This window comes from Bradyrhizobium sp. NBAIM14 (assembly GCF_020193895.1).
In the GTDB taxonomy this organism is placed as follows: domain Bacteria; phylum Pseudomonadota; class Alphaproteobacteria; order Rhizobiales; family Xanthobacteraceae; genus Bradyrhizobium; species Bradyrhizobium yuanmingense.
On the sequence record NZ_JADYVQ010000008.1, the window covers coordinates 225175 to 267422 of the forward strand.

General features: G+C 64.8%; 36 protein-coding genes, 1 tRNA gene and 1 pseudogene (1 of these 38 running past the window's edge). 6 read left to right on the forward strand and 32 right to left on the reverse strand.

Annotation, left to right across the window (positions count from 1 at the left end; genetic code table 11):
• The 5 genes in view from I6F28_RS21175 to I6F28_RS21195 are tightly spaced (at most 22 nt apart) and all read right to left on the reverse strand, a layout consistent with a single transcriptional unit that may run on beyond the window.
• On the reverse strand, nt 1-763 hold the 5' portion of the coding sequence (locus I6F28_RS21175; protein WP_225140876.1) for an ABC transporter permease subunit. 65 nt of this gene lie to the left of the window's left edge; the window shows 763 of its 828 coding nt (coding positions 1-763); its start codon is at nt 761-763; its stop codon lies beyond the left edge, outside the window.
• Entirely contained in the window at nt 760-1677 is a 918-nt protein-coding gene (locus I6F28_RS21180) for an ABC transporter ATP-binding protein (protein ID WP_225140878.1), read from the reverse strand. The genes I6F28_RS21175 and I6F28_RS21180 overlap by 4 nt, the downstream gene beginning before the upstream one ends.
• Entirely contained in the window at nt 1674-3035 is a 1362-nt protein-coding gene (locus I6F28_RS21185; RefSeq protein ID WP_225140880.1) for a nitrous oxide reductase family maturation protein NosD, read from the reverse strand. The genes I6F28_RS21180 and I6F28_RS21185 overlap by 4 nt, the downstream gene beginning before the upstream one ends.
• Nucleotides 3036-3048: 13 nt before the next feature.
• The gene (gene nosZ, locus I6F28_RS21190) at nt 3049-4995 is read right to left on the reverse strand and encodes a TAT-dependent nitrous-oxide reductase (RefSeq protein ID WP_128261662.1); all 1947 of its coding nucleotides are present in this window, start codon (nt 4993-4995) and stop codon (nt 3049-3051) included.
• A 22-nt stretch (nt 4996-5017) separates the two neighbouring features.
• Nucleotides 5018-7312, reverse strand: coding sequence for a NosR/NirI family protein (locus I6F28_RS21195; protein ID WP_225140882.1), 2295 nt, complete (start codon nt 7310-7312; stop codon nt 5018-5020).
• Between the two features lie 199 nt (nt 7313-7511).
• Between I6F28_RS21195 and I6F28_RS21200 the strand changes: the two genes are divergently transcribed.
• From I6F28_RS21200 to I6F28_RS21215, 4 genes are all read left to right on the forward strand, one after another.
• Nucleotides 7512-8390 carry a ferritin family protein gene (locus tag I6F28_RS21200; protein ID WP_225140884.1) on the forward strand — a complete coding sequence of 293 codons (879 nt, stop codon included), beginning with the start codon at nt 7512-7514 and terminating at the stop codon, nt 8388-8390.
• A gap of 479 nt (nt 8391-8869) precedes the next feature.
• Nucleotides 8870-9901, forward strand: coding sequence for a TRAP transporter substrate-binding protein (locus I6F28_RS21205; protein ID WP_109143763.1), 1032 nt, complete (start codon nt 8870-8872; stop codon nt 9899-9901).
• Between the two features lie 29 nt (nt 9902-9930).
• Nucleotides 9931-11820, forward strand: coding sequence for a TRAP transporter large permease (locus I6F28_RS21210; RefSeq protein WP_225140886.1), 1890 nt, complete (start codon nt 9931-9933; stop codon nt 11818-11820).
• Between the two features lie 21 nt (nt 11821-11841).
• Nucleotides 11842-13491: an acyl-CoA synthetase gene (locus I6F28_RS21215; RefSeq protein WP_225140887.1), complete on the forward strand. Its 1650-nt coding sequence runs from the start codon at nt 11842-11844 to the stop codon at nt 13489-13491.
• Between the two features lie 54 nt (nt 13492-13545).
• Here the strand turns inward: I6F28_RS21215 and I6F28_RS21220 are convergent, their stop codons facing one another.
• From I6F28_RS21220 to I6F28_RS21260, 9 genes and pseudogenes are all read right to left on the reverse strand, one after another.
• Nucleotides 13546-14523, reverse strand: a complete 978-nt coding sequence (locus I6F28_RS21220; protein ID WP_035999237.1) for a TRAP transporter substrate-binding protein — start codon at nt 14521-14523, stop codon at nt 13546-13548.
• A gap of 39 nt (nt 14524-14562) precedes the next feature.
• On the reverse strand, nt 14563-15876 hold the full coding sequence (locus tag I6F28_RS21225; RefSeq protein WP_035999234.1) for a TRAP transporter large permease: 1314 nt from the start codon (nt 15874-15876) through the stop codon (nt 14563-14565).
• Between the two features lie 2 nt (nt 15877-15878).
• Nucleotides 15879-16472, reverse strand: a complete 594-nt coding sequence (locus I6F28_RS21230) for a TRAP transporter small permease (RefSeq protein ID WP_035999231.1) — start codon at nt 16470-16472, stop codon at nt 15879-15881.
• A 158-nt stretch (nt 16473-16630) separates the two neighbouring features.
• Nucleotides 16631-17429 (reverse strand): annotated as a pseudogene (locus tag I6F28_RS21235) (MBL fold metallo-hydrolase).
• A gap of 13 nt (nt 17430-17442) precedes the next feature.
• Entirely contained in the window at nt 17443-18219 is a 777-nt protein-coding gene (locus I6F28_RS21240) for a TatD family hydrolase (RefSeq protein ID WP_225140889.1), read from the reverse strand.
• Nucleotides 18220-18232: 13 nt separating this feature from the next.
• On the reverse strand, nt 18233-20179 hold the full coding sequence (gene metG, locus I6F28_RS21245; RefSeq protein ID WP_225140891.1) for a methionine--tRNA ligase: 1947 nt from the start codon (nt 20177-20179) through the stop codon (nt 18233-18235).
• 108 nt (nt 20180-20287) lie between these two features.
• Nucleotides 20288-21334, reverse strand: a complete 1047-nt coding sequence (locus tag I6F28_RS21250; RefSeq protein ID WP_225140893.1) for a DNA polymerase III subunit delta' — start codon at nt 21332-21334, stop codon at nt 20288-20290.
• A complete protein-coding gene (tmk, locus tag I6F28_RS21255; protein WP_036031435.1) occupies nt 21331-22017 on the reverse strand; it encodes a dTMP kinase in 687 nt (228 codons plus the stop codon). Before tmk ends, I6F28_RS21250 begins: the two co-directional genes overlap by 4 nt.
• Before the next feature lie 2 nt (nt 22018-22019).
• Nucleotides 22020-23282, reverse strand: a complete 1263-nt coding sequence (locus I6F28_RS21260; protein WP_035999217.1) for a D-alanyl-D-alanine carboxypeptidase family protein — start codon at nt 23280-23282, stop codon at nt 22020-22022.
• Nucleotides 23283-23436: 154 nt separating this feature from the next.
• Here I6F28_RS21260 and I6F28_RS21265 point away from each other — a divergent pair, with 154 nt between their 5' ends.
• Complete coding sequence (locus tag I6F28_RS21265) at nt 23437-24393, forward strand: alpha/beta fold hydrolase (RefSeq protein ID WP_035999214.1); 957 nt, start codon at nt 23437-23439, stop codon at nt 24391-24393.
• On the opposite strand, the gene I6F28_RS21270 is transcribed toward I6F28_RS21265, so the two are convergent.
• Entirely contained in the window at nt 24387-25313 is a 927-nt protein-coding gene (locus tag I6F28_RS21270) for a septal ring lytic transglycosylase RlpA family protein (RefSeq protein WP_051056822.1), read from the reverse strand. The two genes, I6F28_RS21265 and I6F28_RS21270, sit on opposite strands and share 7 nt — an antisense overlap.
• A gap of 791 nt (nt 25314-26104) precedes the next feature.
• On the opposite strand from I6F28_RS21270, the gene I6F28_RS37525 reads away from it, so the two are divergent.
• A complete protein-coding gene (locus I6F28_RS37525) occupies nt 26105-26233 on the forward strand; it encodes a hypothetical protein (RefSeq protein ID WP_260347296.1) in 129 nt (42 codons plus the stop codon).
• A 33-nt stretch (nt 26234-26266) separates the two neighbouring features.
• On the opposite strand, the gene I6F28_RS21275 is transcribed toward I6F28_RS37525, so the two are convergent.
• From I6F28_RS21275 to I6F28_RS21355, 17 genes are all read right to left on the reverse strand, one after another.
• Nucleotides 26267-26557: a hypothetical protein gene (locus I6F28_RS21275; protein ID WP_035999207.1), complete on the reverse strand. Its 291-nt coding sequence runs from the start codon at nt 26555-26557 to the stop codon at nt 26267-26269.
• A gap of 106 nt (nt 26558-26663) precedes the next feature.
• Nucleotides 26664-26984, reverse strand: coding sequence for a DUF1476 domain-containing protein (locus I6F28_RS21280; protein ID WP_035999245.1), 321 nt, complete (start codon nt 26982-26984; stop codon nt 26664-26666).
• Between the two features lie 214 nt (nt 26985-27198).
• The gene (locus I6F28_RS21285) at nt 27199-27390 is read right to left on the reverse strand and encodes a hypothetical protein (protein ID WP_035999201.1); all 192 of its coding nucleotides are present in this window, start codon (nt 27388-27390) and stop codon (nt 27199-27201) included.
• 167 nt (nt 27391-27557) lie between these two features.
• Nucleotides 27558-28232, reverse strand: coding sequence for an endonuclease/exonuclease/phosphatase family protein (locus I6F28_RS21290; RefSeq protein WP_035999197.1), 675 nt, complete (start codon nt 28230-28232; stop codon nt 27558-27560).
• A complete protein-coding gene (locus tag I6F28_RS21295) occupies nt 28232-30388 on the reverse strand; it encodes a VTT domain-containing protein (RefSeq protein WP_225140895.1) in 2157 nt (718 codons plus the stop codon). The genes I6F28_RS21290 and I6F28_RS21295 overlap by 1 nt, the downstream gene beginning before the upstream one ends.
• Nucleotides 30389-30455: 67 nt before the next feature.
• A complete protein-coding gene (locus I6F28_RS21300; protein ID WP_035999192.1) occupies nt 30456-30752 on the reverse strand; it encodes a hypothetical protein in 297 nt (98 codons plus the stop codon).
• Nucleotides 30753-31541: 789 nt separating this feature from the next.
• Nucleotides 31542-31631: transfer RNA gene (locus tag I6F28_RS21305), tRNA-Ser, on the reverse strand.
• 119 nt (nt 31632-31750) lie between these two features.
• Nucleotides 31751-32095 (reverse strand): hypothetical protein, encoded by a 345-nt coding sequence (locus I6F28_RS21310; protein ID WP_036012306.1) that lies wholly within the window; start codon nt 32093-32095, stop codon nt 31751-31753.
• A gap of 122 nt (nt 32096-32217) precedes the next feature.
• The gene (locus I6F28_RS21315; RefSeq protein ID WP_036028057.1) at nt 32218-32541 is read right to left on the reverse strand and encodes a hypothetical protein; all 324 of its coding nucleotides are present in this window, start codon (nt 32539-32541) and stop codon (nt 32218-32220) included.
• 316 nt (nt 32542-32857) lie between these two features.
• Nucleotides 32858-33307 (reverse strand): hypothetical protein, encoded by a 450-nt coding sequence (locus I6F28_RS21320; RefSeq protein ID WP_225140897.1) that lies wholly within the window; start codon nt 33305-33307, stop codon nt 32858-32860.
• 255 nt (nt 33308-33562) lie between these two features.
• On the reverse strand, nt 33563-35413 hold the full coding sequence (gene ilvD / locus I6F28_RS21325; RefSeq protein ID WP_109143722.1) for a dihydroxy-acid dehydratase: 1851 nt from the start codon (nt 35411-35413) through the stop codon (nt 33563-33565).
• Nucleotides 35414-35704: 291 nt separating this feature from the next.
• Nucleotides 35705-36565, reverse strand: a complete 861-nt coding sequence (locus I6F28_RS21330; RefSeq protein WP_225137325.1) for an ABC transporter permease — start codon at nt 36563-36565, stop codon at nt 35705-35707.
• Nucleotides 36562-37491, reverse strand: a complete 930-nt coding sequence (locus I6F28_RS21335) for an ABC transporter permease (RefSeq protein WP_225140899.1) — start codon at nt 37489-37491, stop codon at nt 36562-36564. The genes I6F28_RS21330 and I6F28_RS21335 overlap by 4 nt, the downstream gene beginning before the upstream one ends.
• Nucleotides 37491-38477 carry an ABC transporter ATP-binding protein gene (locus I6F28_RS21340; RefSeq protein WP_225140901.1) on the reverse strand — a complete coding sequence of 329 codons (987 nt, stop codon included), beginning with the start codon at nt 38475-38477 and terminating at the stop codon, nt 37491-37493. The genes I6F28_RS21335 and I6F28_RS21340 overlap by 1 nt, the downstream gene beginning before the upstream one ends.
• Complete coding sequence (locus I6F28_RS21345; RefSeq protein ID WP_225140903.1) at nt 38474-39457, reverse strand: ABC transporter ATP-binding protein; 984 nt, start codon at nt 39455-39457, stop codon at nt 38474-38476. The genes I6F28_RS21340 and I6F28_RS21345 overlap by 4 nt, the downstream gene beginning before the upstream one ends.
• 2 nt (nt 39458-39459) lie before the next feature.
• The gene (locus tag I6F28_RS21350) at nt 39460-41097 is read right to left on the reverse strand and encodes an ABC transporter substrate-binding protein (protein ID WP_225125360.1); all 1638 of its coding nucleotides are present in this window, start codon (nt 41095-41097) and stop codon (nt 39460-39462) included.
• A gap of 28 nt (nt 41098-41125) precedes the next feature.
• Nucleotides 41126-41941 (reverse strand): sugar phosphate isomerase/epimerase family protein, encoded by an 816-nt coding sequence (locus I6F28_RS21355; protein WP_225140905.1) that lies wholly within the window; start codon nt 41939-41941, stop codon nt 41126-41128.
• Nucleotides 41942-42248 lie beyond the last annotated feature (307 nt).

Sequence of the window (42248 nt, forward strand, 5' to 3'; positions counted from 1 at the left end):
GGGAGGTCAGCAGGACCGGCACCGTCAGCGACGTGGTTTGGGCGAGGCCGGCCATGCCGGCGAACGTGCTGACATTGGCGAAGCCGGTCAGATTGATCAGCCGGTAGGCGTCGGTCGGGTTCGCCAGCAACATGACGTTGAGCGCGGCCGCAGAGATGCTGCGACCCTGGTCGAGCGCAAGTACGCCCAGCAGCGCCATGTCGTAGATGAGCACCAGCAGCAGCCACAATCCGATGCAAATGCCGGCAGCCGTTCCGCGATCACGCACGAGCGCGCTGACCAGATAGCCGATCGCCACAAACGCAGCTCCGAGCAGCACCGAGGAGCCGATCATGGCCACGAAGGCCACGAGACTGTCGCCATCGATACGGCCGCCCGTCGCCGCCAGCGCCGCCACGGCAAGTCCGTAGCCAAGGCAGGTCGCGAAGGCGAGAACGGCGAGATGGCCCAGGAACTTGCCGAACAGCACCTGCGACCTCGCCACCGGGTAGCTGAGCAACAACAGCATCGTCCCCCGCTCCATCTCGCCGACGATGGCGTCGTGGGACATCAGCAGCGCGATCAGCGGAACGAGAAAGATGGTCAGGCTCGACAGGCTAACGATGACAACGTCGAGCGTGCGCACGCCGACATTGCCGGTCGGCGCGCTGCCGAGAAACGTCAGCGACAGGGCAAGCCCGGCCAGCAGCAGCGTTGCCGCAAGCACCCAGCGATTGCGGATCGCCTGATGGATCTCCTTGGCTGCGATGATCAGGATATTCATGAGGCCTGCTCCGATCGTCGGAGAAAGTGAGCATAGAGCTCGTCGAGGCTCGGCGGGACCACGTCGACGTCCTCGACCGAATTGCCGGAGGCGGTGGCGCGATGCAGCAGCTCGATCTTCCGCTCCGGTGCGGCGTCGATCTCGACGAGGTGGCCGTTCAAGCGGCGGCAGGTCGTGTCGGTCGGCGCCCAGGCCGGCATCTCGTGCGGGGCCAGCCCGGAAACCTTGAGACGGATCCGGGTCGGCAGCCGGGCGAGGCGGCGCAGCTCGTCGATGGTGCCGTCCGCGACCTTGAGACCGCGGTTCATGATGATGACCCGCCCGGCGCGCTCCTCGAGCTCGGTGAGCGCGTGTGACGACAGCAGCACGGTCGCGCCCTCGGCTGCGAGCCGCGCGATGACATCGTAGAAGGTCTGGCGCAGTTCCGGATCAAGGCCGGTGGTCGGCTCGTCCAGCAGCAGCACGCGCGGTCGACCCAGCAGCGCCTGCGCGAGCCCGAGCCGCTGGCGCATGCCCTTCGAATAGGTGCCGACCCGCCGGCAGCTGGCGGCGCCCAGGCCGACGACATCGAGCAGCTCCATAGCCCTTGCGACCGGCGCCCGCTTCAGCCGTGCGTAGAAAGCCTGCATCTCGCGGCCGGTGAGGGCGGCGTCGAAGGAGACATTTTCAGGCAGATAGCCGAGCTGCTGACGTCCGGCGAACTCGCCAGCCGCGGGATTGTCCCCGAGAACCTCGATGGAGCCGCTGGTCGGCCGGATCAGCCCGAGCATGAGCTTCATGAGCGTGGTCTTGCCGGCGCCGTTGTGGCCGATCAGCGCCACGAGCTCGCCGTCGCCGAGCTCGAATGAGGCGCCGCGGACGGCTTTGACGCTGCCGTAGTCTTTGGTGACGTCGCAGAGCCGCACCGTCTTCATCGTCGCGCCTCCTCGGCGACGCGACGCCCGGGCGGAGATATCAGGGGATGACTGTCGACGACGCCGCCAGGCAGCAGCGCGGGAAATTGCGCCTGCGCCCAGCGGATCACCTGCACTGCGGGGCTGTTGATCAGGACCTTCGCGGCCGGCGCGGTCCACAGCACGCGATCGACGAGGTCGTTCGGCCGATACGCCGTATCGGCGATACCATCTCCATTCAGGTCGAAAGCCGGATTGTCGCTCCAGTAATTGCCGCGCCCGCCGATCGACCAGTCGAGATGCCGGGTGCCGACATATTTCACCTGGTTGGCGTTGCTGACGAAGGAGTTGCCCGTGATCTCGTTGCCTTCGGAGCCGGCCGTGAAGTGCACGCCGATCGCGCAGCGCTCGAACCAGTTGTTGCGGAACTTGTTGTGGTTGGTGTTGTAGATGAACACGCACTTTTCCGGGCCGGTCTTGAGAGAGCTCTCCCGCTTCTGCTGCGGGAGCATGCCTCGCTCCTCGGCCGGCCCGTCCTCCGGCTTCTGCATCGTCGGGTTCAGCTGGCCGCCGGTGACCCGGTTGCCTTCGATCACGGCGTAGTTTGCGTAGTTGAAGAGAAGTCCATAGTCGCGATCGCGATCGGAGCTGTTGCCGCGGATCACCAGACGGTTCGAGTACATGATGGCGTAACCGACGTGGTTGCCGATCGACACGTTGCCGCTGACTTCGCTGTCGTTGGTGTACATGTAGTGGACCGCGAAGCGAACCTGCTCGAAGCGGTTGTCGATGAAGCGGTCCTTGCTGCTGGAGATCGAGAAGATGCCGTCGCGGCCATAGCGGAACGTATTGTTGGCGATGGTGACATCGGGCGCGTTCCACAGCGAGACTCCATTGCCGGCCTCGCTGAGACGCCCGCCGCGCAGTCCCTCGATCTCGTTGCGCGCCACCCGCGAGCCCCTGGCGCCATGCACATAGACACCGAACAGGTTTTCCACCAGCCGGTTGTCCTCGATCCTCGCGCGCTCGGCCGTCTTCTGCAGGAAGATCCCGGAATTCATCGCCTGCAAGTCGCGGCCGGACCCGCGAATGGTCAAGCCGCGAATGGTCACATCGGCCGCGCTGACGGTAATGACGTTGCCGGAACCATCGCCATCGAGCACAGCGTCCCGACTCCCGACCAGCTGCAAGGGGCGGTCGATCCGGATCGGACCATGATATTCGCCCGGCGCAAGCTCGACGACGTCGCCGGCGCGCGCATGATCCAGCACGGCTTGCAGCGGCTGGCCGGGTGCAGCCGTCAAGGTCTCCGCTTCGGCGAAGCCGGATAATCCGGCGGCGGCCAGCGCCGCCGGAAACATGCGTAACAGAAGTCGCACGAAGTCACTCCGATCAGACCGATTTCGGTTCGACGAACATCCTGCCCTTCATCTCCATATGCATGGCGTGGCAGAACCAGGAGCAATAATACCAGTAGACGCCTGGCTTGTCGGCCGTGAAGGTCACCGACGCGGTGGCCATCGGCCCGATCTCCATGTTGATGCCGTAGTTGACGATGCAGAACCCGTGCGTCAGGTCTTCGACCGCGTCGATGTTGGTGACGAAGACGGTCACTTCGTCACCTTGCTTGACCTGGAACTGATCGAGTCCGTAGGCCGGCGCGGTCGAAGTCATATAGACCCGCACCTTGTTGCCGTCGCGGATCACCTTGGAATCCGCCTCGAGGTTGATGCCGTCGGCCTTGGCCTGCTTGACCGCATCCGCAAAGATCGGATCCGCGCGGTCATAGATCGAGACGGGGTTGATCTTGGAGCGGTGGACGATGGTCGCGTCATGCGGCTCGGCGAAGCTCGGGCCGTCATGCACGAGCTTCATCTGATCGCCCGAGATGTCGATCAGCTGATCGTTCTCCGGCTTGAGCGGGCCGACGTTCAGGAAGCGGTCCTTCGAGAACTTGTTCAGCGAGATGAGCCATTTTCCATCCGCCTCCTTGGTCTGGCCCATCGAGGTGTGGTTGTGGCCCGGCTGATAGTGCACGTCGAGCTTCTGGAGGATGGGATTGACCTTCTCGCCCTTGAAGGCGCGCTTGGCGAGGTCGATGTTCCACTTGCAGACCTGGCTGTCGAGGAAAAGGGTGGTGTAGGCGTTGCCCTTGCCGTCATAGGCCGTGTGCAGCGGGCCGAGGCCAAGCTCCGGTTCTGCAACGACAACGTCGCGCGGCTTGATCTTGTCATCGAACAGGTCGTCGAATTTGCGGACGTCCATCACAGTCACGGTGGGCGAGAGCTTTCCGGCCGCCACGATGTGGATGCCGTCCGGAGCGGTGTTCATGCCATGCGGATTGTTCGAGACCGGAACGTAGCGGGTGTAGGCCGAACCCTTGCGGCCGTCGATCACGGGCACGCCGTTCATCTCCTTGAAGTCGCCCTTCTTCACGGCCTCTTCGATCCGCTTGATGTTGAAGATGACGACCCAGTCCTGTTCGCTGGCGGTCATTTCCGCGAGAGTGACGCCTTCCTCACCGTTGTAGCAGGTCGCAAAGCAGTACTTGCCCTGGTAATCGGCATCGACATTGTCGAGGTTGCCGCTGACGATCACCTGCCAGGCTACCTTCATCGTGTCGCCGTCGATCGCACTGAAGATCGAGCGATACTGCTTGGGATCGTCCAGGATCTTGCCGTCATTGGGCAGCGGCACGCCATCCTCGCCGTTGGCGAAGACATAGCCCGTGCGCGGATATTTCTGCAGGCGGAGGCCGTGAACGGTGTGCTGGTTCGGCAGTTCGATGATCTTGTCGCACTTCATGATGTCGAGCCGCACCCGCGCGACGCGGCTATTGGCCTTGTCGTTCATGAAGGCATAGCGACCGTCATAGGTGCCGTCCGTGAACGAAATGTGCGGGTGGTGGAGGTCGCCGTTCAGGTAGGTGCCGCCGCGGTTCTTCAGGAACTCGCGGGTCGCAGGTTGCATCCCCTCGGTCAGAACCTTGATGCTTTCGTTGGTCTGCCCCCAGCCGGTCGCGCTGCAGCGATTGAAAACCGGAACGCGCATCAATTCGCGCATCGAGGGAAGGCCGACGACCCGCATCTCTCCGGACTGGCCGCTGGAGAAGAACACGTAATATTCGTCGAGCTCGCCGGGCGCGACCTCGGTCTTGTGAACGGCCGGCCGGGCTGCCGGTGCTTTCGGCGCGGCATTCTTGGTCTGCGCGTCCGCAGGCGCGACGAATCCGCCGTCCTTCAGCATCACTCCGCCGGCAAGGCCCACGCCCGCTGCGGCCGCCGTCGTTCCGAGCACGGTTCGTCGGCTGACGCCCTTGGTTTTTTCGTTTTCACTCATGATTGCCTCCTCGGCTTCGGGTTCAGTTTGGGGGTGGAGAGAGGACTGCCGATGCGGCAACGGGCTTGCCACCGGCGGTAATGACGGTCGCGGGACCCTTGCCGCCGGAGCGCATCGAGGGCGACGACATCGCCGCGAACTTCTCGCGCTTGAGCCGCACCTGGATCATGTGCGGGCAGCGGTGGTCGTCGTAATAGAGTTCCTGACAATGCATGCAGTAGATGCATTCGTTGACGTTGATGTGCCCCTCGGGATGGATCGACTGCACCGGGCATTCCTTGGCGCAGCGCTGACACGGCGAGCCGCATTCTTCCCAGCGGCGCAGCCATTCGAACGTCCGCATGCGCCCGGGAATCGCGAGCGCCGCGCCGAGCGGACAGAGGTAGCGACAGAAGAAGCGCTCGATGAAGAGGCCGATGACGAGCAGGGCGACTGCATAGGCCACGAACGGCCAGCTTCGTGAGAATTTCAGGATGATCGCGGTCTTGAACGGCTCGACCTCGGCAAATCGCTCGGCCATCTCGACGGAGTAGAGCGACAGCCCGAACAGTCCGAGAAAGATGATGTACTTGATCGGCCATAGCCGTTCATGCAGTCCCCACGGCACCGTTATTTGCGGCACCTTCAGCCATTTCGCAGCCGTGTTGGTGAGCTCCTGCAGTGCGCCAAAGGGACACAGCCAACCGCAGAACGGTCCGCGCCCCCAGAACAGGAGCCCGCCGGCCGTCGCCGCCCATAGAATGAAGATCAGCGGCGCGGCGAGGAAGAATTCCCAGTGGAAGCCGGTCACCAGCGCGTTGGTGAAGGTGACGACGTTGACGACGGAGAGCTGCGCGTTGGCGTACCAGCCGAGCCAGACCAGAACGAAGGCGAGATAGCCCCGCCGCACCCAGGTGTAGAGCACCGGGCGGCGCACCAAGAGGTTTTGGAAGAAGAAGACGCCGGTGAGGGCGGCCAGCATGAAGGCGGTGATGGCGATCGAGACCGTGCTCGATCGCCAGATCCGCATCCAGAGTGGCTCGTCCGCCTCCGCCGGCGGGGCGGCCGCGACGGCTGCCTGCGAGGGCGGAGGCGCTGCGCTCTCTGGCACGGTCACGGCCCGCTGCTCGCGGCGTATGTAGCTATCGGGCAGGATGTAGTTGACGTCGAAGGTCAGGAACGCCTTGTCGCGGCCGCCGAGGCTGCGCTGCACCAGGAGCTGAAGCTGCCACGGCTGCGTTGGATCCAGCGTGAACTCGGGAGGCGTGACGAACAGCGCGACTTCCCTGAACTCCGGCGCGCCGACCGCGTCCAGCGCACCAAGGCGGGTATGGTTCCGGTCGCGGAAGCGGGTGCTGTTGCCTTCCTGCAGGATTTCGATCCGATCGAAGATACCACCGCGCACATAGGCCGAGCCCTTGAAGGAGTAGGGGCCGTTGCCGGCGACGATGATCGCCTGCTGTCCGGGCTTAAGGCCCTCCTTCAAGCGTCGATAGCCATCCTCGCCAAGGAGGCTGCGGCCGATCGTGGGCGCACTCGCGAGGGCGACGTAAAGATCGATGAAGGTGTCGTTCGCGTCACCCGGTTCGGGATATTGAGTCGCCGCCGCGCTGCCGGATTTTGCAAAGGCGTCGTTGATGTCGCCGATCCCGAGATGAAGCCGGCGGATCGAACCGTCGCCGACGAGGCTCTCCCAGTCGCGGACTTCGCTGTGTTCGAGATCCAGCGTCTTGATGGCGGGGGGCAGGGCAGCTGAAACCGCCGCGCCGTTGCCGCCGCCAACACGGCCGCTTCGGATCAGCTTGGACGCCGCACGAACGATGCTGTCGCCCATCACCAGCACGGTGACGGTTGCGCCGCTGACGATGTCGACCTGCGGTGGCCTCTCGGCACCACTTGCGACCGGCTTCATGTCCTTGCCGATCAGCGCGTTCACGGCAGCGATGATGCGCGCCTCGGGAATGCCGACCAGCACGATCGGCTCCTTGTGATCGAGGAGCTTGATGCCGGTGATGACGCCGTTGGGGTCGATTCCAGCCAGCAAGTGAATCGGTTTGCCGGAGTAGCCGACGGTGTTGGCGAAGTCGGAGTTCAGGAACACGAAACCTTGGAGCTGGTCACCACGATAGACGGGCACGATGGGCGGATCGCCCTGCGGAGGTCCGAAGCGCTCGGCGCTTGGGAAGAAGTCAGCAGGCGATGTTTTGGAAAGATAACCCGCAAGATTTCCTGCGGCGCATGCGGGTTCGAGCCACAGCGTTGCACAGATCGCAAAGAGGACGGCGAGCAACGGGCCGCCGAGCCAATCGTTTGCGGTTGCGGAACAACTCCGGGCCATGAGCACCACAGGTGGAACAGCCGCCCCAAACGAGGACAGCTTTTCATTCGATTTCGAAAGTTTGATGTCCCGGGATCGCCGCTGACGCCGGGTTGGCAGGCTCATTGCCTGAGCCGAATTGACTCGCGTCAATACAGCCTTGTTAGTATCCGGACACGATGCCTCATTGCGCTGGATCAAACAGCGAAGGAATTCGGCAATGCCTCTGCTTCGAAAGGCTCTCCTGGGAGCCGAGCCGACCGGTACCTTGCAGTCGCTTGATGAGCTGTTCGCGCTCGCGCATGCCATGGAACAGGAGGCCGCGAACAGGTACAGCGGATTTGCCGATGAGATGCGTCGGCAGACCAAGAACGACTTGGCGGCGGTATTCACCCAACTCGCAGCCGCGGAACGCGAGCACGTCGACAGCGTCGCACGATGGTCGCAATCGCGCTGCGGCAAGGATCCGGATCCTGCGCTGGTGCGCTGGGAAGCGCCCGAGACCTTCGATGCAGAGACCGCCGCTGAGGTGAACACCTCCCGGCTTTTGACGCCGTACCGCGCGTTAGCGATGGCAGTGCGCAATGAGGAACGGGCCTTCGCATTCTGGTCCTACCTGGCGGCCTATTCCCGGGATCCTGAAGTCAAGAAGGCGTCCGAGGCCATGGCAAGGGAGGAACTCGGCCATGTCGCCGCGCTGCGGAAGGAGAGGCGGCGCGCATATCGCCACGAACACGAACGGAGCCGTGCCGAGACGTCGGCGGAGCCTCGACCGCCGCATATCGACGCGCAGCGGCTCGAGCTCCGCCTGGCCGCGCAACTTGCCGAGATGGAACCACGCCTGGGCGGGCCAGCGGCGGTCCGGATAAGGGGCATTCGCCAACAGGCAATCGAGATGGCCGACGCCGCCGTGGGTGCGGGAAGCTTTCCGGCGCCCTTGGAGCGCAAAGGCCCATTGGAGGTCGCCGAAGCGCTCGTCGACGGCTACCTCGAAGGCGCCGAACGGGCGACCGATGCGGCCCACCTCGAACGCCTGCAGCGACTGGCAGAGCAAGCGATCTCGAGATTGGCTTGGCTCCGATCGCTGTCGGCGGCGTAACGCGCTTGCGGCAATCGTGGCTATGGGTGCCCTCGATCGCATGGCGGCTTGTCCGAAGGACAGTGGCCGGCAGGCCGTCGAAAGCGTCCCAGACGGAATCTCAGGGTGGGCCTCGATGCGATGCGAGCGGTCGGATGCCGTCGCCAGAGCAAAATCCACAATTCGCATAAGGTATATTATGGAATATATTTATGTACAATGAAATCAATCATTTGGGCGGAATTGCTGACATCCGACCTTCGCCAAAGCCCGTATCTCCGTCTGCGCGTCGGCCGTCGTCTTAGCTCTTGACGTCTACTGTGCATGGGGTTGTTTTTCAGATTTTGAAACGGGTCGAGGTCTGCGAAAGCCGATATTGCCGTGACCTTGTCCGGCTGCAATAAGCGAGGCATCCGCGAGATCGCAGATGACCCTAAGGCGGACCGCCCGTATAGGTTTGCATCTCAGAACAACAACAAACCTTCCGAGGAAGCAGACCCATGGTCCTTTCCACGCGCTATTCCCGACGCACGCTTCTCAAGGCTTCCGCCGCGACCGCGGTCCTGGGCGGCCTCGGTGCGCCCCATGTGGCCCGCGCCCAGAGCGCCGAGTTCACCTACAAGTACGCCAATAACCTGCCCGACACCCATCCGCTCAACGTCCGTGCCAAGGAGATGGCGGCGGCGATCAAGACCGAGACAGGCGGCAAGTTCGACCTGCAAATCTTCCCGAACAATCAGCTCGGCTCCGACACCGACATGCTGAGCCAGATCCGCTCCGGCGGCGTCGAGTTCTTCACGCTGTCCGGCCTGATCCTGTCGACCCTGGTGCCGGCGGCGTCCATCAACGGCATCGGCTTCGCGTTCCCGGACTACGACACGGTCTGGAAGGCCATGGACGGCGATCTCGGCGCCCATGTCCGCGGCGAGATCAAGAAGGCCGGCCTCGAGGTCATGGACAAGATCTGGGACAACGGCTTCCGCCAGACCACGTCGTCGACCAGGCCGATCGCCGGGCCTGACGATCTCAAGGGCTTCAAGATCCGCGTGCCGGTGTCGCCGCTGTGGACCTCGATGTTCAAGGCGTTCGATGCCGCGCCCGCCTCGATCAATTTCAGCGAGGTTTATTCCGCACTCCAGACCAAGATCGTCGAGGGCCAGGAGAACCCGCTGGCCATCATCTCGACCGGCAAGCTCTACGAGGTGCAGAAGTACTGCTCGCTGACCAACCACATGTGGGACGGATTCTGGTTCCTGGCCAACCGCAGAGCCTGGGAAAAGCTGCCGCAGGACGTGCGCACCGTCGTCGCCAGGAACATCAATGCCGCCGCCGTTAGGGAGCGTGAAGATACCGCCAAGCTGAACGCCAACCTGCAGCAGGAGCTCGCGGGCAAGGGCCTGGCCTTCAACCAGCCGGCCATCGCGCCGTTCCGCGACAAGCTGCGCTCCGCCGGCTTCTATGCCGAATGGAAGGGCAAATATGGCGATCAGGCTTGGGAGCTTCTGGAGAAAGCCGTCGGCAAGCTGTCGTAGCGCATTGGGGCCGTCGAGGTCGGTATCAGATGGCTCACGTCGAGATCGAGGTGACCGAAGCGGTGGGCGAGGTGACGTTGCAGTCCCCTCGCCGACCTTCGCTGCTGGCCTCAGTTGAGCGCGTGCTTGGCCTCGTCGTCGAAATCCCGACGGCGATCCTGGTGGTCGCCGAGATCGTGATCCTGTTTGCCGGGGTGGTCGCACGCTATGGCCTGCACCGGCCGCTGATCTGGTCGGACGAGCTCGCCTCGATCCTGTTCCTGTGGCTCGCCATGCTGGGCGCGGCGGTTGCGTTCCGCCGCTCCGAGCACATGCGCATGACGGCGGTCGTCGCCAACGCCAGGCCGGCGATGCGGGCCTATCTCGATCTGGTCGCGACCTCCGCGGCCCTGGCGTTCCTGATCCTGATTGTGTGGCCGGCCTGCGACTACGCCTATGAAGAAAGCTACATCACGACGCCGGCGCTGCAGATCTCCAATATGTGGCGCGCCGCCGCGCTGCCGGCCGGCATCGGCCTGATGGCGGCCTTTGCCCTGCTGCGGCTCGCGCGCGCCGCCGACCACCGCATGGTTGCGGCCGCCGTGCTGTCGGTTGCGGTCGTGATCGGCCTGTTCTGGCTGGCCGAGCCATTGCTGCGACCGCTCGGCAATCTCAACCTCATCATCTTCTTCGTCGGCGTCGCCGGCTTCTGCGTCTTTGCCGGGGTTCCCATTGCGTTCGGCTTTGGTCTTGCGATCTACGGCTATCTCGCGCTGACCACGCGCACGCCGGTCATGGTGCTGGTCGGGCGCATGGACGAGGGCATGAGCCACCTCATCCTGCTTTCCGTGCCGCTGTTCGTGTTTCTGGGGTTACTGATCGAGATGACCGGCATGGCGCGGGCCATGGTGGCGTTCCTGGCAAGCCTGCTCGGCCATATCAGGGGCGGCCTGCATTACGTGCTGGTCGGCGCGATGTACCTCGTCTCCGGCATCTCTGGCGCCAAGGCGGCCGACATGGCGGCAGTCGCGCCCGTGCTGTTCCCGGAGATGAAAGAGCGCGGCGCCAAGCCCGGCGATCTCGTCGCGCTGCTGGCGGCCACCGGCGCCCAGACCGAGACCATCCCGCCCAGCCTCGTGCTGATCACGATCGGCTCAGTCACGGGCGTCTCGATCGCCGCCCTCTTCACCGGCGGCCTCCTGCCCGGCGTCGTGCTCGCCGTCACGCTCTGCATGCTGGTGTGGTGGCGCTACCGCCACGAGGACATGAGCCACGTCCGCCGCGCGACGGCATCCGAGATCGGCAAGACCTTCGTCGTCGCCCTGCCCGCGCTCGCGCTGCCCTTCGTGATCCGCTATGCCGTGGTCGAGGGCATCGCGACCGCGACCGAAGTCTCCACCATCGGCATCGTCTATGGCGCCCTCGTGGGCCTTCTGATCTACCGCCGCTTCGACTGGCGGCGGCTGTTTCCGATGCTCGTCGAGACCGCCGCGCTGTCGGGTGCGATCCTCCTGATCATCGGCACGGCGACCGGCATGGCCTGGGGCCTGACCCAATCCGGCTTCTCGCGCTCGCTGGCTGCAGCCATGACGGGATTGCCGGGCGGGGCTGCGACCTTCATCGCCGTGTCGATCCTGGCCTTCACCATCCTCGGCAGCGTGCTGGAGGGCATCCCGGCGATCGTGCTGTTCGGACCGCTGCTGTTTCCGATCGCCCGCGCCGTCGGCGTGCACGAGGTGCACTACGCCATGGTGATCATTCTCGCCATGGGTATCGGGCTATTCGCCCCGCCCTTCGGCGTCGGCTATTATGCCGCCTGCGCCATCGGGCGCGTCGATCCGGCCGAAGGCATCAGGCCGATCTGGGGCTATCTGCTGGCGCTGCTGGTGGGATTGATCATCGTCGCGATCTTTCCCTGGATCTCGATCGGATTTCTTTGATGCGGTTAAAGGAGGGTGTCGATGAGCGAGCGACAGAATCCGTACAATATCGGCCTCGACAAGACGCAAGCCAACTATGTGCCGCTGAGCCCGCTGAGCTTCCTCGCGCGCAGCGCCGCGGTCTATCCCGATCACGTCAGTACGGTCTATGAAGGCCGCAGCTTCACCTGGGCTCAGACCTATGAGCGCTGCCGGCGGTTCGCCTCGTGGCTTTCGAGCAAGGGCATCGGCGTCGGCGACACCGTCGCGGCGATGCTGCCGAACATTCCCGCGATGAACGAGGCGCACTTCGCGGTGCCCATGACCGGCGCCGTGCTCAACGCGCTCAACATCCGCCTCGATGCGCCTTCGATCGCGTTCCAGCTCGATCATGGCGGCGCGAAAATCATCCTGGTCGATCCAGAGTTTTCAGGCGTCATCACTGCGGCCCTGGCGCAGATGACCGGCCCCAAGCCGCTGGTGGTCGACGTCGACGATGCATCGTTCAAGGGCGGCACCCGCATCGGCGAGATCGAATACGAGGCAGCCGTCGCCGAAGGCGATCCAAGCTTCGCGCCGATCACGCCGAGCGATGAATGGGACGCGATTGCGCTGAGCTACACCTCGGGCACGACGGGCAATCCCAAGGGCGTCGTCACCCATCATCGCGGCGCCTATCTGAACGCCGTCAGCAACATCCTCGCCGGCAATCTCGGCCAGCATCCGGTCTATCTCTGGACGCTGCCGATGTTCCACTGCAACGGCTGGTGCTTTCCCTGGACCATTGCGGCGGCCGCCGGCATCAATGTCTGCCTGCGCAAGGTCGAGCCGACCAGGATCTTCGAGCTGATCAAGCAACACGGCGTCACCCATATGTGCGGCGCGCCGATCGTCTACAACACGCTGATCAACGCGCCCGATGCACCAAAGGGCGATGCGGCCCGCCGCGTCGTCGGCCTGATCGCGGGCGCCGCGCCGCCGGTCGCGGTGCTGGAAGGCGCCGAAAGCATCGGCATCAAGCTGACGCACGTCTACGGCCTGACCGAGGTCTACGGCCCCGCCTCGGTCTGCGCCGAGCAGCCGGGCTGGGATGACCTGCCCGCCGCCGAGCGCGCGCGCATGAAGCGCCGGCAGGGCGTGCCCTACCCGCTGCAGGAAAGCGTCACCGTGATCAACCCGCAAACGATGCAGCAGGTGCCGCGCGACGGCGAGACGATCGGCGAGGTCATGTTCCGCGGCAACATCGTGATGAAGGGCTACCTGAAGAACGAGAAGGCGACCAGGGAAGCTTTCGAAGGCGGCTGGTTCCACACCGGCGATCTCGGCGTGCTCGACGAGCACGGCTACGTCATCATCAAGGATCGCTCCAAGGACATCATCATCTCCGGGGGCGAGAACATTTCCTCGGTCGAGGTCGAGGACATCCTCTACAAGCACCCGGCCGTGCTGTTCGCGGCCGTGGTGGCAAAGCCCGATCCGAAATGGGGTGAAGTGCCCTGCGCCTTCGTCGAACTGAAAGAGGGCGCCAGTGCCAGCGAGGCGGATATCATCGCCTTCTGCCGCAGCCAGATGTCCGGCTTCAAGACGCCGAAGGCGGTCGTGTTCGGGCCGATCCCGAAGACGTCCACGGGCAAGATCCAAAAGTTCCTGCTGCGCAACGAAGTCGGCTCGGTGAAGGCGATCTCGGCCTGACCAGCGGCCAAAGAAGCTTCCGCCCGCCTGCGGCGGGTGGAAGCTCTCTCATCCTCACATCTTCTTGTAGGCGTCGAGCACCGCCTGACCGTCGGCCCCTGCCTTCTTAAGCCAGTCGGCCGTGAGCTGGTCGCCGATCTTCTGGAAGCCGGCCTTCAGTGCCGGGCTCGGCGGCTCGACAGTCATGCCTTTGGCCTTGAGCTGACCGAGGTACCAATTGGCCTTCTCTTCCCAAGCCTTCCAGCCGCGCGTCTCCGCGGTGGCGGCGGCCTTCAGGATGGCCTCCTGGGTCGGCTTGTCGAGCGCCTCGAACGCAGCCTTGTTGACGAAAGTGTAGTTCTTCGGAATCCAGGCCTGCACGTCATAGAAGTATTTGAGCGACTCCCACGCCTTCGAATCGTAGCCGGTGCCGCCCGACGACATGAAGGAGTTCACCACGCCGGTCGCCAACGCCTGTGGCAGTTCCGCAGCCTGGATCGTGACCGATTGCGCGCCGACCAGTTCGCCGATCCGCGCGGTCCCGACATTGTAGGCGCGCCACTTCAGACCCTTCATGTCCTCGATCGTGGCCAGCGGCTTGTTGACGTAGACGCCCTGCGGTGCCCACGGCACCACGAACAGCAGCTTGAGACCTTGCGCGTCGAGCTTCTTGGCGATCGCAGGCTTGGAGGCCTGATACAGCTTCGTCGCCTCGGGGAAGCTGGTCGCGAGGAACGGCACGACGTCGACGCCGAAGATCGGGTCTTCGTTCTCGTGGATCGACAGCAGCACCTCACCCATCTGCGCCTGCCCGGTCACCACGGCGCGCTTGATGTCGGGGGCCTTGAACAGCGAGGCGCCCGGATGAACCGTGATCTGGAGCTTGCCCGAGGTGGCGGCTTCGACGTCCTTGGCGAACGCGACCAGGTTTTCGGAGTGCGGATTGTCCGCAGGATACGCTGCCGGCAGGTTCCATTTGGTCTGAGCCAAGGCAGGTGTCGCGGCCAGCACAACGCCAGCAATCAAAGATGCGTGGAATAAACGAGACATCATCGGACTTCTCCTCACAGTCGATCTAGAGAACGGGTACGCTCAGTCTGGGAAAGCGAGCTTCGGCAGGAACGTCACGATCTGCGGATACTCCGTGATGATGAAGACCGCAGCGAGCAATAGCACGAAGAACGGGAAGGCCGCCCGCGCGACCGTGAACGTATCGCGGCCGCTCATGTTCTGGAGCACGAACAGGTTGAACCCCACCGGCGGCGTGATCTGCGCCATTTCGACGTGGATGATCAGATAGACGCCGAACCAGACCAGGTCGAGGCCGGCCTGCCTGACCATGGGCAGCACGATGACAGCGGTCAGAACGATCATCGAGATGCCGTCGATCAGGCAACCCAGGATGATGTACATGATGCTCAGATACAGCGCCAGCATGCTCGGCGTGAGCTGCTGGCCCTGGACCCAGGTGGCGAGCGCGGCCGGAATCCCCGTATAGGCCATCGCCGCCGTGGTGTAGGCCGCGCCTGCCAGGATCAGCATGATCATGCAGGTCAGGCGCGTCGCGCTCATGATGCTCTCGAGGAAGTTCTTGCGCGTGAGCGTGCCGCTCCACCAAGCCAGCAGCAGCGCGCCGGAAACGCCCCAGGCCGCGCACTCCGTCGCCGTCGCAAAGCCGAGAACGAGTGACAGGAATACCGCCAGGATCAGCAGCAGGCAGGGCGCGAGCTTGGCGGACTCGCGCAGCTTCTGCCGGAGCGGCATCGGCGGATCGCGCGGCGGAACCTTTGTCGGGTTGAGCAGCGACCAGATGATGATGTAGCCGGAATAGAGCGCGATCACGAGCAATCCCGGCAGGAAGCCGCCGAGAAACACTTGAAGCACGGAGACGTTCGCCGTGACGGCATAGACCACCATCGGAATCGACGGCGGGATCAGCAGGCCGAGCGTGCCCGAGCCCGCCAGCGATCCGAGGCTCAGGCCCTTGTCATAGCCGCGCTTGTCGAGCTCCGGCAGCGCGATCTTGCCGATCGTCGCGCAGGTCGCCGCCGACGAACCCGACACCGCCGCGAAGATGCCGCAGCCGATCACGTTCACATGTGTCAGCCGTCCCGGCAGCCACTGCACCCAGGGCGACAGGCCGCGGAACATTTCCTCCGACAATTTGGTGCGGAAGAGAATCTCTCCCATCCAGATGAACAACGGCAGGGCCGCCAGCGTCCAGGATGAGCTCGCGCTCCAGGTGGTGGTCGCAAGCACGGTGCCGAGCGGCAGGCTCGTGGTGAGCGCCATCGCCACGAAGCCGACCAGCCCGAGCGAGACCGCGATCCAGACGCCGCTTCCCAGCAGCAGGATCATGACGCCGAGCAGGACGAACGACAGCTCGATCATGCCGAGACTGGCCATGGTCAGCCCCCACCGCCCTGCGAGATGCGTTCGACGAACTCTTCCGGAGTTTCGTCGGGCGAGCCCTTCTCGTAGCTCGGACGGTTGCCGCCGATGACGTTGACCATCTCGTCGATCAGCGCGATCGACAGGATCACGAGGCCGCCGGCGAAGCCGAGCTGGGGAATCCAGAGCGGAAGCGCGACCACGCCCTGCGCCACGTCGTTGAAGCGCCAGGAATCGTAGGTCATCTGCACAGCATGACGGGTGAAGTAGAGAATGAAGGCAGCGGCAATGCCGAGCGCCACGACCTCCGCGATCTGCTTGGTCCGCCCGTGCAAGCGCTCCAGCAACAGGCCGACGCGGATCATCTCTCCGCGCTTGAAGGTGTGAGCGAGGCCGAGGAACGCCATCGCCGCCATGCACCAGGACGCAAAATCATCGCCGGCGGGAATGTTGAGCGCAAACTGGCGCCCGACCGACATCACCATCATGATTGCGAAGATCGCGACCAGGAAGACGCCCGCGGCATAGCCCGCGCCGAGATAGAGGAGGTCCAGCGCGCGTCGTACCGGTCCCTGAGTCGCTACATCGTCCTCTGCCAACGCGATCCCCATCCTCACACGATGCGACTCGACGGACCGATAGCATCCGACTGCCGGTCCTGTTTGAATATCGCCCTGCCCAACGCCTGTCTTTCAGACGTTAGATCAACATGATGGGGCCGGTGCAAGCAAGGTCTATGCCGGCTGGCAGGAGAATTTCCACCGCGGGTTTAGTGCGTCTCGAGCCGCAGCCCGTCATAGGCCGGCACCACGCCAGGGGGCAGCGACTGCCGGATAACCTCATAATCGACGTCGGCGGTCATGTTGGTGATGACCGCGCGCTTCGGCTTGAAGCGCTCGATCCAGGACAGCGCGTCGTTAATGCTGAAATGGCTGACATGGCCGGTGTAGCGCAGGCCGTCGACGATCCAGAGATCGAGATTTTCCAGCGCCCCCCAGCTCTCGCGCGGGATATCATTGAGATCAGGCGTGTAGGCCGCATCCCCGATGCGGTAGCCGAGCGCGGGGATGTTGCCGTGCTGCACCAGAAAGGCGGTCATCGTCACCGCGCCGCCCTTCCCCAGAATGGTCTGGCTTTCTCCCGCCTCGATCGAATGCCGCGTCAGGATCGGCGGATAATCGCTGCCCTCGGGCGAGATGAAGCAATAGGAGAACCGCGACAGGATGTCCTTGGCGGTCGACTGGTTGAAATAGGTTGGAATGCGCCGGCGCATGTGCATGACGACCGAGCGCAGATCATCCATGCCGTGGGTTCTGGTCGGCATGTTCGTGCGTCAGGAACACCGCGTCGATGTGGTCGACATTGGTCGAGAGCAATTGTTCGCGCAGGTCCGGCGAGGTGTCGATCACGATGCGTGTCGTGCCGTGCTCGGACGTCCGTTCGACCAGCAGCGAGCAGCGGCGACGGCGGTTCTTGGGATTGTTGGGATCACAGGCGCCCCAGCCGAGCGCCGGGCGCGGCACGCCGGCGGAGGAGCCGCAGCCCAGGATCGTCAGCGTCAGCGTCATGTGGCTCCCAGTCTCAAGCTTTCACCTTCGAGAACAGGCGGAAGAAGTTCTCGCTGGTCTGGCGCGAGATCTCGTCAACGGACACGCCCCGCGTCTCGGCGAGCACTCTTGCGACCTCGACCACGTAGGCCGGCTCGTTGCGCTTGCCCCGAAACTTGCCGGGCGCAAGGTAAGGCGAGTCCGTTTCAATTAGAATACGGTCGGAGGGCAGTTCGGCTGCGAGCGCGCGTAAGGCCTCCGATTTCTTGAAGGTCAGGATTCCCGTGAAGCCGATATAGAGCCCGAGCGACACCGCCGTCAGCGCCAGCTCGCGCCCGCCCGTGTAACAGTGCAGGACGGCGCGAAATGATCCCTTCGCGGCCTCCTCTTCCAGGATGCGCGCGCAGTCCTCGTCGGCGTCGCGGGTGTGGATCACCAGCGGCAGGCCGGTGGCACGGGCAGCGGCGATGTGGGAGCGAAAGCCCCTTGCCTGCGCTTCCGGCGAGCCGTTGTCGTAGAAATAGTCGAGCCCGGCCTCGCCGAGCGCGACGACCTTTGGGTGCTGGGTCAGCGCAATCAGCTCATCCGGCGCGATGCCGTCCTCCTCGTCCGCATGATGCGGATGGGTGCCGACCGAGCAATAGACGTCGTCATAGCGCTCCGCGATGGCGAGCAGGTCCTGCAGCCGCCGGACCCGCGTCGAGATCGTGACCATGCGGGCGATCCCGGCGGCTCGCGCCCGCGACACGATACCGTCGAGATCTTCCGCAAAGTCCGGAAAATCCAGATGGCAATGACTGTCGACCAGCATCGTGCGAACGCCTTCAGGCCGCCGGCTCGACGTAGCGCGGGAACGCCGGCATCGGCGCCGGCAGCGTCGAACCGGGCGCGATGCGCTTGGCGCCGCCGAGCATGTCAAAATTGCGCTCGGCTTCGGGGATGCCGAGGCTGTCGAGCAGCTTGCCGGAGGCGGTCGGCATCGCGGGCTGAGCCAGGATCGCAATCTGACGCACGACTTCGGCGGTGACGTAGAGCACCGTCTTCTGCCTGGCCGGATCCGTCTTGGCGAGCGCCCACGGCGCTTCACCCGCAAAATAGCGGTTGGCCTCCGCGACCACGGCCCAGACGGCGTTGAGCCATTGATGAATCTGCTGCGTCGCCATGGCTTCACGCGAGGCAGCGATCATGCCGTCGGCCATCGCCAGGATCGCCTTGTCGTTGTCGCTGAACTCGCCGGGCTCGGGCAGCACGCCGCCGAGCTGTTTTGCGATCATCGACAGCGAGCGCTGCGCGAGATTGCCGAGATCGTTGGCGAGATCGGCGTTGATGCGCGCGACAATCGCCTCGTGATTGTAGTTGCCGTCCTGGCCGAACGGCACCTCGCGCAAGAAGAAGTAGCGCAACTGGTCGACGCCGTACTGGTCGGCGAGGTTGAAGGGATCGACAGTGTTGCCGACCGACTTCGACATCTTCTCGCCCCTGTTGAACAGGAAGCCGTGGGCATAGACCCGTTTCGGCAGCGGGATGCCCGCCGACAAAAGGAAGGCCGGCCAATACACCGCATGGAAGCGGATGATGTCCTTGCCGATGACGTGCACGTCGGCCGGCCAATAGCGCCAGTTCTTGTCGCTCTCATCGGGGAAACCGACGCCGGTGATGTAGTTGGTCAACGCATCGACCCAGACATACATCACGTGCTCTTCGTCGCCGGGCACCTTCACGCCCCAATCGAACGTGGTGCGCGAGATCGAGAGATCGCGCAGGCCGCCCTTGACGAAGCTCACCACCTCGTTCTTGCGCGAGTCCGGCCCGACGAAGTCGGGCTGATCCGCATAGAGCTTGAGCAGCTTGTCCTGGTACTCCGACAAGCGGAAGAAATAGCTCTTCTCCTCCACCCATTCCACCGGCGTGCCCTGCGGCCCCAAGCGCACGCCATCGTCGTTCACACGCGTCTCGTCCTCGGCGTAATAGGCCTCGTCACGGACCGAGTACCAGCCCGAATAGGTGTCAGCGTAGATGTCGCCGTTCGCTTCCATGCGGCGCCAGATCTCCTGGCTGGAACGGTGATGCTGCTCCTCGGTGGTGCGGATGAAGCGGTCGAACGACACGTCCAGGCGCTCGTCCATCTCTCTGAAGCGGCCGGCATTGCGCGTCGCGAGCGCGGCGGTGGACATGCCTTCGTTCGCCGCCGTCTGAATCATCTTCTGACCGTGCTCGTCGGTGCCGGTCAAAAAGAACACATCCTTGCCGTCGAGCCGCGCAAAGCGCGCCAGCGCGTCGGTCGCGATCGCCTCATAGGCATGACCGATATGCGGGCTACCGTTGGGATAGGCGATCGCGGTGGTGATGTAGAAGATGTTGTCGCGCGCGGCGGCAACCGCAGGCGCGGCAACGTGCGCAGAAGCGACGGGCTTCGGTGAACGAGGAGCCTTTGGCTTCGGCGCCCTTGGCTTCTCAGGCGTCACGACGGGAGTCGGTGCGGCGGTCACGGCAGGCGCAGCCGCATTTTTCGCGACCTTCTTCGCCGGAGCCTTGGCCGGCTTTTTGGCAGCTTTCTTCACCGCCTTCTTGGCGACGACCTGCTTCTTCGCGGCCTTCTTTGCGGCGCCCTTCTTCACGCTCTTCTTGACGGCAGCCTTCTTGGTCTTCTTGACCTTCTTGGCAGCTTTGGCCGCGCGCGCCTTGGCCTTTTTCGCGGCTTTCTTGACGGCCTTCTTCGCAGCCTTCTTGCCGCTCTTGCGTTTGACGGATTTCTTAGCTCGCGTTGCCACCACGAATTCCTTTACCGGCTTCTCGAATTTTGGAAACGGCTCGGCGTTCCGTTATTGTTTTGCGCATGATCTTTCGGAAAACCGCTGCGCACTTTTCCGGATCATGCTTTAGCGCGTTGCGTCCGCCAGCCAGCCGAACACCGAGAAAACCAAGGGCTTTCGCTCCAGATTGTAGGTTTCGGTGTCGCGCGCGGCGCGGACGATCTTTTCCCATACCTCAGCTAGCCGCGCAAGGCGCGGCAGGTTCTGGTTGGCATTGGCCTCATCCGCATGCAGGCGCTCCGCAATCCAGCGGTCGATGCCGTCGATGAAGGCCGCAAGCGCCACGCGGTCGCTGGTGCCGAGCGAATCGCCGAGCGTGTGCAATTCGCGCGGATCGACCTGCGGCAGGCGCGCGAGCAGCGCCGCCGTGCGCTGCTGAAGCTTCAGGGCCTCGCCACCGAGCAACGTCAGCGTCCGTGCGACGCTGCCCTCGGAGGCCTCGGCCGCCTCGCGCAGCGCGGCATCGTTCGGATCGAGCTCAGCCGCCGAAGCGGCGGCGCCGATCACATCGTTCGTGGTGAGCGGCCGCAGGCGCAGCTTGCGGCAGCGCGACTGGATCGTGGCGAGCACCCGCGCGGGCGCGTGGCTCACCAGCAGGAACAGCGATTGCTGCGGCGGCTCCTCCAAGATCTTCAGAAGCGCGTTGGCCGCGTTCGGATTGAGCTCGTCGACGGTGTCGACGATGCAGACGCGCCAGCCTTCGGCCGCGGCGGTCGAGCCGAAGAAACCGATCGTCTCGCGCGTCTCGTCCACGGTGATCACGGTGCGCATCACGCCGCGCTCGTTGGCGGTGCGCTCGAGCGTCAGCAGGCCGCCATGCGAGCCGGCCGCCACCTGCCGCGCCACGGCGTCGTCGTGATCGATCGCAAGGCTTTCGGCGCGCTGCACGGCCGGCGCCAGCGGCTGCGCATGGGTGAGCACGAAGCGCGCCATGCGATAGGCCAGCGTCGCCTTGCCGATCCCCTGTGGCCCGCCGATCAGCCAGGCATGCGGAATGCGTCCGCTGCGATAGGCATCAAGCAGCGCGGCCTCCGCCTCGCGATGGCCGAACAGCTGCGACGTCTCGCGCGGATGCGGTATGGCGGTTTCGCGCTCGGCCTGACGCGGGCTCATACCGACACCACTGACGCAGGCGTTGGCAGCAGGCGCTCGCGCAGCGCCGTCCAGATGCGCGCGGCGACCGTGTCCGGATCGGAATTGGCGTCGATCAGCACGCAGCGCGCGGGATCCTCCGCCGCGATCTTGCGATAGGCTTCGCGAAGGCCCTGGTGGAAGCTGAGCTTCTCGGCCTCGAACCGGTCCGGCGTGCCGCTGCCGCGGCGCGCGGCGGCGCGTTGCAGGCCGATCTCGACCGGCAAATCGAGGATGATGGTGAGGTCCGGCTTGAGGTCGCCGATCGTCACCCTTTGCATCGCGTTGATCAGGCCATCGGACACCTGGCCGAGGCTGCCCTGATACGCCCGCGTCGAGTCCGCGAAGCGGTCGCACAGCACCCAGACGCCCTGGCTCAGCGCCGGCTGGATCACCGTGCGGACATGGTCATCGCGCGCGGCGGCAAACAGCAGCGTCTCGGCCTCGGGGCCGAGCAGCTTGCCCATGCCCGACAGCACCAGATGACGCATGATTTCAGCGCCCGGCGAGCCGCCCGGCTCCCGCGTCACGCGGATGCGCAGCTTTGCCGCCTTGAGGCGGTCGGCGAGCTTCTTGATCTGGGTCGACTTGCCCGTGCCCTCGCCGCCTTCAAAGGTGATGAAGCGTCCCCGTCCGGACGGTCGCTGTGCAGCGCTCTCACTCATGATCAGAGCTTCTCGGCGCCTGCGCGGAACATGCCGATCACGAGCTCGCTGGCGCCGTCGATCGCGCGGCGCATGGTCGAGCCGGTGCCGATCGCCTCCGCGGCGTAGACCGGCGTCTCGACCGCGATGTTGCCGCTGCGCCAGACCCTGACCACGCCGACCCGCTGGCCGGCCTCGATCGGCGCGCGCACCGGGCCGCTATAGACGATGCGCGCAATCAGCTTGTCGCTGCCGTTCTTGTGCACCATCACCTTCACGGGCGTCTTGGCGATGAGCTTGACCGACCGGCTCTCGCCGCCGAACACCTTGGCGTAGCCGACGGGCTGCTCGGCTGCGATCAGGGTGCGGGTCTCGAAATTGCGAAAACCCCATTCCAGCATCTTCTTGGCTTCCGTGGCGCGGTCCTCGGGATCGTCAAGTCCGTTGACGACGACGATCAGCCGCGTGCCGTTCTGCACGGCGGAGCCGACCATGCCGTAGCCGCCTTCCTTGGTGTAGCCGGTCTTCAGGCCGTCAGCGCCTTCCATCGAATTGAGCAGCGGATTGCGGTTTTGCTGGCGGATCTTGTTCCAGGTGAACTCCTTCTCGCCGAACAGTTTGTAGAATTCGGGGAAGTCCAGGATGATGTGCCGGGCAAGCATGCCGAGCTCGCGCACCGTCATCTTGTTGCCGGGATCGGGCAGACCGCTGGAATTGGCGAAGGTCGACCTGGTCATGCCAAGCTCGCGGGCGCGCTTGGTCATGAAGTCGGCGGCAAAGATCCGCTCATTGCCCGCCATGGCTTCGGCCAGCGCGATGCAGGCGTCGTTGCCGCTCTGGATGATCGCGCCGCGCAGGAGATCGTCGACCGAGACCTTGCTGTTGATGGCGGCGAACATGGTAGAGCCGCCCGAGGGGGCCCCGCCTCTGCGCCAGGCATTCTCGCTGATCCGATACTCGTCGTTCAGCTTGATGTCGCCCTTCTTGATGGCATTGAAGACGACCTCCGCGGTCATCAGCTTCATCATGCTCGAGGGCGCGCGCAGCTCGTCGGCGTTCTTCTCGAACAGCACACTGCCCGAGGAGGCTTCGATCAGGATCGCGGTCGGGGCATCGCCGTCGAAGCCGGCATCTTCCGCTTTCTTGCCGCCCTGGACGCTCTGGTTGGCCGCAAGGAGCGCCCCGCCCCAGCCGATGGCCGCTGCCAAAACCGTCGCGATCAGCCCGCGTGCCAGCGTTCCGGCGGTGAGCCGGTTGCGACGAAGCAAAGGAAGACGAAGTGCCATGGCGAAGCCCTGAGAGAGGCGTTCTAACAGCTGGAACAGATGCGAACAACACGCGGTTGGACGCTTGTCGCCGAGATTGCACGATTCTCGCCGCGCCCCTATCGTGGCGCCTCATGTTTTTCGACCAAACCCCTGAAACAAGGCGGAAAAGCGAATGCCCTCAACCCGCATGATCAAGGCCAACGGGGTCGAGCTGTTCGTCCGCGAAGCCGGCCAGGGACCGCTTGTGGTCCTGTGCCATGGCTGGCCGGAACTGTCCTATTCCTGGCGCCACCAGATCCCGGCAGTCGCCGAAGCCGGGTTTCACGTCGTCGCCCCCGACATGCGCGGCTATGGTCAGAGCGCGGCACCACTCGACGCGAACGCCTACTCGATCTTCGACACGGTCGGCGACGTGGTCGGCCTGGTCCAGGCCCTCGGCGAGACCAAGGCGATGGTGGTCGGCCATGATTGGGGTGCACCGGTCGCCTGGCACGCGGCGCTGTTCCGGCCGGACATCTTCACGGCGGTCGCGGGCCTGAGCGTGCCGCCGCCGTTCCGGGGCCGCGGCAAGCCGCTCGACCTGCTGCGCCAGGGCGGCGTCACCAATTTCTACTGGCAGTATTTCCAGACGCCTGGCGTCGCCGAGGCCGAGCTCGAGCGTGACGTCGCACGCACCATGCGCATCGTCCTCGGCGGGCGGGGCCTCGCCGATCCCACCGCCGCCATGTTCGTGCAGGAGGGCAAGGGCTTTCTCGGCCACGCGGGCGCCGACGAGCCGCTGCCTGGCTGGCTCAGCGAGGCAGACCTGGCCTATTTCACCGAGGCCTTCCGCAAGTCCGGCTTCCGCGGCGGGCTGAACTGGTATCGCAACATCGACCGCAATTGGGAGCTGACCGCGCCCTGGCAGGACGCGCAGATTCACCAGCCTTCCCTCTTCATCGCAGGCTCGAAGGACGCCGTCATCACCGGCCTGATCGGGGCCAAGCGCGTCAACGAGCTCGAGCGCGTGCTGCCCAATCTGAAGCGCAAGCTGATCATCGAGGGCGCCGGCCATTGGGTGCAGCAGGAGCGGCCCGAAGAGGTGAATGCGGCGCTCGTCACGTTCTTGAAGGAGAGCGCGGCTCAGTAGAGGCCGCGGCCGCTCAGGATGCTGCGGGCCTCGGCGGCGCCATCGGTCGATGCGGCCGCGCTGTCGGCGGCGTAGCGACCGTCCTCGCCATAGGACACCGCGCGGGCGTTCTGGAGCGCCCGGCCCCGGCTGCGGCTCGAAGCCGACATCTCCGAGGTAGCATTGAGCGAAGCCATATCGGCCGAGGTACTGCCGAGATTGTATGGCCGCCCCTCCGGCATCGGGACCTCACCGCGAATGGCACCGCGGGTCGAGGACGGCAGCTCCGGCACAAACGGCTTGGCCGAGGCGACCCGGACCATCGAGGGCGACGGCGCCGGGACGCCGGTGCGCAGGGTCGCCAGAAGCTGGCGGTCGTCGGAGCCTTCGAGCGGCGCCCGGCCGACATATTCGACCCGGACCTTGGCGACGCCGTTCCCTTTGAATTCAAGGAGTTCGGCGGCCTTGTTGGAGACGTCGATGAGGCGGTTGCCGTGGTAGGGCCCGCGGTCATTGACGCGGACGATCAGCGACTTGCCGTTCGAGACGTTGGTCACCCGCGCATAAGACGGCATCGGCAGCGTCGGATGCGCCGCGGTCAGCGAGGTCATGTCGAACACTTCGCCATTGGCGGTCAGGCGGCCGTGGAAACTGTCGCCGTACCAGGAGGCCATGCCCTCAGCTCGGTAGTTGGCGTCCTCCTCCGGCACGTAAGTCCGGCCCGCCACGACATAGGGCTTGCCGACGCGGTAGGTGCCGCCACCCTTCGGGACCGGATCGCCGAAGGCCACCACCCGCGGGCTCGAGGACACGCCGTATTTCGGGTCGACGCGGCTGGCGAACTTGTTTGAGGAGGCGCAGTTGGCGAGCGCAAGGCAGGTCGCGACCGCCGCAACACCGCGCGCGGCTCGCAAAACCGAATCTGACCGATGGATCCCCATGCGCCCCAAATACCACTTGGCCGGAGGCGTACCCAACCCGCTTTGGCTACGGGAGCGCTGTCCGGTCATCTCATCCGAGGCGGCCCACCACCGTCTCGGAAGCGGTAACGATAACGCAACCCGAACGCGGCGGAAATGGGGAGCCCACGGCGATCACGCCGGGATGGTAAACGAGACGTTCGCATTTTTCCGTTGTTCTACGGGGCGATGGCCCCCGCACTGTGCCAGTGCCGGACAGTCTGTTGCGCCAAATCCTCACTCCACCCCCATTGTCGCGCCGCTCACCGAAATTCTTTTGACTGTGCAAGGCCGCCCGCGTTCTCTCGGATGCGAGGGCGGGATTTGGAATTTAACGATGATCGAGACGGTTTCGGCACTGATGGGTCTGGTAAGCGCGGGGATCTTCTTGGCCCATGCGTTCGAGGGTTACCGCACGAGGGCCTAAAGGCACTCGCGCGGACGGCAAGCATCACCTCTTTCAATGCGGCGCGTTCGGACGGTCTTGGTCGATCCACTCGCGCATCGAACACGAGAGCGGCAGGTGTCCCATGCGTAATCATGACCTCGTATCCGATGGCTTCCTGGCCTTGACCGCCGGCGGCTTGGTGCTGCTCTGCTCGAGCCTCGTCGCGCTGGCGTTTGCCTGAACCGCACGTCCTCCTGTCCAACACGGGTTCTCTCCATTGCGGCGCAGCAGGCGCGGCTGTCCCCGCTCCCATTCAGTTGATTGAATTATTGCGTTCGGCGCCTCGACCAATTGCAAGAGGCCATCACCAACGAGGGTGACGCAAATGCTTGCCGAGAAGTTCTTCCTGGTCTTGGAATCCCTGATCCGCGGCAACCGCACCTATCCGGATGGAAGCCCCCGGGTCATCAGCACCTCCCCGCATGTGCCGGTCAGGCTGCCATCAGCGAAATAGCCGGCGCCTCCGCCAGCCGCCGAAACCCGCCGCTCAGCGCAGGCCCAACAGCGAGCGTCGGTAGAAGCCGCCGCGGGCCTCGTTCTGGCAGACGAAGCTGCCGTCGAAGCCCTGGCCGTAGCGCTTCTGACCCTTGCGGTAATAAACGCCCTTGCCGAAGTCGAGCCAAACCACCTTGTCGCGCGGGCAATGACGCTGGGCCTGCGCCTCGTAGCGAAACGGCGTCAGCGGCGTCGCCGAGACCTCGGCGCCACCTGCAGCGACCAGCATGGCGCCGGCGCATGCGATTGCGCCGGACCATTTGCCAAAGCTGCCCCCTGACATGCCCCCACCTCCCGCTCGCCGCCGTCTCCGGCGGCTGGCACGGTAGCACGAAACGGCACAGCCGTCGGAAGGCGGCAAGCGCGCCGAATGAACGCGGCAGCGGGTGTCATTGCCGGTCCGCTTCGAGCTGCGCCAGCGCCTGGTGCAGACATTCTTGAAGCCTCTGCGCGACCTGCTCGCGCGCGATCCCCGTGCCTGCGAGATCGCCCGCCACCTTGCCGACTACATCGTCCATCGTCCGGCTCTCCAGATGGTCCGTCACCAGCGCAGCCGCGTAGCCTGCAGCGGCATCGCCACTGAGCCCGAGCTGGCCTGCGGCCCAAAGCCCGAGCAGCTTGTTGGACCGCGCCGTGGCCTTGAACATCAATTCCTCGTCGTGGGCGAATTTGGCTTCAAAGCCCCGCTCGCGCTTGTCGAACGTGGTCATGGTCAGCTCCATTCTGCGTCGCTGATGAGGATCGCACTTGCTGGGAGCGAACGTCTCCATGGTTCAGGTCACTTTTGAGCTTCCTCCCGGAAGCGAAGCGCCGTCAAGCCTGCCGATGGGAAGCAGACACCCAAGCGGCATTGGCGGCCGACAATCAAATGCAGGCCGCCAGCAGATGCGATTTTTTGGTAGTTGCGCGGCTAAGCGCGTTCGCTCAGCCCTTCGCCGCCGCCGCTTCGCGCGCCAGCCGCTCGGCCTTCAGCCGTTCCTTGTTGGCATAGAACGCCTTCTGCGCCGCTTCGTGGTCGCGCATGGCCTTCTCCGCCTCGATCCGCCGAGCCGCATCGCGGGCATGGCGCTGTTCGGGGGTCAGGGGTTTGCGTCGGAAGGAAAGGTCTTCAGTCATGCCAAATGAACGTGGCCGTGAGGAAAAAGTTCCGCATGGTCCCGTTCGAGACCGTCGGCCGGGGGCATAAGTTGTCCGAAAACAACCCCATGCACAGTAGCTAAGTTCCTCTACCACAACGCTTTTCTCAATGAGGGCCAGAGATCCGCGCTCCGTCGCCGGAACCGTCAGATCGCGATGTCCGCGATCACGGGCAAATGGTCGGAATAGGCGCGCGCCGCATGATCGGTCCAGACTTTCTCGATTCGGCTGTCACGCGTTGCGTAGATCCGGTCGAGCCGCATGAGGGGCAAGCGCGATGGGAAAGTTCGCAACCGCGTCCGGTTCGGGCAGGCCTGCGCGAGCACGCGCCGCACCGATTTCACCCAAAACCAGTCGTTGAAATCGCCGAGGACGACGGTCCTTTCCGGCCTCACCAGGCTCACCACGGCCTGAGCCTGCGCATAACGCTCGTGGATGCTGAGGCCGAGATGAGTGGCGACCACGCGGACGTCGCCGAAAGGCGTCAGCAATCCCGTCGCGATCGCCCTGCGCGGCTCCCGCTCTCGATACGACACGTCGACGATCTCGGGCACGCTGGAGAACGGAAAGCGGCTCATGAGCATCTGGCCGTAGTCACCGTCCTCCGTGACGATCGACTTGGCATGAACGCGATGATCGCCGACGACGCGCGCCAGCTTCGCGAACGGATCGTCCGACCGCGATCGGGAATCCACCTCCTGGAGCGCGACGACATCCGGCGACCATTTGCGAATGATGGAGCAAACACCTTCCAGATCGAACGTCGGATTGAGATTGAACGTGCCGTGCACATTCCACGTCATGAAGCGCATCGGCGCCATCAGCGCCTCCCGGCGAGCCACGTCGCGAGGAATTGAGCGCCCGCACAGACGCCGAGCCAGCCCAGAAATGCCAGCGTGAGCAGCAATACGCTGCTCCACGACGCATTCCTGGCCAGATCGGCGATCTGCGCTCCCAGAACGGCCATGGCGAGAATGCCGGGCATCATGCCCAGCAGCGTTCCAACCAGGAAATCACGGAGCGGCAGCGTGCTCGCGCCAGCCGCGACGTTCACCAGCGAGAATGGTGCGATCGGAATCATCCGGATGACGACGACGGCCAGGATTCCCTTGCCGACAACGCGCTCCTGGATGCGCGCCGCACGGCGTCCCAGCAAGCGCTGAAGGCGCTCTCGGCCCAGGAACCGTCCGATCGCAAAAAGGAGGAGCGCGCTGAGCAAGACGCCCGCCATTGCGGTGACGAAGCCCAGCCAGGGCCCCAGGGCGGCGGCGGTCGCAGCAATGAGCACGAGAACCGGAAAGATGACCAGCCCGCCGACGACAAAGGCCGCAATTGCGAATGGCGGTCCCCAAACGGACTGCGAATAGGCAGACAGGAACGACGAGATCCGGCCCGTATCGGCGTAATCGCTGAGGGACGTGTACGACCAGGCCAGCGTCAGTCCAAGAAGTGCCAGCGCGATCGAGGCGATCCCGATGATCGTCTTCGTGCTCCACATGCGCGATGCCGCCCGCTCGAGATGAAGAGGCAGCTCAGGGTCCGCCACCGGCTGAACCAGGGTGGCCAGCGTGCTGGTCAGAACCGAGGACTCCACTTTTCGCAGCGTCTTCGCCCCACCCTTTTTCGACACCTGGTCCAGCAGGGCGAACAGCCGATGCTCGTTTTGCGTGACGGCCTGCTCGTCGAGACCGCAGAAATGAGCGATGAGCCGACGGCGGACCGAGGCGATGAAATCCCGATGCTGCTCGGATTCAGCTTCAAAGATGAGGTCGCATTCGCTGTCGGCGCCCATGGAACGATTGTTCAGATTGGCCGAGCCGATCCGCAAGATCCTGTCATCGACGATCATGAGCTTGCTGTGCACCATCACCGCGGCTTCCTTATTGCCGCTGCGGGAGATCGGATAGACGAAGCGGATGCGATCGGCCACGCCAGCTGCGCTGAAGCAGTCGATGAAGGCGCCACGGCCGTTCTGCATGGCCTGGGACTCAAGCCACGAGGAATGCAGTTTCGGAGCGACGACTAGAACCCGAAGCGACGGCACGCGACACATCTGCTCCGCCAATTCGTGCGCCATCCTGGTCGCGCTGGTGAATTGATTTTCGATGTACACGAAGCTCGTTGCCGACCGGATCGCCGCAATGAAGGAGCGTTCCACCTCCTTGATGGTCGAGCCTGCAGGACAGACCACCTCGGTCCTGGCGATCCCGACCGGTAAGTGCTCGGCCTCGACAGGCACGTTCGCCGGCCAGCGACCGTTCCTCGGTGCGCGTCGTTCATCGGACTGTTGGCCTGCCGCACGCCAGCGTTGCTCCGCGAGGGCGAACAGCTGCTCCGCGGCATCCCCGTCGACCAGGCACTGAACGTCGTGAAACGGTGGATATGGCTTGCGCTGTGGGTCGCAGCGCATGGCATTGTCGGCGCGGTGGTCACTCGTGTCCCAGCGCCGGATCGTCAGATCGAGGCCGCCGACGAACGCCAATGATCCGTCGACACAGACGATCTTCTGGTGTTGCGCCGAACCGAACGGAAGCGTGGCGTCCAGATGAAACCGGACGCGGCCATCGGTATCGGCAGTGAATTTCGCCGCGGAATTCCACTCCCTCTCGGAAGCGTAAAACGAGACGAAGTCCCAGACGAGAATGTTGATGCGCAAGGCGGGACGGCGCCGCACCAGGGCGCGCAGGAACGGACCAAGCTCGTCAGGCAGGCCATCATCGGCACGTCCGGAATCTCCGACCAGCCGCGTCCTGCTATGGATATCCCAGCCGACGATATAGACGAGATCCTGCGCCTCCAGCAGGGCCTCCCGCAGGGCTGCGAAATAGGCGGCGGCATCGTTCAGAACCGCCACGCGCCGCGCCCTGCACCGTCGCCAGACGGTGTCGCCGGGAGTGAGTGTCGATGCGCTCTGAAGCAGGTGGACCTCGCAATTCGCGTTTGCGTCTAAACGCGCTGGAGGCTCAAGGGGTTCCACACGGTCAACGGCTGCGGTTCGATGCGAATGCCGAATGTCCGGCCCTCTGGGCCCGTCGCACAAGTCGTCATTTGGTGCGGACAAACTTCGCGCCGGCGCTCCTCAACACATCGACAATTTTCTCAGGGGCATCGCCGTGAAAATCGACGGAAACCTCGATCAGGCCTTCCAGCTTCTGCCGTCCCTCCGGTGTGGGCGCTGTCTTGACGTCAGGACCTGCCGCGCGTGTTCCCACGGTGTTCGCAGCGCCGGCAGGCTGGACGAAGACGTCGCCTCGCGGCACGCCGCATTCCTGCACGACATGCTCAACCGCAAGCTCGGCTCCGCGGCGCGTGTCGAATTCTCCAATGATGGTGCTTTCCAAGGCTGCTCTCCGTGTGCTCGAGACTGCGAACAACAGACGAGCCGAGGCCAAGTTCCTGAGGGAGCATGCAAGAGGATGACGGTCGGATCCCAGGCGCTGATGATCAGAACCGAATGAATCCAAACAGGAAGAGCAGCGCCACCGTGACCAGGCCGGAGATCAGCAGCGAGCCGAGACATCCCAGCCGGTTCGAGAAAAAGAAGAACATGCGTTGCCCGCTGTGAAGCTTGCTGTCGGGCTAATCTCTCTAAGTCAGTAGCGTTCCTGCGCAGTTTCGCGTGTCCGTGGCTCTAGCACGCAACGCTTCCTTCCACTACATTTCAACCAGTCCCGATCCTCCTCTTGAAGACTGGAGATCCAAACGCAACATGGGTCTACGGCACCGCCGGAATCCGTCTCTCCAACATCGCGGGCCGGACTTGAGCGAGGAAGATTGAACAGATCCGTCGGGCTGCGGTGTTAGGAATGGGTCTCGGCCAAATGACCCGAGCGGCACCGGGGCGCCGCCAATCCAGACCTTGGGAGTGACGCGCCGAGGCGCCCCAGTCTTTCCAGCGCAGGCTAGTGCAACACGCGAGCGGCTTCGGCGAGCCGGACCCTTTCTCTCAGCTCCTCGAGCTCCTCGATCGCGTCCAGCAATCTCACCAGCTCGCGGGCAATATGTGTCAAACCGGACTTGGATTGCTTTAAGATACGAACTCGCTGTGCCATCGGTGCACGCCTCCATGGTCGGGCACGTCCAATTGGCAAGGAGCGTGCCAGCCCACGAGGGGAACTTATGGCGATTTCTGGCGGAAGGGGTGGGATTCGAACCCACGGTACCCTTGCGGGCACGCCGGTTTTCAAGACCGGTGCCTTAAACCACTCGGCCACCCTTCCAGTCCCGGGAATGGGTGTCGCTTAACGTAGTCGACCGCGCAAGGCAACGCCAAGTTGGCGCAAGTGCTCAAACCTTTGCCGGCCGGAGCGCGGCGCGTTCCTTTTCCTGCACAACCTGTCTAGCTCTTCGGGCAATCAACCAGGACGGCACTCCGGATGTACTTGGTCCTCTGCCGGTCGCTGACGTTGCGCCCGAATTGAGGGCTGTAGTTCAAGTCGTAGCGGCACCCTGCCTGCATTGCCTTGTAGATCGCGCCCCGTTCGATCACGTAACTCCCTTGTGGGAGCGTCTTGAGGCGGACCTGTGTGATGGTCTGCTCCTGGCCGTGGTCCGGGCCGAGATAGGTAACGCGATCGGTCGAGCCGACCGACCAGACCACCGCAACTGCGCACATCAGTGAAACGGCGAAAGCAGCGACCAGCCCGAGTTGCGGTCGCTCGACGGAGTCCAGAAACGAGCTCATGCCGTTTCGTGTCGTTCCGGGCCTTGCGGTTCAAAGGCTCCCTCACCTTTGCGTCGCGCAACAGAAAGCGCGGCGCCCCGCGAAGAGCGCCGTCCTGAAATTCTTTGTTGTTTGCGTCTAGCTCAGTAGCCGCAGGACGCGCAGTTCATCTGCACCGGGGCGTAATAGGAATAACCCGGCGAGACCATCTCGACGCGCTGCCGGGTGGCGTATTGCGGCGGGATGCGCTCGTACTGGACGCTGGGCGGCGCGACCATCACGGTCTGCGGCACCATCACGGTGCGGTACTGCGCCGGCGTGCGGTGCGCGACCACGGAGCCGGGCGAGACCATCACGGTCTCGTCGACGGTGCGGTATTGCGGCGGCACATATTGTTGCTGGTAGCAGGTCGTGCACGGCGGCGGCGTGTAGCAATTGTAGCAGCCGGCGGAGGCCGCGCCCGTCATGGAAATGGCGACGACGGCCGTTGAGAAAACGACAGCGAGAGTACGAGACATTGCGGTGGTGCCCCAGTTGCCCGAAACGGATCTGCGAAGGTCGCGGGAGTATACGGCGCAAAACCTTGCCTTGCCGAACTTCGTCGAGGCATCCTTAATGCGAACGATCGATCGCGGCGGAGGGGTAAGAACTCATTGACCACGCGCATTAACGCGCGGGATGTTTTGCGCGGGGGTGCGCATGACAGCGAGTCCGCGATCGGACATCGCCGCGGCACTCGTTCGAGCATAATTTGCAGTTCATCCTCGTTCCATGTTCGAGCTTTCAACGCCTCGCTGCTCTTTCCAGAAACTCCAACAGCGAGGGATCGGTCTCCTCGAGTTCGACGAAGCGACGGCGCAGCTCATCGGCGATTTCAGCGGTGGCATCGCGCGACCATCCCTCCGCAGTATTGAAGGCCACGATACGTGCGGGATGGAGATATTGCCCTTCGGCGAGATGTCTGAGCAGGGTCGCGCGATTGGCGTCCTCCTCGGCCGTCTCGCACCAAGCCCGCCCCAGGCGGCGGCCGAAATCATCGAGCACAAGATAGACGTCCCGGTCTGTCGTGATTTGCGGCACGAGTGATGGAGAATGACTCATGGCTAACTCCGCTATTGGCAATCCGAACCTTTGCGGACGAACCTCGATAGGGCGACCGCCTCGGCTGGATTCGGAAAAATGGATTTCGACGATTTTTCTTAGGATGGCACGATTAAATAAAAATAAAAACAAAATTAATAAAAATTAAATAGCAAAATGTGGACAATGCACTAAGTTGATGATGCCTGGCGGGCGAGCCCGCACGTCGGGTGCCCACTGAGCAAACGGCTCCCGCTCCCACCCCAACCAGCCCCACGCCCTAGGGAGGCGGGGGCCGTTCTTTCCCGATCTCCGTTCCGGCTACTTCCAACGGCGCATCCGGGTGGTCGCACGGAGCCGCGAGGCGTTCCGAAGATCGCCGATCCAGGCCAGTGGCGCCGATGCCGCCTACTTCGGACGCCGCTTGACCTCGCGCACCGCACCGCGCGCGGCACTGGTGGTGAGCGCGGCGTAAGCCTGCAGCGCGGTCGAGACGTTGCGCTTGCGGCCTTGCGCCTGCCAGGCGGCATCGCCCTTCGCCTCCTCCGCGGCGCGGCGCTTGGCGAGCTCCTCGTCGGAGACCTCGAGGCTGATGCTGCGGTTCGGGATGTCGATGGCGATGATGTCGCCCGTCCGCACCAGACCGATATTGCCGCCTTCGGCGGCCTCCGGCGACAGATGGCCGATCGACAGGCCGGAGGAGCCGCCGGAGAAGCGGCCGTCGGTGACGAGCGCACAGGCTTTGCCGAGGCCCATCGATTTCAGATAGCTGGTTGGATACAGCATCTCCTGCATGCCGGGGCCGCCGCGAGGGCCTTCATAGATGATGACCACGACCTCGCCGGCGACGACCTTGCCGCCCAGGATGCCTTCGACCGCCGCGTCCTGGCTTTCGAACACGCGCGCTGGGCCGGAGAATTTCAGGATCGAGGCATCGACGCCGGCGGTCTTCACGATGCAGCCGTCCTGCGCGAGATTGCCGTAGAGCACGGCGAGACCGCCGTCCTTGCTGAAGGCGTGCGCGAGATCGCGCACGACGCCCTTCTCGCGGTCGGCGTCGAGCTCGTCGTAGCGGCGCTCCTGGCTGAAGGCGACTTGCGTGGGGATGCCGCCGGGCGAAGCGCGATAGAAGGTCCGGACCGTCTCACTCTTGGTGCGCTTGATGTCCCAGCGCTCCAGCGCCTCGTTCATGGTCGGCGCGTGCACGGTCGTAACAGAGGTGTCGATCAGCCCGGCGCGGTCGAGCTCGCCGAGGATGCCCATGATGCCGCCGGCACGGTGCACGTCCTCGACATGCACGTCGGCGACGGAAGGCGCGACCTTGCAGAGCACGGGCACGCGGCGCGACAGACGGTCGATGTCCTTCATGGTGAAGGCGACCTGCCCCTCATGGGCGGCAGCCAAGAGATGCAGCACGGTGTTGGTCGAGCCGCCCATCGCGATATCGAGCGTCATCGCGTTTTCGAACGCCTTGAAATTCGCGATGTTGCGCGGCAGCACGGAGGCATCGTCCTGCTCGTAATAACGGCGGACCAGATCGACGATGGTGTGGCCGGCCTCGACGAACAGGCGCTTGCGGTCGGCATGGGTTGCGACCACCGAGCCGTTGCCGGGCAGCGCCAGGCCGAGCGCCTCGGTGAGGCAGTTCATGGAATTGGCGGTGAACATGCCCGAGCAGGAGCCGCAGGTCGGGCACGCCGAGCGCTCGATCACCTTGACGTCCTCGTCGCTGACCTTGCTATCGGCGGCGGCCACCATGGCGTCGATGAGGTCGACCGCCTTGGTCTTGCCGGCCAGCTTGACCTTGCCGGCCTCCATCGGCCCGCCCGAGACGAAGACGGCGGGGATGTTGAGCCTGAGCGCGGCCATCAGCATGCCGGGCGTGATCTTGTCGCAATTGGAGATGCAGACGAGGCCGTCGGCGCAATGCGCGTTGGCCATGTACTCGACGCTGTCGGCGATCAGCTCGCGCGACGGCAGGCTGTAGAGCATGCCGTCATGGCCCATGGCGATGCCGTCATCGACCGCGATGGTGTTGAACTCTTTCGCCACGCCGCCGGCCTGCTCGATCTCGCGCGCCACGAGCTGGCCGAGGTCCTTCAGATGCACGTGGCCGGGCACGAATTGGGTGAAGGAGTTGACCACCGCGATGATCGGCTTGCCGAAATCGGCGTCCTTCATGCCCGTCGCGCGCCAGAGGCCGCGGGCGCCCGCCATGTTGCGGCCGTGGGTGGTGGTGCGGGAGCGATAGGCTGGCATGGCGGTTTCCGTCCTCGGGTTTGCGTCGGCCGGGGCGGGAAAATGTGGAGCCACCTCAGGCCTTTCCGGCCGGATAGCGCACGGGGGCAGCCCGCGCAACGGGAACTTGGGTCGGACAGGGCTCCCCTGCTTCCGGCGCGGGGGGCTCGTCGCTCACTCTCTGTCATTCCGGGGCGATGCGCAGCATCGAACCCGGAATCCATCGGGCGGCAGCACCCGCGGGACAATGGATTCCGGGTTCGCACCTTTCGGCGCGCCCCGGAATGACGGCGGGGGGCGTCGGAGCCCCTATTACAGCGTCGGATCGAGCCGATCGCGCAGCCAGTCGCCGATCACAGAGACCGCCAGGGTGGTGACCACGATGGTCGTCGCCGGCGCCAGCATGATCCAGGGGGCGCGGGTCAGATATTCCCGGCCGTAGCCGACCATGTTGCCGAGGCTGGTCATCGGCGGCTGCACGCCGAGGCCGAGGAAGGACAGGCCTGACTCCATCAGGATCACCTCGGGGAACACGAGCGTGGTCGAGACGATCAAGGTCGAGGCGATGTTGGGCAGGATGTGCCGGAGGTAGATCCGCGACGGCGTCGCCCCTAATTGGCGGACGGCGGCGGCGTAGCCCTGCGCATTGGCGGAGATGGCAAGGCCCCGCGCGATGCGGGCGTAGCGCTCCCAGCCGAACAGGCCCATCAGCCCGACCAAGAGCGGCAACGAGTTGCCGAAGAAGGCGAGCACGGCCAGCGCCATGATCAGGAAGGGCATGCTGGCCTGGAAGTCGGTCAGCATCAGCACGAGCTGCTCGACGAACCCACGAAAATGCGCGGCGAGGAAGCCGAGGGTGGTCCCGACCACGGCCGAGATTGCGGTCGCGCCGAACGCGATCAGGAGCGAGATGCGGATCGAGACGAGCAGCCGCGACAGCACGTCCCGGCCAAGCTCGTCGGTGCCAAGCCAGTGCGCGGCATTGCCGGGCGCAGCAAGCCGGTTGCGCAGGTCGAGCTGCGTGAAGCCGTAAGGCGCGATCTTCTCCGCAAAGGCCGCGATCAGCAGCATCGCGACGATCCAGGTGATCGCCAGCGCGACCGAGACCGGAATGGCCGGCAGGCTGAAGCGGCGTGAAAACGCCTTGCTATCCTTCAGGGTCGCGTCGGTCATGCATGGGCTCCCTTGCTGCGCAGGCGCGGGTCGAGGAAGCCGTAAAGGAAGTCGACGATCAGATTGGACGTCACCATGGTCATCGCAACCAGCAGCAATATGCATTGCACGACCGCGAGATCGCGATTGGCAACCGCCACGACAAGAAGCCGCCCTACTCCCGGCCAGGCGAACACGCTCTCGACCACGACCGCGCCTGCGATCAGCGTGCCGACCATGAAGCCAAGGATGGTCACGGTCGGGATCGCCGCGTTCGGCAGCGCATGCGAGGTCACCACCTTGCGCCACGGCACGCCTTTTGCGGATGCGGTGCGGATATAGGGCTGGCCCAGCACCTCCAGCATGGCGCTGCGGGTGAAGCGCGCCAGCACCGCCGCGCCGCCGAGGCTGAGCGTTGCGATCGGCAGGATGGCGTGGCGCCAGCTGTCCTGCCCGCCCGAAGGGAGCCAGCCAAGCTGCACGGCGAAGATCAGCACCAGCAGCAGCGCCAGCACGAAGCTCGGGACGGTAAAGCCGGCGACCGCCGTCATCATCACGGCGCGGTCGATTCCCGAGCCGCGATGCAGCGCGGCGTAGATGCCGGCGGGAATGCCGAGCGCCACCTTGAAGAAGAACGCCGGCAGGGTCAGCGCCAGCGTTGCCGGGATGCGTTCCAGCACCAGCTCGATCGCGGGCCGGCCGTCGCGCATGGAGCGGCCGAGCTCGCCCTTGGCGATGGCGCCGAAATAATCGAAGTATTGCGCCCAGATTGGATCGTCGAGGCCCCAGGCCTTGCGAAACGCCGCGAGCACCTCCGGCGGCGCCTCCGGTCCCAGGATCATCAGCGCGGGATCGCCTGACAGCCGCAACACGACGAAGGCGAAGGTCACGACGAGCACGATCGTGAGCGCGGCGCGTCCGATCCGAATGGCGAAATAACGTCCCATCACGCGGCGTCCCGTGTCGCAGCGCCGGCGACGAGATGGCAGGCGACCTGCCTGTCGCCGCCGACGGCGGACAGCGCCGGCACCTCGCTCGCGCAGCGCGCGATGGCGCGCGGACAGCGCGGATGGAAGGCGCAGCCCGTGGGGCGCGCGGCCGGATTCGGCGGATCGCCCGACAGCACGATCCGGCCCGCACTGCGGCGGCCCGGCGCGGGCGAGGCCGAGACCAGCGCCTGGGTGTAAGGATGCTCGGGCCGCGCGAACAGATCGTCCGCGCTGCCGATCTCGACGATGCGGCCGAGATACATCACGGCGACGACGTTGCTGATCTGCCTGACGACGCGCAAATCGTGGCTGATGAAGAGCAGCGTCAGCGACAGCTGCGCCTGGAGATCGCAAAGCAGGTTCACCACCTGCGCCTGGATCGAGACGTCGAGCGCGCTGACCGGCTCGTCGCAGACCAGGAAATCCGGTTTCGTGGCCAGCGCCCGCGCCAGCACGATGCGCTGACGCTGCCCGCCGGAGAGCGCGCCGGGATAGCGTGCGCCATGCGCCGGCGTGAGCTCGACGGCGCGCAGCAGCTCGCGGACGCGCTCGTCGCGCTCCGCCGGCGTACCGAGGCCGTGAATGTCGAGCGGCTCGCGGATCTGCGTTGCAACCGGCAGCCGGCGGTCGAGCGCGCCGAGCGGATCCTGGAAGATCATCTGCATCCGCGCGCGCTGCGCACGCCACGCCGTCGTCCCCGGCGCGGACATCGGCTTGCCGTCGAACCGCACTTCGCCGCTGTCAGGCGGCTCGAGGCCGAGCACGATGCGGCCCGTCGTGGACTTGCCCGAACCGGATTCGCCGACGAGACCGAGCGTCTGGCCCCTTGGAATCGTCAGCGACACGCCGTCGACGGCATGCACGGCCGCAGCTCTCCCGAACATTCCGGAGCGCATCGCATAGGTGCGCGAGATCGCGGAGACCTCGACGAGCGGCGGACTCATTCGGCGGCCATCCCGAGCAGCGCGCGGCGCGAGGTCTCGGCACGGACGCAGGCGACGCTGCGATCATCGGCGATCGGCGCGAGGGGCGGCGCCGCAAGGCCGCATGCTTCCGCGACAAGCGCGCAGCGCGGCGCGAAGGCGCAGCCGCCGGGCATGTGCGCAGGATCAGGCACCGTGCCGGGAATGGCGGTGAGGCGCCGCCGCGGACCATCGAGCGGCGGCAGCGCGCCGATCAATCCTTGCGCGTAGGGATGCACGGGATCGGCGAACAGCTGGTTGCTCGGCGCCTGCTCGACGATACGGCCGGCATACATCACCGCGACGCGGTCGCAATTCTCCGCGACGACGCCGAGGTCGTGGCTGATCAGCACTATGGCCATGCCGAGCTCGCGGCGGACAGTTGAAAGCAGCTCCAGGATCTGCGCCTGGATGGTGGCATCGAGCGCCGTGGTCGGCTCGTCCGCGATGAGGAGATCGGGATTCCCGGCCAGCGCCATCGCGATCATGATGCGCTGGACCTGGCCGCCGGAGAATTCGTGCGGATAGGCCTCGAGCCGGCGGCCAGCGTCGGGAATGCCGACGAGATCGAGCAGCCGCCGCGCCTCCGCCTTCACGGCGTTGCCTTGGAGATCGCGATGCAGCGCCAGCGCTTCGCAAAGCTGCCTGCGGATGGTCAGCACCGGGTTGAGCGCGCTCGCCGGATCCTGGAAGATCATGGCGATGCGCCCGCCCCTGACCTGATCGAGCTCGGCGGCCGGCGCGCCGAGAATCTGGCGCCCGTCGAGCCGCACCGAGCCAGAGACTTGCGCATGGCGCGGCAACAGCCCCAGCGCGGCGAGCCAGGTCACCGATTTGCCGGAGCCGGACTCGCCGACGAGGCCGACGGCCTCGCCCTTCTGCAAGGCAATGTCGATGCCGCGCAGGACCGGCACGCCATTGAAGCCGACGCGCAAGTCCTCGATGCTGACCAGCGGCTTCACCTTCAGACCTCGAAATTGCCGGCGCGGAAATCCATCGCGAAGGCGGGCGCTGCCTTCCACTTGATCGATTTCGGCTTGGCCGTGAAGGTCGCGTTCTGGTGCAGCACCGTGTAGGCGGGATCTTCGCGCTCGGCGATCTCGAGCATGCGGCGGAACGCCTTCTTGCGCGCGGCCCGGTCGGTCGAGGTCTCCAGGAATTCGGAGAGCGTGTTCAGCTCGGCATTGGTCCATTCGCCGATCTGCTGCTGCTGGCCGTTCGGCCCGTGCTGGGCGACCAGCGACGACACCGGATCGTTGAAGGCGGCCGAGTTCGACCAGTCGCGCACGGCGCGTGCCGGCCCGCGCTCCATGATCTGCGACCAGTTCTCCTTGGTCTCGATCTGCACGTTGAGCCCGACCGATTTCCACATCTCGACCAGTATCTGCGCGGTCGCGACCTGGTTGGTGTAGTAGTTGTTGAGCAGGCGGTACGGGATCGGGTCGCCCTTATAATTGGCCTGCTTGAGCAGATCCTGCGCCAGCTTCGGATCATAGGCCGGCACGTTCCAGTCGGCGTTGAACATGTCGCCGTAGAATTCCCATTGCAGACCCTTCGGCACACGGGTGCGGCCGGCCCACAGGCTGTCGACGATCGCCTGGCGATCGATCGCGTGAGTGAAGGCGCGCCGCACCAGCGGATTGGCGAGCACGGCGTGGTTCTTGTCGAACACGGTAAGGCGATGATTCTGAATCGTGCCGCCCTGCACTTCGAAGGCGGAATTCTTCTCGATGCCGGCAATCTGGTCCGGCGGGATGTCGCAGGCGAACTGGTATTCGCCCGAGAGCAGTCCGTTGATGCGGCTCGCGACCTCAGGCACTTCGAGGAAGCGGATGCGCTTGAGCGGCGGCCGGCCGCCCCAATATTCGTCGTGGGCTTCCAGCGTCAGCGAGACGTCGGGCTTGAGCTCGACGACCCTGTAGGGGCCGGTCGTCACCGGCTTGCGGGCCCAGTCGAGATAGCTCGCCGCCTCTTCCCAGGCGCGGCGGTTCATGATGTCGGAGCCGTAGCGCGACAGCCGGCCTTCGATCGTGACGTCGGGCGTCGCGTTGTAGAAGCGCACCGTGTACTTGTCGACGGCATCGACGCGCACCAGGTCCGGCCAGATGCGGCGGGCGACCGCGGGGACGTCCGGCGGCAGCTCCTTGCCCGGGCGCGGCGTCGGGATCTTCTCGAACGCCTTGATGGTGGAGCGGTTTTTGGCCTCGGTCTCGCCGAACATGCGCTCGCGGCTGAAGGTGAAGACGACGTCTTCCGCCGTGAGCTCGTCGCCATTGTGGAACTTGACGCCCTGGCGCAGCTTCACCTCGACGGTCTGGTCGTCGATGCGGCGCCATTCGGTGGCAAGGCCCGGCACAGCTTCGAGCTTGCCGCGCCAGTTCTTGGAGATCAGGCCTTCCCAGATCGAGGAGAAGAACACGCGCTCGCCGACATTGGACTGCTCACGCAGCACGTCGAGCACGTTCGCATTCGTGACCTTCTGCACCGCGACGGTCACGGAGGGACGGTTGTCGCCTTGCGCGATGGCAAAGCGAGGCAGCAGCAAGGTGCTTGCGGCCGCGCCGCCGGATTTCAGGATGGTGCGACGGGTGAGCTTGCTCATGATGTGACCCTGCCCTTTGTGATTGCGGTTACTCGGCGAGACCGAGCGCGGCGAGATGCGCCGCGCCCTTGCGGACATCGTCGTGGTTGCGGAGTTCGAGGATCAGCCGCGGATTCGACGTCAGCCGTCCTAGCGCGCGGAATACGGCGACCCAGGGAATGTTGCCCTCGCCCGGCGCCCAGTGCCGGTCGGCAAAGCCGTCGGTGTCCTGCAGGTGCACATGCGTCAGCATGTCGCCGGCGGTCTCGACGTAATAGTCGACCGGCGGCGCGCCGGTGGAGATGTGGGCGTAATTGGCGTGGCCGGTGTCGAGCGAGACACGGACCTTGCTGCTTTCCAGCGCCTTGGCGAGGCGCAGGCGGTCGCGCGGATCCTTATCCTCGATGTTCTCGATGACGATCTCGCAGCCGATCGTCTCGGCACGCGCAATCACCTCCGCGAGCGTCGCCTTGACGCGCTCGACGATATTGGCGCGATTGTCAGGATAGAGATCGAGATTGTTGTGGTCCCAGGTCGTGAACGGCGAGTGGATCACCATCTGCGTCGCGCCGAGGAACTCGGCGGCGTCAAGGCCCTGCAACAGGCGCTTGGTCACCGCCTGGCGGATCATCGGATCGTGGCTGTCGATCTTGAAGCCCCAGAACGGACCATGGATGCCGAGCCGGCCGGTGTGCCCGGTGAGCATCTGCTTGATCTCGCCGGCGGTTGCGCGCCAGTCGCTATCGAGCAGATCGGCGCGGAAGAAGTCCTGGATTTCCAGATCGCGCTGCTTTTCGAGAAGCCAGTCACGATGCGCGGGGATCGATTTGATGGACAATGCGGCGCCCAGCACCGGCTTCGACATGGCATGCTCCTTCGTCGTCAGCGATGACGGGAGCAGCGCTAGACCAGTTCAATGACAGGCCCGTGAAATGCGCATTCCGCAGCGTGGACGAGATGTGGACATCCTGCCCGCGCGTGCTGCGGTTCAAGCAAAAGCGATCGCTCCGAGCGATGCCGAATGGGCACATGGCAAGCGCCATCGTGTCCGTAGTGATCCGGAATGGAATCCTAGCCGTCTTTCGCGTACATCGCGGGACATCGATCGGCGGCCACTTCCACGGGCATCACCCTCTGATCGCGCTACATGGGGTTGGGGGACCACATGGGGC

Excerpts from the sequence above, each read along its gene's own strand:
- I6F28_RS21180 (WP_225140878.1), bottom strand. The coding sequence starts at position 1,677 with ATGAAGACGGTGCGGCTCTGCGACGTCACCAAAGACTACGGCAGCGTC.
- nosZ (WP_128261662.1), bottom strand. The coding sequence starts at position 4,995 with ATGAGTGAAAACGAAAAAACCAAGGGCGTCAGCCGACGAACCGTGCTC.
- I6F28_RS21195 (WP_225140882.1), bottom strand. The coding sequence starts at position 7,312 with ATGGCCCGGAGTTGTTCCGCAACCGCAAACGATTGGCTCGGCGGCCCG.
- I6F28_RS21200 (WP_225140884.1), top strand. The coding sequence starts at position 7,512 with ATGCCTCTGCTTCGAAAGGCTCTCCTGGGAGCCGAGCCGACCGGTACC.
- I6F28_RS21205 (WP_109143763.1), top strand. The coding sequence starts at position 8,870 with ATGGTCCTTTCCACGCGCTATTCCCGACGCACGCTTCTCAAGGCTTCC.
- I6F28_RS21210 (WP_225140886.1), top strand. The coding sequence starts at position 9,931 with ATGGCTCACGTCGAGATCGAGGTGACCGAAGCGGTGGGCGAGGTGACG.
- I6F28_RS21215 (WP_225140887.1), top strand. The coding sequence starts at position 11,842 with ATGAGCGAGCGACAGAATCCGTACAATATCGGCCTCGACAAGACGCAA.
- I6F28_RS21220 (WP_035999237.1), bottom strand. The coding sequence starts at position 14,523 with ATGATGTCTCGTTTATTCCACGCATCTTTGATTGCTGGCGTTGTGCTG.
- I6F28_RS21225 (WP_035999234.1), bottom strand. The coding sequence starts at position 15,876 with ATGGCCAGTCTCGGCATGATCGAGCTGTCGTTCGTCCTGCTCGGCGTC.
- I6F28_RS21230 (WP_035999231.1), bottom strand. The coding sequence starts at position 16,472 with ATGGGGATCGCGTTGGCAGAGGACGATGTAGCGACTCAGGGACCGGTA.
- I6F28_RS21240 (WP_225140889.1), bottom strand. The coding sequence starts at position 18,219 with ATGCTGGTCGACAGTCATTGCCATCTGGATTTTCCGGACTTTGCGGAA.
- I6F28_RS21250 (WP_225140893.1), bottom strand. The coding sequence starts at position 21,334 with ATGAGCCCGCGTCAGGCCGAGCGCGAAACCGCCATACCGCATCCGCGC.
- tmk (WP_036031435.1), bottom strand. The coding sequence starts at position 22,017 with ATGAGTGAGAGCGCTGCACAGCGACCGTCCGGACGGGGACGCTTCATC.
- I6F28_RS21260 (WP_035999217.1), bottom strand. The coding sequence starts at position 23,282 with ATGGCACTTCGTCTTCCTTTGCTTCGTCGCAACCGGCTCACCGCCGGA.
- I6F28_RS21265 (WP_035999214.1), top strand. The coding sequence starts at position 23,437 with ATGCCCTCAACCCGCATGATCAAGGCCAACGGGGTCGAGCTGTTCGTC.
- I6F28_RS21270 (WP_051056822.1), bottom strand. The coding sequence starts at position 25,313 with ATGGGGATCCATCGGTCAGATTCGGTTTTGCGAGCCGCGCGCGGTGTT.
- I6F28_RS37525 (WP_260347296.1), top strand. The coding sequence starts at position 26,105 with ATGCTTGCCGAGAAGTTCTTCCTGGTCTTGGAATCCCTGATCCGCGGC.
- I6F28_RS21275 (WP_035999207.1), bottom strand. The coding sequence starts at position 26,557 with ATGTCAGGGGGCAGCTTTGGCAAATGGTCCGGCGCAATCGCATGCGCC.
- I6F28_RS21280 (WP_035999245.1), bottom strand. The coding sequence starts at position 26,984 with ATGACCACGTTCGACAAGCGCGAGCGGGGCTTTGAAGCCAAATTCGCC.
- I6F28_RS21285 (WP_035999201.1), bottom strand. The coding sequence starts at position 27,390 with ATGACTGAAGACCTTTCCTTCCGACGCAAACCCCTGACCCCCGAACAG.
- I6F28_RS21290 (WP_035999197.1), bottom strand. The coding sequence starts at position 28,232 with ATGGCGCCGATGCGCTTCATGACGTGGAATGTGCACGGCACGTTCAAT.
- I6F28_RS21310 (WP_036012306.1), bottom strand. The coding sequence starts at position 32,095 with ATGAGCTCGTTTCTGGACTCCGTCGAGCGACCGCAACTCGGGCTGGTC.
- I6F28_RS21315 (WP_036028057.1), bottom strand. The coding sequence starts at position 32,541 with ATGACGGGCGCGGCCTCCGCCGGCTGCTACAATTGCTACACGCCGCCG.
- ilvD (WP_109143722.1), bottom strand. The coding sequence starts at position 35,413 with ATGCCAGCCTATCGCTCCCGCACCACCACCCACGGCCGCAACATGGCG.
- I6F28_RS21330 (WP_225137325.1), bottom strand. The coding sequence starts at position 36,565 with ATGACCGACGCGACCCTGAAGGATAGCAAGGCGTTTTCACGCCGCTTC.
- I6F28_RS21335 (WP_225140899.1), bottom strand. The coding sequence starts at position 37,491 with ATGGGACGTTATTTCGCCATTCGGATCGGACGCGCCGCGCTCACGATC.
- I6F28_RS21340 (WP_225140901.1), bottom strand. The coding sequence starts at position 38,477 with ATGAGTCCGCCGCTCGTCGAGGTCTCCGCGATCTCGCGCACCTATGCG.
- I6F28_RS21350 (WP_225125360.1), bottom strand. The coding sequence starts at position 41,097 with ATGAGCAAGCTCACCCGTCGCACCATCCTGAAATCCGGCGGCGCGGCC.
- I6F28_RS21355 (WP_225140905.1), bottom strand. The coding sequence starts at position 41,941 with ATGTCGAAGCCGGTGCTGGGCGCCGCATTGTCCATCAAATCGATCCCC.